Raw genomic sequence first — 57,017 nt, 5'->3', positions numbered from 1 at the left:
AGATGCCGCGGACCGTGAGGGCGCCGAGTGCTTCGCAGTGTGCGGCGGCCCGGGTGAGTTCGATCCACTGATCGGGCGCGCTGCCGGATCGATGCAAGCCCGTGTCGAGCTTCAGATGAACGTGGTGGACCGACGGGTTGGAGACCACGTGCTGCAGTTCGGCGATCGTCGAGACGCTCACGTTCACGTCGACATCGCCGAGCAGCATGAGTTCGGCGGCGTCGTACAGCCAGGTCAGGATCGGCGCGGTCAGCCCGGCGGCGCGCAGTTGCAGCGCCTCGTCGGCGCGGGCGACGCCGAGCCACGTCGCGCCGGCCTCGACGGCCGTACGAGCCACCGGTACGGCGCCGTGGCCGAAGGCGTCCCCCTTGACCACGGCGAGGATGTCCTGTCCGGCGAGCCGGTGGAAGGTGTGAACGTTGTCGCGAATCGCCGAGAGGTCGACCACCGCCTCCGACAGGCCGGCGATCGGCCGGGTGACCGTCCCACAAGCTGCCGGGCGGGGGCGGGACGGGCTCTGGACCAGGTTCATGTCGGTCATTGTTGTTTCCGGCAACCACCGACTTCATCGGTTCGCGGACGGATGTGCCCGGCCCGCGGATACGACCCTGGTATGACACCGGTCATCCAGATGAACGAGATCTCCCCGCCCGGCGAACTTTTCTCCTCCGGTGACCGGGGATACTGGCTGGGTGGAAGCCACGGAACATCTGAAGGCGTCGCTGGTGGCGGCGATCGCACTGGGCAACGCCTTCGGATCCACCTGGCGCCAGGGCCGTCCGGCGACTGAGCCGGACGCGGCCGCTGTCCACGCCGTACTGCGACTGACCACCAACCAGCAGGTCGAGGTCGATGTCGCGGCGTTCGCGCCCGGCGGCAGGCGCCTGTACGACGCTCTCGGCCACCTCCCCGAAGGCGACGTCGACGCGGCGGTTCAGGTGGTGAACGAGCTGCTCAGGGCCACGAAGGCGACCCCACAGCTGACCAGGCAGGAAGGCACGCCGTGGCACCTGCACTTCGGGGATCCGGACGAATCGACCGGATGGATCGCGGAATTTGCCACCGCCACCGCCATGCTGCTCGGCAGCGACGACGTCCATCGCCTGCGCCGGTGCGAGGCGACGCGGTGCGAGGACCTGTTCCTGGACTCGACCCGCAACCGCACGCAGCGGTTCTGCTCAACGGCCTGCCAGAACCGCACCAAGGTCGCCGCCCACCGAGCCCGCAGCGCCTGACCCCTTCGCCGTCACCATGGTTGCTTCCGGCAACCAGCCCAGCTTCCGGTAGAGGTGGACGCCTTCCACCGTTGCCATCAGCAGACCCGACTCGGCGCCGCGCTCGATCGCGCGCCGGCTCAGGGCGCCCATCACCACACTGCCCAGGCCGCGCCGCCGATGCGCCGGATCGGTCTGGATGTCGTGCATCACCACGTCATTGTCGACAATCGACATCATGCCGCGAGCCGCCACCGTGCCGTCGGCCGCGAGCATCCGCACGTACTCGAGCGGCCCGTCCGAGGTGACTTCCAGCTGGTACGACGAGGTCGCAGGCTGAGGGTGATCGCGCAGCTCGATCGACATCAGCATCTTCTGCTCCACGAACGGCGCCAGCCCGGCCTCCGCCAGCCGTCGCGCCACCCCGTCACCGTCCTGCGTGGTCACGGTCAGCCAGACATCCTCGACCGTCCCGGCCGCCAGCCGGTCCACGACCGCGGGCTCGTCCGTCAGTGCGAACAGCTCCCGCTCGCGTCCCGGCAACCGCAGTACGACGGCCAACGCGTCGTCGTACTCGATCACCGGACCCAATCCCCGGCACAGCCGCCAGCCCTCGACCCACCGCCTCAACAGCTCACTCATGGCCCCGAGTGTAACTGCTTAATCGAAAATAGCCAGTTACTGCCGTCCGAGAACGAACGTCTGGATGGCCACGACCGCGGCGCCGCGGGCCCACTCGGTGAAGTCGGCGGGCTGCAGCACCATGGGGAGTTCCGCAGCGGACGGGTGGCGGTCGGCGTGCAGGCCGGCGAGCAGTTCGTCGTGGGCGACCTCGGCGAGCCGGACGCCCTCGCCGCCGAGCACCACCAGTTCGGGCATGGTGAAGTTCGCGGCGGCCGCGATGAGCCGGCCCAGTGCGCGGCCAGCCCTGCTGACCACCGGGTACGCCGCGACGTCACCCTTGGCGGCCAGGTCGAGGCATTCCTCGTAGTCGACCGGCCGGCCGAGCGCGCGGCCGACCTGCTCGGTGATGGCGCCGACGGTCAGCAGGCTCAGTGCGCACCCGTGGTGACCGCGATCGCAGCGCGGCCCGTCCGGAAGCAAGGGGTGATGGCCGATCAGGCCGATGCTCGTGTCGGGGCTGTCGACGGTCCGGTTGTGGATGACGAGGCCGTATCCGACCCCGGCCCCGATCGTCAGCAGCACGAAGCGGTCGGAGCCGCGGCCGGCGCCGAACCAGTGCGTCGCCTCGGTCAGCGCGTTGAGATCGTTCGCGACCACGACGGGGGTGTCGGTGTCGTCGGCGAGAATCTCGCCGAGCGGTACGTCGACCCAGTTCAGGTACGGTCCCCAGCGGACCTCGGACCTGTCCGTCACCCGACCACCCACGGTCACGCCGAGGCCGGTGATCGGGTGCTCCCCGGGCACCTGTACGGCGAGGTCGTCGGCCAGTTCGAGGACGAGCCGGGCCACCGCGGACGGAGTGTGATCGGTCAGCGGGCGCTCGGTGCTCGCGATCACCTCGGCCCGCAGCGTCGTCAGGACGCCGATCGCGGTGTCACCGGTGAGTTTGATGCCGACGAAATGGTGCGCGGCCGGATCGAGGTCGAGCGGCTGTGACGGGCGGCCGACCCGGGCGTCCGTCGGTCCGGCGGTCACCTCGACGAGCAGGCCGGATTCCACCATCGGCTTGGTCAAGCGGGTCAGACTGCCCGGTGACAGCCCCACCCGGCGGGACAGTTCGGCGCGCGACAACGGTCCGTCCAGCAGGATCTCCAGTGCCACCTGCCGTGACGGACCGGTCAACGGTCGCCATTCGCCCACGCGAACAGCGTAACGAGAGTGTCGAAGGCGGGTTGGACGCCGGGACGTGACCCGGTCCGCGGTTCTGGCCGCACAAGCCCCGGCGTCAAGCTCAACCCCACAGTCCGCATGTGTCGACAAATCAAAGGCAATGCGGACCAAGTTCTGCCGAAGTACCCAATTCTTCTTGAAGTATGCACCCGTTCTCAGCGGAAGGCGCTCGCCTGTTTCCTATATTTTCAGAACGTTTCAAACGGTTGATGGCCTTTCGACCGACCGCAGTACGACGCCTACGCGACGGCCGGACCGCACCACAGTCCCGTCCGGACGCACCAGTGCCGCAAAGGCCCGCCCGCGTCGCAACCAGCTGTGCAACTCGTCCCCAGGCCGCACTGGCAGCAGTACGACGTCCCGATCGCGAAGCTCGGCGCGGTCCTCGCCGGACGGCTCCCGCCGGGTGACGAGCACGAACCGGCCGGCGGCCAGATCGTCCAACCGCACCCCGTCGCCGACTATCGCGTTCGGGCACATCCGCCCGGCAAGACCCCTGCCGCGGACGAGTTCGGAACAACTCAACCGCGGCGTCTCGCTGTTGAGAACGCGATCCTGCAGCCCAGGCACCAGCTGGAGCCGTGGTGCGATGGCCCTGCGGACGACCTCGCCGACGACACCGCCGCCGGTCATCGCGATGCCGGTCAGCCGGGCCAGCCGGACCAGGGTTCGTGCGTGCGGGCGGCGTTCGGTCTCGTAGCTGGCGAGGACGCGTTCCGGCAGGTCGCCGGCCAGGACGGCGGCGAGTTTCCAGGCCAGGTTGGCCGCGTCGCGGAGACCGGCACCCATCCCTTGGCCGATGAACGGCGGCGTGAGGTGGGCGGCGTCGCCGAGCAGGAAGAGGCGGCGATCGCGCCACCGGTCGGCCAGCTGGGCACGGAAGGTGTACTCGGCGATGCGGATCAGTCGTAGTTGCTCGGCCGGGACGTGCGAGGTCCACGGCGCGATGAGTGCCAACAGCCGCGCACTCGGCCGAAAACCGTCGGCCGTCTCGTGGCGAAAGTCGTTGACGGTTTCATTTGTTGACAGCTGGAATTCCCAGCGATAGCGATTGGTGCCGACACGCATGTACGTCGCCGCCCGATGCCGATCGCAGATCTGCTGAACACCTTCCCATCGCGACAATTCGGCCTCGGTGTCCACATCCACCACGAGCCAGCGCTGTGCGAACCCCAGATCGCGCATTGTCGCCCCGATCGCGGACCGGACCAGGCTGTTGGCCCCGTCGCAGCCCAGCACGTACTCAGCCCGAATCGTCTCCCGATCACCAGTGAGCCGGTCCACGACCTCGACCAGGACGACGTCCTCCTGACGGATCCCGACCACCTCGGCCGGCGCCCGCGGTGTCACCGACTCGAAGCGCTTCAGATTTGCGCGCAAGATCGCCTCGAGGTCCGGCTGATCGAACATGTTCGCCTCCGGAAACCCGTGCCGCCCGGGAACGGCCTCGCGCCGGAACTCCGCGAGCACCCGCCGCTCCCGATCGATCAGCCGCAACCCGAGCGCGGGTCGCGAGACGGCCGCGAACTCGTCCCGCACTCCCAACCGCGCCAGCAACCGATGGATCTCGTCATCCAGATGAACCGCCCGCGGCAACGGATACACCTCTTCCCACCGCTCCAGTACGACGCACTCCACGCCGTACTGACCGAGGATCGTTGCGGCCGTCAGCCCAGTCGGTCCGGCACCGACAATCACGACAGGAACGGTCTTCATCGGACGAGGGCCACTAGGTAACCGACCACGAGCACTGCAGACACGATTGCCGGCGCCACCTCGCGAGCCTCGGCGTGGCGTCGTACGTGGACGAAAACGGCACCGGCGAGCAGCGCGAGCAGACCCGCGCCGGCCAGCGCGCCGAGCCATGGAGTGTGGAGTCCGAGGACGACTCCGGTCGCGCCGGCGAGTTCGGCGACGCCGATTCCGCGGTAGCCGTTGGGAGTGAAGCCGGATCGCGCGGCCAGTTGGCGCATCGCGGGGAGGGCGAGGATCTTGGCGGTGCCGAGTACGGCGAAGATCGCGGTGACCATGGTCGCGAGAGCGGTCAGCATGAGCGCTCCACCTTCCAGGAGATGGCGAACTGGTCGAGCTTCGCCTTCACGACGCTCTCGTCCACGTCGTCGCCGATAGTGACAGTGGTGACTGGGATGCCGTTGTCGATCGTGGTTTCGACGCCTGCGCTGAGATCGGCGAGTGCGTCGGCGACGGCACGCTGGGTGGCGTCGGAGCGCAGCGCGAGCTTGTAGAGCTTGCCGATCGCGGTGAGCGGGAACGCATCGAGGACGAAGACAGCCTTGGGGGCCGCGGCCCGTTCGCCGACGTGACTGTTCGCGAACTCCAGCAACTCGTCGGCAGTGACGGTCGCGTCGGCCCCGAGGGTGACGTAGACGACGGGAACCTCACCGGCGTGCGCATCGGGTTGTCCGACGGCGCTGGCCGCGGTGACCTCCGGATGCGCAAGGACGGCGTGCTCCACCGTTGCCGGGTCGAGGTTGTGACCGCCGCGGATGATCAGATCCTTCGCCCGACCGGCCAGCTGGATGAATCCGTCGTCGTCGACCCGAGCGAGGTCACCGGTGTCCAGCCAGCCGTCGGTGAGCTTCCCCAACCCGTCGAGCTGATGCCCCGGACCGGTCACATACCCCGCGAAAACCGTTGGCCCACTGATGAACAGCACGCCATCGCGGACCTCAACCTCTTGATAAGGCAACCGCTGACCAACCGACCCTTCGCGCGGCTCGCCGATGAAACCACGCGCAGACGCGCAGGTCGCCTCGGTCAGCCCGTAGCCCTCGACCAGCGGTACGCCGGTCTGCGCTTCGAACCCGGCCCGCACCGCCGCAGGCAGCGGCGACGCACCGACCAAAGCAAACCGCAGGCTGCTGACATCCGCATCCACAGGACATTGAGCCAGTACGCCGTACACGGTCGGAACGGCGCTCATCGTCGTGACCCGGTAATGCTCGACGATCTTCCAGAAGTTCTCGTACAGCGGGAGATCGCGGTAGCCGAGCGGCCCGGCCCACAGCACGGTCTGGCCTTTGAACAGTGGCGCGAGCACTGTCACCACGAGTGCGTTCACGTGGAACAGCGGCAACGCGGCGAAGAAGACGGAGTCCGTGGTGAGCAATGAGTCGATGGCGATCATCCACGCGTTCGCCACCTCGTTCGTGTGCGTGTGCGCGGCCAGCTTCGGCGTTCCCGTCGTACCGCCGGTGTGGAACAACGCGGCGAGATCCGAGCCGGTCGGCGGCTCGCCGAGGAACTCGTCGCTATCGTTGCCTTGGGCAAGTTCGTCGAGATAGCCGATGCGGATGCCGTCGATCGTGGGCAACGGGTCGGCAGGCTCACCAGCGCCGGTCGGCCGCAGGACGAGGATCGTGTCGACCACACCGGCCAACGAGGTGGCGGTCTCCCAAACGGTCGCGTCGAGTTCAGGGCAGGCCGTGATCAGGACCTTGGCGCCGGACAGTCGGAGCAGTTCTGCCGCTCTCTCGGGGGACGATCCGCCGTTCAGCGGGGCGGCGATCCCGGCCAGTTGGGCGGCCAGGAGCGCGGGGATCAGAGTGGCGCAGTTGGGGGACATGATCGCGACGGCGTCCTGGCGACGTACGCCGTACTCGTACAGGAGGTTGGCGTAGCGATGGACAGTGGCCAGGAGTTCGGCGTACGTGAGGGATCGCGGTTCGCGCCAGGCGGTGGCGTCCGGGAGGACGTTGATCGCGGTGCGCTGCGGCCAGTGCGCGGCGGCACGGACGAGCAAGGTGTACGTCGAGACGGGCAGACCGCGGTCCTCGAGCGGGACCGACTCGATCTCGGCCAGGTCGGCGGGGGATTCGTAGCGTGGCCAGAGGGTCATTTCGCCCACCTCACCGTGGTTCGCTGGACGCCGAGGTCGATCGCGCCGTCGTCGGTCGCGATCCGGATCTCGACCACGTCACCGTTCTTCAGGTACTTCGGGTTGCGAGCCTGGGACTTGAAGAACAGTCGCCACTTCATTGCTGGCGGCAACAGTGCGGCGAGTTTCTCGACCGGCTTGGGTGGTGCGCTGAGCGCCGTACCCACAGGGGTGCCGGTGAGGATCAGGTCGCCGGGGCTGAGGTGCTGGAAGCCGGCCAGCGCTCGCAGGGCGGCGGCCGGCTGGTAGACCATGTCGGCCGCGGTCATGTCCTGACGGAGTTCGCCGTTCACCCAGAGACGCAGCCGGAGATCCGTGAAGCGCTTGAGTTCGTCGTGGTCCAGCAGGACCAGCGCGGGACCGGTCGGGGTGAACGTCGGGTACGACTTCGCCTCGTAGAACTGGGTCTGTGGCAGTTGTACGTCGCGAGCCGAGACATCGTTCGTGATCACCAGACCCGCGAGGTCGTCCACGGTGGGCGTCGTACCGACGGGGATCTCGCGACCGACGACCAGGCCGATCTCGGCCTCGTAGTCCAGCAGGCTGACATGCGGCGGTCGTACGACGTCGTCGTACGGACCACTGATCGACCCGGAAGCCTTGCGAAAGAAGGTCAACGGGACATGCGCCGGGTCCATACCGGCGTCCTTGATGTGGGAGACGTAGTTCGTCATCTGCGCCACGACCCGGCACGGCTGGGTGACAGGGGAGATGAGGTCGAGGGTGTTGGTCGGTACGACGACTTGGCCCGCTGCCTCGATGGCGGCGCGGTCTTCGAGCAGTTGCGCGGTGGTCTGTGCGGTCGTGTCGATGCGGGCTGCGCCGGCTGGTGTTTCGACGTACCAGGCATCAGTGGTGCGCAGGACGATGAGGCTCATGAGTTCGCTACTTTCAGTAGGCCGCGGAGACGGCCTAGGTCGAATTCGTTGTCCGCTTTCAGGGCTGTGAGGACGCCGCGGGCTTCGTGCAGGAACTCACGGCTGGGCCTGACGCCGAGGAAGTCCTTGGTTGCGGGCGGACCCCATTGGGCGAGGCCGGACGCGGACATCGGGGCCCAGCCGGGGTCGAGGGTGCAGTCGAACCTGTCGCCGTCGCTGAAGTGCTCGACCAGGAACCCGTCCGGATCGCGCCAGTAGTCGAACAACTGGCTGCCTTGGATGTGCCGGCCGATTCCCCACGAGCGGTGGTAGCCGTGGTCCAGCAGGTACTCGCCACCTGCGGCCATCGCGTCCAGGTCGGCGACCTGGTAGGCCGAGTGCACGTAGCGGTTTGTCGGGCCGAGGGCGAGTGCGAGGGTGTGGTGGTCGGCCGGGGTGGGACCGCGGTCGCAGCGGATGAAGCTCATCACCGGGCCGCGTTCGCGTTGACCGGGATAGAAGAGGAAGTCGCTGACGATCAGGCCGAGGTGGTCCAGGTACCAGTCCAGGGTCTGCCGGTACTTGGTGGACTGGATGACCGCGTGACCTAGTCGCTGGACCTTGGCCGGCTCTCTTGGTGGTCGTTGAGTCGCGTTGGTCCTGGGCAGGTCGTGCCCGGTGTTGAGGGTCAGCGGTTGCTGGCACGGCAATTCGCCGTACTCGTAGGTGTCCGCCACGACGCGGACGCGCAGGCCGCTCGGGTCGACGAGGTCGACGCCGATCCCGCCGAGGGTCTCGGGGAGCTTGACCGCTTTCGTCTCGGTCTTGTGGGCCAGACGCAGTACATCGGCACTGTCCGCTGCGAACGCTGGGCCGAGGAATCGCGAGCGGGTGCCCCGGTGGATCAGCACGCAGGGCGGCCCGGCGTTGGTGCCGCGAAGGATCAGCTGATCGGAGGTTCGCAGTACTGGCACGAAGCCGAAGGCCCGCGCGAACCGCTCCGCACCGGTGAGATCCGGCTTCTCGAACTCCAGCCAGGCCAGGTCGTGCACCTTGACGACCGGGTTCCGGGCGCGGCCGGGATGTTCGCCCGGCGCCGCGCCCTGCTCGCTGTGCAAACCCTGATGGGGGTCGTGGCTCATCGCACACCCTTCACTAGTAACTGACGATATCGTCAGTTACGACCCTTCCGTCAGTCAATAGCTTCTGACGAAATCGTCAACTTCTTGGGTGTGGTGTTCGTCTCTAGTCGGCGGTGCGGCCTCGGGTGGTGAGGCCGGGCAGGACGAGGGTGAGCCAGCGGGCGCGGGCCGCGGGTGGCTGGTCGATCGGCGCGGAGGAGATCAGCAGGTAGAAGTCGTCGGCGGTGACGTCGGGATGCAGGTCGCCGTCGTCCTGGGCCGCCTTGATCAGGGCGTCGACCTCTTCGCGGGCTCGGGTCTCGGCGGCTTCGTCGACCGTGTTGGCGCCGAGTGCCCGTGCGGCGGCCTTCACGGCGTGGTCCGTGGCGGAGGCCTCGAGGACGCGCTCGACGAACGAGACGATCTCGTCCATCGGCTTGGCGCCGGCCGCGACCCGCTCGTTCGTGGCAGCGGCGTCGTCGGCCACGTGACCCAGGTACTCCGCGATGACGGCCGTGACCAGGTCGGTCTTGTTCGGGAAGTGCCGGTAGAGCGTGCCGACCGCGACGCCGGCCGCGGCGGCGATCTCGTCCATCCCGACGTCCGGCCCGAACTGCGTGATCTGCTCGCGGGCGGCGGCCAGGATCTTCTGCCGGTTGCGAACCGCATCGGCGCGCGGACTCATGGGTGACTCCTTGAAATATTGTGAACCTTGGTTCATGATAATCGTGAACCGAAGTTCATCTTATCTCCAAGGACGGCCATGACCCCGAAGATCGCCCTCGTCACCGGCGCCTCGTCCGGAATCGGCGAGGCCACCGCCCGCAAACTGCACGCTCTCGGCTTCACCGTGTACGGCGCCGCCCGCCGGGCCGACCGGATGGAGAAACTCGCCGCCGACGGCATCCGGCCGATCGCCATGGACGTCACCGACGAGGAGTCGACCCGCGCCGGGGTCGACCGCATCCTGGCCGAGTCCGGGCGGATCGACGTACTCGTGAACAACGCCGGCTACGGCTCGTACGGCGCTCTGGAGGACGTGCCGTTGTCCGAGGCGCGGTACCAGTTCGAGGTCAACGTGTTCGGGGCGGCGCGGCTGATCCAGCTCGTGCTGCCGGGGATGCGCGCGCAACGCAGCGGCACGATCGTGAACATCAGCTCGATGGGCGGCAAGATCTACACCCCGCTCGGAGGCTGGTACCACGGCACCAAGTTCGCCCTCGAGGCACTCAGTGACTGCCTCCGGCTGGAGGTGAAACCGTTCGGCATCGACGTGGTCGTGATCGAACCCGGCGGCATCAGGACCGAATGGGGCGGCATCGCCGCCGACAACCTCCGCAAGGTCTCCGGCTCCGGCCCCTACGCCAACCAGGCCGAAGCCATGGCCAAGTCCATGGACTCGGAGCTGGCCGACCGCCGCAGCTCCCCACCCGCCGTCATCGCCGACGCCATCGCCAAAGCCGTCACCGCCCGCCGCCCCCGAACCCGCTACCTCGTCGGCTTCGCCGCCAAACCCCTGGTAACCCTCCGCCGCCTCCTCCCCGACCGAGCCTTCGACACCACCATCAAACGAGCCACCGGCGTCCGCGACTAGACAGGGTTGTTTGCTGGCGGCAACTTCTTCGGCTGTCGGCTCACCCCGGGGCGGGCTGTGGAGGAGGGCGTCCTTGGTTAGTGGGGGAGTTTTCGGGTGTCTACCAGTTGTTGGGCTACGTCGCGGAGTTTGGTGTTGGTGTCTTGGGAGTAGCGCTTGAGGATGGCGAAGGCTCGGTCGCCGTCGACGTCGAAGCGTTCCATCAGGATGCCCATCGCCTGGCCGACGAGTTTCCGGGCGTCGACGGCCTGGGCCATGGTTTCCTCGTGGCGGGCGGAGGCGACCGCGACGGAGGCGTGCCGGGCGAGGATGTGGGCGATCGCCTCGTCGTCCTCGCTGAAGGCGTCGGGGGTGGGGCTGTAGAGGCCGAGTACGCCGACCGTCGAGCGGGGCGCGTCGCCGGTGGCCAGTGGTACGTCGAGGACGCTGCGGACTCCGAGTGCGGCGACCTTCTCGGCCCACTCCGGCCAGCGGTCATCGGTGAGGGTGTCGCGGATCAGGACCGTCGTCCGCTCGCGGAGGGCGGTGACGAGCGGGCCGTTCTGGCTGCTGATCTGCAGGGAGTACACATCGGCGACCACGGGGTCGGTGGTCGCGGCGATCTCGGCCTGGGAACCACGGGAATACAGGGCAACGCCGGCGTACGTGCAGCTGAGCGCTTGCAGGGCGAACTGGACGACCGCCTCGATCGTCTCCTCCACCCCCGGGGCGTCGTGCAACTCGATCGCCAGGCGGGCGAACGCGTCCGCCGTCGGCGCGGCGAGGTCTTGCTCGGTCAAGGGGACTCCAGTCGTGCTCGAGCCATCGGGCACCCCGTGGCTGGAGTGTTCCTCAGGAGACATCATGCAGCCCGCGCCCCCCAAACTGTTAGCCGGTCCGGCCGCAAAATTTCTGGGTCTTTGAACCCAGAACGATACAGTGAACACCATGGCCGACTTCTCCGCGCTGCTGACCGGCCGGACGAGTTGGCGGCGGGAGTTCGCGGCCCCGATGCGTGCCTTCCTGCGGACCGAGGCGGGCAGTTCCGGAGTGCTCGCCGCGGCCATCGTGATCGCCCTGCTCTGGGCGAATCTCGCGCCCGGGATGTACGACGATTTCTGGCGCACCGAGCTGTCGATCGGGCTGGGTCACGACGTGCTCAGCCTGGACCTGCGGGAGTGGATCAACAGCGGTCTGATGACGCTGTTCTTCCTGGTCGTCGGGCTGGAGGCACGCCGGGAGTTCGACCTCGGCGACCTGCGCGACCGCAGCCGCTTCGTGCTGCCGCTGGCGGCCGGCGTCGGCGGGATGATCCTCCCGGTGCTCATCTACCTGGCCTTCAACGCGGGCGGCGAGGGCGCCCACGGCTGGGGTGTCGCGATGTCGACCGACACCGCGCTGGCGCTCGGGCTGCTCGCGCTGGTCGGTCGCGGCGTCCCCGATCGCGTCCGGGTGTTCCTGCTGACCGTGTTCGTCGTCGACGACCTGATCGCGCTGCTCGTCATCGCCGTCGTCTACAGCGAGAACATCGCCCTCAAACCCCTCGCGCTCGCCCTCGCCGCCTTCGCCGCGGTGGTGGTTCTGGCGGTACTACGAGTGCGCAAAGCCTGGGCGTACGTCGTGCTGGGCGTCGTCAGCTGGGCGGCCTTGTTGACCAGCGGCGTCGACCCCGTCGTTGCCGGGCTCGCGATCGGTCTGACGGCGTCGGCGTACTCACCTGGTCGGGAGGAGCTCGAGCAGGCGACCGGGCTGTTCCGGCTGTTCCGTGAGCAGCCGACGCCCGAGTTGGCCCGGTCCGCGACCGTCGGGCTGACCGCGACGATCTCGCCGAACGAGCGGCTGCAGTACCTCTACCACCCGTGGACCAGTTATCTGATCGTCCCGTTGTTCGGCCTCGCGAACGCCGGTATCCCGATCGACCTGGACTTCCTCGGCCAGGCGTACACGGCGCCGATCACGCTCGGCATCCTGGTCGGGTACGTGGTCGGCAAACCGGTCGCGGTGACGGTCGTCTCCTGGCTGCTGACCCGTTTCTCCAGTGGGCGTTACCGGCCGCAGGTCGGCTGGGCGGCGGTGATCGGCAGCGGCACGATCGCCGGCATCGGGTTCACGGTGTCCTTGCTGATAGCAACGATCGCCTTCGAGGGACCGGCGCTCGCGGAGGCCAAGCTCGGGCTGCTGTCGGCGGTCGTGGTGGCGTCGGCCCTGACCTGGCTGGTGTTCCGCGCGGCCAAGCTGCTGTCCCCGCCGAAGAAGGCGCTGGCCCTGCTCGGTGACGCGGAGCAGTTGGTGGACCTGATCGATCCGGTCGATCCGGAGCGGGATCACATCCGCGGTCCGGAGTCGGCGTCGGTGACGTTGGTGGAGTACGGCGATTTCGAGTGCCCGTACTGCGGGATGGCGGAGACCGTCGTACGGGATCTGCTGCACGACGATGACCTCAGGTACGTGTGGCGCCATCTGCCGCTGAGCGACGTACACCCGCGGGCGCAGATCGCGGCAGAGGTGTCCGAGGCGGCGGCTGCGCAGGGCGCGTTCTGGGAGATGCACGATCTGCTGCTCGCGAACCAGGAGAACCTGCAGCCCAAGGATCTGCTCAGGTACGCCGAGGAGCTCGGGCTGGATCAGGACCGGCTGCACGACGACGTGAAGCGGCATGTGGCCGCGGCGCGGGTCGCGCAGGATGTGGAGTCGGCCGATCTGAGCGGCGTGTCCGGCACGCCGACGTTCTTCATCAACGGGCAGCGCCACTACGGTGCGTACGACGTCGAGACACTGAAGACCGCGATCAAGGTGGCCCGGGCACGGGCCAGGATCAGTCGCTGACTGTATTTTGTGGTACTACGTCATTTCTGCCACTGTTGCTGGATCGGCCGATCCCCGAGGCTGGTGGCTCCGCTGATCGACAAGGAGCCTCGAATGACCGTTGACCTGCACACTTCGGCTGTTCTGCAGACGCCCGCCGCCGAGCGCGACGCGGCCGTCGCGCACTTCGCCGGCCGGCTGTCCTTCGAGGCCGACGTGTCGGATGTGGCCGCGGACATCGGTGCCGGGGTGACCGGATGGATGCTGGTGGACAGCCGCAGCCAGGAGAGCTGGGACCAGGGTCACGTGCCCGGCGCGGTCCACCTGCCGACCCGTGAGATCGCGGCCCGCGCGGCGTCCGTCGTACCTGAGGGGACGACGGTGGTGACGTACTGCTGGGGTCCGGGCTGCAACGGTGCGACGAAGGCCGCGCTGGAGTTCGCCAAGCTCGGTTATCCGGTCAAGGAAATGATCGGCGGCTTCGAGTACTGGGCCCGCGAGGGTCTGCCGGTGGAGACCGCCGACGGGATCGAACGTCGCCCGGCCGACCCGCTCACCGCACCGCGCGGTATCGCCTGTGCTTGCTGATCGTCAGAGGTTGGCGAGGTAGTCGGCGTTGCCGCGGATGGCCGCTTCGTAGCGCTTGATCTCGGGAGTCCTGAGGCGGTCGGCGATGACCAGGAGGAGCGTGGCGAGCGCCTTGTCCTTGTCGCCGGCCGCATGCAGGGTGAGCGACTTGAACACCCGCAGCGAGTCCGACTCGGGGAACTCGGCGCAGGCCGCTTTGAAGACCGCGAGGGACTCGTCGAAGCGGTCCAGGTTCCGCAGCGTGCTGCCGTACTGGAGGAGGCACTTGCGCCGGATCTCGCCGGTCAGGCCGGGCAGGGCGCGTTCGTAGTACCCGATCGCCTTCTCCTCCTGGCCGTCGGTGTCGTACGAACCGCCGACCTCGTACAGCACATAGGGATTGTCCGGGTGCTCGGCCAGCAGGTTCTCGAAGAAGTCGATCGTGGGCTGCATGTTCGACCGGTCCCGCCGGGCGAACGCCTCCTCGATCGTCGCCGCCAGTTCAGGAGTCAGATCGGTCGTCACCCCTCCATCATGCCGCGCTCGTGGTGGCCGGCTCGCCGGGGTGGATGTTCTGGTTCAGGTGGAAGACGTTCTGCGGGTCGTACGCCGTCTTGAGTGCGGTCAGCCGGGTCAGCTTGGCGGGCGGGAAGGCGCGGTTGATCGAGTCGCCGTTGAGGGTGTTGAGGTAGGCACCGTTCGCGTACGGCGCCAGGTTTGCGGCGTACTCGCGCAGCTGGGCGATCCGGGCCGCGTCCTCGGCCGGGTCCTCCCAGCGGGTCGCGGTGACGAACTCGAACAGCGTGTCCCGGTGGCTGAAGGCCGCGTCGTCATCGGGTACGTCGGCGATCGCACCGCCGTACGCCTGCAGGCTCGCGGACACACCCGGGGTGTGCAGCAGCGCGCGGATCGCGTCGTCCGGGAGCGCCTTGAAGTAGTGGCCCTTCCAGTAGCGGCGGTAGCGGTGACCCTGCACGTTGTCGTCGCGGCTCTGCAGCGTCAGGTACGGCATCTCTTCGACGTACTCGTCAACGGGACCCATTGCCCGGAAGGCATCCAGCAACTCGAAGCCGCCGTCGCCGATCCACACGTACCCGACGGTGACGCCATCGGGCGTGATGCTCGCGGTGAACGTCGCCTGCCGGGGTGCGGTGGTGTTGAGCTCGCGCCAAGTCCGCAGTACGTCGAACCCCGCCGACGACGGATAGGTGAACTCGGCAACCAGTGCCCGGGTGCCGATCTGGTGCAGCCGGAACTCGAACGACGTGACGATCCCGAAGTTGCCGCCACCGCCGCGCAGTCCCCAGAACAGCTCGGGGTTCTCGGCGGCGCTCGCGCGAACTACGTCGCCGTCCGCGGTGACCAGCTCGTACGACGCCACGTTGTCGCACGCCAGCCCGAACTGCCGGGCCAGCCAGCCCATCCCGCCGCCGAGCGTCAGCCCGCCGACCCCGGTGTGCGAGACATTGCCCGCGGTCGTCGCCAGACCGAACTGCTGCGCGGCCTTGTCCAGCTCGCCCAGCAACGCGCCGCCCTGGACCCAGGCCAACTGCCGGTCCGGATCGACCCGGACCGCGTTCATCGGGGTCAGGTCGATCATCAGACCGCCGTCCGGGACCGCGTGGCCGGCGATGCTGTGGCCGCCGCAGCGGACGCCGATCTCCAGACCGGCCTCCCGGGCGTACCGGACCGCGGCGACGACGTCGGCGGTGTCGTGGCAGCGCGCGATCGCGGCCGGGTAGCGGTCGACCATCGCGTTCCACACGCTCCGGGCCTCGTCGTAACCGGCGTCGCCGGCCTGCAGCAGCTCGTTCATGGTTCCCCTCCTTGTTGGGCTCTCCACCACCCTGACAGCGCAGCGGTACTCCGATAAGGTCCAGTTGCGTGAGCCGAAACAGGACCAGTTCCGGCGCCGCCGAGCTGCTGGTCGAGCTCCGGCGGGACGGCGGCGTACCGCTGCACCAGCAGTTGGAGAAGGCGATCCGGGACCGGATCCGGCAGGGCCTGATGCGCGCCGACACGGTGATGCCGTCGACCCGCGCGCTGGCCCAGGACCTCGGGCTGTCCCGCGGCGTCGTGGTCGAGGCGTACCAGCAACTGGTGGCCGAGGGGTACCTGGTCAGCCGGGGCGGCGGCTACACCCAGGTCGCGGACATCGCCGTGATCGAGGCGTCGACGATCGCGGCGCCGGTCAGCGGTCCGCCCCGGATCGACTTCAAGTACAGCAGACCGGACGTCTCCCAGTTCCCGCGCGCCGCCTGGCTGCGATCGATCAAGAAGGTGCTGAACGAGACTCCGCACCTCAGCTTCGCCTACCTCGACGGCCGCGGCGCTCTCGAACTACGGCACGCTTTGTCCGACTACCTGAATCGAGTCCGCGGTACGGCGGCCAGACCCGAGAACATGCTGATCTGCAACGGCTTCGCCCAGGGATCGCGGTTGCTTCTGCAGGTCCTGGCCCGACACGGCTATCAGCGTCTCGCGGTCGAGGATCCGTCCGACAACGAGTTGCGCGACGTGGCTGCGGCCGCCGGGCTCGAGGTGGTCGGCGTACCGGTGCTGGAGACGGGGATCGATGTCGACGTCCTCGAGCAGTCCGGGGCGGACGTCGTACTGGTGACTGCTGCGCATCAGTTCCCGACCGGTGCGGTGGCGTCGGCGGAGACCCGAGCCGCGCTGGTCGCGTGGGCGGTACGGCGGGATGCGCTGATCATCGAGGACGACTACGACGCGGAGTACCGGTACGACCGGGAGCCGATCGGGGCGATGCAGGGTCTGGCGCCGGATCGGGTGGCGTACGCCGGGACCGCGAGCAAGACGTTGGCGCCGGGGCTGCGGCTCGGGTGGCTGATCCTGCCGGCCCGGCTGGTCGAGTCGATGTCCGAGGCGAAGCTGATGGACGATCGCGGGTCGCCGGTGCTGGAGCAGTTGGCGTTCGCGGACTTCGTGGCACGAGGGGAGTTCGACCGGCATCTGCGGCGGATGCGGCCGCGGTACCGGCTGCTCCGGGACACGTTGGTCGACCGGCTGGCGGCGCGGCTGCCGGAGCTCGTTCCGGTCGGGGTGTCGGCCGGTCTGCACGTGATGACCTGGCTGCCGCCGGGGATGTCGGAGAGCGCGGTGAGCGCGGCCGCGCTGGAACGTGGGCTCGGGGTCTACGGGCTGGCGCCGTACTGGATGGCCGGGCACGGGCCGGCCGGGCTGGTGTTCGGGTACGGCGGCCTGACCGCGAAGGCTGTTGCCGAGGGCATCGACGTACTCGCGGACGCGGTATCCGGTCTGAATGAATAATCATCCATTCTATTGCAAGTTGATTCGGTTGGTTCTACGCTGGGTGGAGTGATCAGTGCAGCTCGCATCGACAGTCTGATGAACCAGGGCTGGCCCGCGGAGGCCAAGACCGAACTGGACGGCTGGGTCGTCCGCCGTAACGGTGGCGTCACCATGCGAGCGAACTCCGTGCTGCCCGCCAGTGCCCCGTTCGACCTCGACAGGGCCTTGGATTACGTGGAAAACCTGTACCGGGCGCACCGCATCACCCCATCGTTCCAGGTCGGTCCGGCAGCGCAACCGACCGACCTGGACGCTCGACTCGAGGCACGCGGCTACCAGGTGCGGACGCCGACACTGGTGCAGTGTGCCGAGGTGGCCGCCGTCCTCGACCGGTTACCCGACCTGCCGGTGGACCTGAATATTTCCTCGGTGCCTGACGACGACTGGATGGATTTCTGGTGGGCCGTCGACGGGCGCGGCGGACCGGCCGAGCAGGCGGCCGCCCGGCAGATCCTCAACCGCGGACGTGCCTTGTACGCCGTGGTCCCGTCCGGTACTCCGATCAAGGCGATCGGCCGGCTCGCGCTGGTCGACGACTGGGCCGGACTGTACTGCCTCGGCGTCGACGAGCGCTTCCGCCGGCAGGGACTCGCGCTCGCGATCATCCGCGGGTTGTTGCAGAAGGCAATGACCTTGGGGGCGCGCTACGTCTGGCTCCAGGTGGTCGCGGCCAACGAGCCGGCCCGGGCCCTGTACGACCGGCTCGGGTTCCGGACCGTCTCGCAGTACCACTACCGCGTCAAACCGTGAGCTTTTCCAGGTGATCCAGGACGACGAGCTCCGCGCCGGCGGTCTCGACCGAGGTGCGGAGCTTCGTGAGGTCGGTCCAGGGAACGCCTGGCTGGTCCAAGGGCAGGTCGAAGTCATCCCAGTGGGTGGCGATCACTTTCTTCACCGGCTTGATCGTGCGCAGCAGGCGGTCGGTAATTCCGGGCTCGCCGCCGGGGGCCGCGAAGACGACGTCCACCTGCAGGTCGCGCAGCGCGTTCGGATCGAAGTTCGCCGTACTCAGACTGAGGATCCGGACGCCGCCGATGGTGAGCACGTAGGCGAGGGTGCCGCCCTCGACCAGATCCTCGATCACGCGCGGCCGCGGCGGCACGCCGTCGAGCCGGTAGCCGGGGTAGGCGTAAGTGTGATGCCGTCCGCCGCAGGAGTGGAGCGACGGGAAGACCTCGATGGTGAAGCCCTCGAACGGCAGGTACTCGCCGCCGCGCACAGGTGAGAGCAGGTCGGTCGGCGTTCGCATCGCCCGGAGCATGTTGGCGTGGGACTCGGTGCAGAGCACAGTCGCCTGCGTCTTCTTCGCGACGTACGGTACGTCCGCCATGTGGTCGTAGTGCCCGTGGTGCACGAGGATCGCGTCGGCGGTGGAGATGTAGCGGTCGATCACGTCCGGCTTGATCACCAGCTTGGTCTTGGGATCCGATCCCTCGGGCGTGAACGTGCCGGTCTTGAACCGGGTGATCCAGGGATCCGTGAGTACGACGCTCCTACCCGACCGGATCTGCCACGCATGCGTCCCCAACCAGGTGAGCTCCACCTGCCCCTCCTGGTGTGCCGCCGTCTCAGTCGTCGCCATCTCAGCCGTTGCCGCCTCTCCGCGCGTGGCCACTCCGATCACTCCGGCGGCACCGGCCGCCGCCGCGCCCGTGATGATCCCTCTACGACTCACCTTCACGCTGTCTCCTCTCGCCGTACCTGGGTCTGCAGTCAAGGCGAGTGAGCTTGGGGATGTCGAATATGCTCTTGCGCATGCTCCGATTGCCTGGACATATAACCGCAGGTCAGCTGGGTCATGCTGACTGAGCGGCATCTGCAGATCTTCATCGCGCTGGCCGAGGAGCAGCACTTCGGCGATGCGGCGCGGGTGGTCGGCATCACCCAGCCGCCGCTGTCCCAGGGGCTCCGCCGGCTGGAGGCTCTGGTCGGGGCCAAGCTGTTCGAGCGTGGGCAGGGCCGGGTCGAGCTGACGTCGGCCGGTGCGGCGTTGCTGCCGTACGCGCGGCGTGCGTTGAGCTCGATCGAGGAGCTGCACCAGGCCGCGGTCGCGCGTGATCCGGAAGGGCCGGAGATCCGGCTCGGGCTCGCGCCGGAGGTTCCGCCCTCGGCCGGTGCCGCGGTGGCCGCTGCGTGTGGTGCGGCGATCCCGGGCAGCCGGGTGACCGTGGTGTCCGCGCCGACCAGTTCGCTCGTCGGTCAGGTGTCCGCGGGTCGGCTGACGTTGGCCGTCGTACTGCATCCCGCCGTACTGGACGGGCTCGAGGCTGGTCCGGTCAGCTTGTTGCCGACGTGGGCGCTGGTGCCGACGTCGGTCGTGCCGGATGACGGTGACGAGGTGAAGTTGCGGCAGTTGGGTGGGCTGCCGGTCGCCGTACGGCCGCGAGCCGAGGCACCGGCGGCTCGCGATCTGTTCCTGGACACGTTGGCGTTGCATCGGCCCGACGGCGGCACGGTCGTGGTGACCGATGAGCGGGCCGGGTTGGCGATGACGGCCGCGGGGCAGGCGATCGTGGTGACGGCCGATCCTTCGCTGACGGCGCCGGGGGTCGGCCGGCATCGGATCGTCGACAATCCTCTGCCGGTGCGGTTGCGGCTCGTGTGGTCCAGGACCCGTACGCCGTTCCTGCGGCCGGCTGATGTGATGGCGCAGCTGACGGACGCTTTGGTGGTGTCGTGAGCGCGCGGATCCGGGCGGTCTTCGAGGATGCGGGCGTGCGCGGTTGGCTGCACGCGGTCGCGCTGGACTCGCCTGAGTCGACGGTCGAGGTGGACGCGGATGGCGTCGTACCGATGGCGTCGGTGTACAAGCTTCCGTTACTTGCTGGGTTCTGCCGGCTGGTGGATCTCGGGGAGATCGATCCCAGGCAGCAGCTGACGCTGGATCCGTCCGAGCGAACGGCCGGGCCGACCGGGCTGTCGGCGTTGGCGGACCCGGTGACGATGTCGCTGCGGGACCTGGCGGTGTCGATGATGACGGTGTCGGACAACGCGTCGGCCGATGCGTTGCTGGATCTGGTCGGGATCCGACGGCTGGCGGAGCTGCTGGAGTCGTTCGGGTTGCAACGGACCTGGGTACGGCGGGGGACTGCGGCTCACCTGCGTGATCTGCAGCGGCGTACCGGGCTCGACGATCCGGATGCGGCGCTCGCCGTACTGGCTGACAACGACCGGACTGATCCGGCGGGTGTGTATGAGGCGGCGAATGCGTCGGCAAGCAGTCCGCGCGACCTGACATTGTTGCTCCGGCGGTTGTGGGCGGGGGAGCTGTTGTCGGCCGAGCAGACCGAGTTCGTGAAGGCGACGATGCATCGGCAGATCTTCCAGCACCGGATGGCGTCCGGCTTCCCGCACGACGGCGTACGCGTCGCCGGCAAGACCGGGACCTTCGGCGCGCTCCGGCATGAGGTCGGCGTGGTCACCCTGCCCGGCGGAGCGGCCTTCGCGATCGCCGTCTTCACCCTCGCCGCCCGCGGCGACTTCCGCCAACCCCGCGTCGACGCGGCGATCGGGGAAGCCGCCCGGGTCGCAGTGGATCTGCTGCGCTAGGCCCAGCGGAGAGGCGCTGTTGACGGCAGGTCGATGAGCGGCTCGAGGTTGCCGTAGAGGGCTTGGCCGTTCGACGAGCGAAGCAGGGAGTACGGCGACGGATACGTGATGTCGCTCGCCTCGGTCAGACGCTCCTGGTGCTCGGCAGGCAGAGTGACATCGGTGCAGCCAAGGGTCTCCTCGATCTGCTCGACGGTCCGGGCGCCGATGATCGGGATGAGGCCGGCGTGGCGTTGGCGCAACCAGGCGAGAGCCACCTGGGACGAGGCGACGCCGAGCTCGTCGGCGACCTCGTCGACCACGCGGGCGATGGCGAGGTTGTGATCGGTGAGTTGCTCCTCGTTCGCCGTACGCCTGAGCGATTCGCCGCCGCCAGGACGGGTGTACTTGCCGGTGAGTACGCCGGCAGCGGTCGGTGCCCAGGCGAGGAACGGGAGTCGCTCGGTGTCGGCGTACGTGATCACCTCGGGTTCGGCGGTACGGTCGAGCAGGCTGCAAGGGAACTGCAGTCCGGAGAACCCGGTCCAGCCGCGCACCGACGCGGCCGCGTTCGCCTGGGCGACGACCCACGCGGGGCCGTCCGAGAATCCGGTCGCGAGCACCGTTCCGGCGTGGACGAGGTCGTCGAGGGCGCGCAGCACCTCGTCGACCGCGCAGGTGTGGTCCCACGCGTGCACCCAAAGGATGTCGAGGTAGTCGGTGCCGAGCCGGCGCAGGCTGGCCTCGACCGATTGGCGCAGGTTCTTGCGCGAGTTCCCGGCCGCGTTGGGGTCGCCGGAGCGCATGGCGAGCGAGTACTTCGTCCCGACCACCCAGTGATCCCGGCTGGTCGCGAGGTAGCGGCCGAGGATCTCCTCGGTCTGGCCCTCGTGGTACTTGTTCGCGGTGTCGACGAAGTTGCCACCCTCTTCCGCGAACGTGTCCAGGATCCGGTGGCTCTCCTTCTCGTCGGCCCCGAAGCCCCAGACGTCGCCGAAGCTCATCGTGCCGAGGCAGATCTCGGACACCCTCATGCCGCTCGGACCGAACAGTCGATAGCGCATGGTCCTCACCTCCTGAGTTCACGCTAGGAGGCGGCCGGCGCCGGCCGCGTCGTACGAATCAGCCAACTCCAGACCGGGATTGGTCCATCCGTACCAGTCAGGCGAGGTGGTGCTCGAAGGCGAAGGCGGTGGCCGCCGAGCGGGTTGAGACGCCGGTCTTGGCGAAGATGTTCTGCACGTGCCGGCGGACCGTGTGCTCGCTGAGGACCAGGTGCGTGGCGATCTGGCGGTTCGTCCGCCCGGCCGCGACGAGCGCAAGGATCTCGACCTCCCGGGTGGTCAGTCCCGCCACCGTGCTCGGCCGGGTCGAGAGGCGCTCGAGGTCGGGCCGTGCGCCGAGGCCGGTGTAGGCGGCAACCGCGGCCTCCCGTTCGAGCCGGGCAGTCTCCTCGTCGCCCAGAGCGGCGCAGGCCACCCCGATCAGCTCCCGGACGCGTGCCACGTCGTACGGCGCCTCGAGGTCACGCCAGCGCACACACGCCTGACGCAGCAGCACCAGCGCGGCCGCTGCGTCTCCGTCGGCCAGCAGTACCGATCCGAGCGACTGCGCGGCCCGGGCTCGTAGTACGGCTGACTGGTGTTTGGTTGCGATGGCCTGGAGTTCGCGCGCCTGGGCGAGTGCGCGCGGCAGGTCGGGGATCCGCAGCAGCACCTCGACGGAGGCGGCGAGCAGGGTGGCTCGTCGGCAATCGTCGGAGGTTTCGTCCAGCGTGCGGTCCAGAGCCACCAGAGCTGCCTTGGTCTGCCCGCCCGCCAGGCGGAGCAGGGCCAAGCCCGGCTGGGGATCGCGGCCCTTCCGGCTCGCCTGCAGGTAGGCACGCTCGGCCTCGGGGAACTCGCCGCGGAGCCTGAGCAGTTCGCCTGCCTGATAGTGCGCCTCACCCTCGGCCGGATGCCCGGCCATCCGGATCTGGGCGAACCGCGCGGCCTCGATCGCGTCGTCCCAAGCACCGTCGACCTGCATGACCTGCGACCGATGCACCAGGCACTGGCCGCCGTACGGCACCAGATCCGGCTGCGTCTCGCACCACTGGCTCAGCGCCTGGGTCCACTCGCGGGCCCGGCCGAGATCGAGCACCTCCTGACAGACACTCAACCCCGCGCAGTACGCCAGCCCGATGTTCATGGGTGACACGTCCGCCGCGCTCACGGTCAGGATCGCCTCGTCGAGTACGCCGATGCCCTCGGCAACATCGCCCAACCGGACCAGTGTCTCGCCCAAACCCACCTGGGCGAACACGAGGAGATTCGCGGAGTCGAAGCGGCGACCGATCTCGACGGCCCGGGTGAAGGCGATGAATGCGCCGGCATCGTCGCCGGTGATGTAGTCCAGCAAGCCGGCGTGTGCGGCCAGCAATCCCGGACCGATTCCTTCCGTGGGCGATTCGTCGAGGATCCGTCGGGTTCTCGACATCCATCCCGTCGACCTGGCGTGCTGCCCGTGCAAAAGCAGGTCGATCGCCAGCCAGAACGCGCACGCGGCAGCCCGGTGCACATCGCCGTCGGCCCACCACGCGGTCGCGGCGGCTTCCCAGGCGCGGGCACTGTCCTCGTCCCGCCCGATCAGATGCGCCGCGACCGCGAGCCGCTCGAGGTCCTCAGGTTCTACGGCGTCGGCGAGCAGACGATGGGCCTCCGCCCAGGCGCGTTCGTCGTACGCCGCCCGCCCCGCCTCGACTGCCATCACATCGCCCCCCGCAGCCAGTGTGTGCTCGGCCGCGGTGCCGGGTAAAGCCCTCGTCAGACGACTGCGTAGGCCTCCACCTCGAGGAGGGCGTCGGGGCTGAACAAGGCGGAGACTTGGACCGCTGTGCTGGCAGGTGGGTTCGCGGTGTCGACGTACTCGTCGCGTGCTGTCCGGATGGACGGCAGGTAAGCGATGTCGGTGACGTAGAAGTTCAGCTTCACCACGTCGGCGAACGTTGCCCCGGCTGCTTTCAGACAGGCATCCAGGTTGGCGAACACCTGCCGCGCCTGCGCGGCCGGATCCCCGACCCCCACAAAGTTGCCATCAGCATCCAACGCCACCTGCCCGGCGATCGCCACCCATTGCCCCGGCCCGGTCACCACATGGCTGTACCCATTGCCCGGAGCAACACTGTCAGGCCGCGGATGCGAGAGCTTGCTCAAGAGTTCCTCCCAGAGAGTCGTCGCCCCATCTTTACCCGACCGATCAGGACAGCGGTACCGAGTAACGTCGGAACCGCGATCGCAACCGGCAAGGCGCCGCCGGTGTCGAGGGTTTCGCGGCGGGACACGGTGACGTGGACAGGTGGGCCGGCGACGAGAGGTCCGTTCTGCGGGATCAGTACGACGTACACCGCGAAGCGACCGGGGTTGACCGCCTGGAACTCCCAGTCCAGTGAGGTTTCCTCAGCCGGAACCGCGCGCGTGACGTCTTGCGACCAATCCTCCAGATCGACGTATATCCCGTCGAGGCTCACCACGTTGAGATGGGCGATCGCCGGGCCGGACACGACTGACTCGACCGTGAGCGTCTGCCCGATGACAGCGGTGAGCTCGTCCTGGCTCATGGTGATCGTCGGATCAGGCCCCGCAAGCAGCAGCGCGAGCAGGCTCAGCGTGTTCATCGCAACCCCGCAGTCAGTCGAACGAGTCGTGGACCGGCCACGACCAGGACACCGGTGACGACCAGAGCGATGACCACCGGGGAGGCCAGGTAGCTGAGGTCGTGGGTCCAGCCGCGCCGGCTCACGAGGATCTGGGAGATGTAGTGCAGCGCCGACCCGATCGGATTGACGCGGGTGATCACCTCGCCGACACCGGTCTTCGGCAGCGCCGGGAGCTGCGTCGGGGCGAACAGCACGAGAAGCAGCAGCAAACCGCACGCCAGGCTGGTCTTGTTCGAATTCGTGGCCGCGCTGATGAGCATGCCGATGCCGCCGAGACCGGTCGCGACCAAGGTGCCGACGGTCAGTGCAAGGAGGGTTGCCGGACCGGCGCCGGCCACCCCGCGTCCGAGGACCCACAGGTAGGGGAGCGTGACGACGAAGCAGGCCAGCCACATGGTCGACGCGGCCGCGAGTTTCCCGACGACGATCGCGCGGCGCGACACGGGCGTGAGCAGGAGGCCTTCGAAGGTCCCGCGTTCGCGTTCACCGCTGATCGCGTCCGCGCTGACCACGACCGTGAGCAGTACGCCGACCGCCAGCCCCACCTGGACCGTCAGGTTGACGGCCTCGCGCTGCTCGAGGAAGTTCATCGCGCGGTTGGTCGCGGCCAGGTAGGTCATCGCGCTGAGCAAAACGCTGAACCCGAACACCAGCACCGGCCCGCGCCCACCGATCCACAGGTCCCGGCATTCCTGCTCGGCGACGACCTCCCAGCGACTCCTAGTCATGACCGGCCTCCTCCGTGAGGCTGCGGAACGCATCGCTCAAACTGCCCGCACCGACGACCTCGGCCAGCGATCCGTCCGCGCGGAGCCTGCCGTGATCGAGGATGAGCACCCGGTTGCAGACCTGCTCGACCTCGGTCAGCGTGTGCGTCGACAGCACCACGGTGGCCCCTCGGCTGATCTCTGCGATGGTGGCGAGGATCTCGCGCTGGCCGGCCGGGTCGAGGCCGAGCGTCGGTTCGTCGAGGAACACGACTGCCGGATCGTTGATCAACGCCCGGGCGATCCCGAGCCGTTGCTTCATCCCCCGGCTGTACGACGAGATCCGCGCACCGGCTCGGTCGCCGAGGCCGACGTCGGTGAGCAACCGATCGGCGACCGTGCGTGCACTGCGGCGGCTCTGGCCGAACAACCGTGCTGCGTAGACGAGGTACTCGTGGGCGGTCTGCCGGGCCGGATAGCCCGCACTCTCCGGTAGGACGCCGATGCGTTGCCTGATCCGATCCGGCTGATCGGCCGGGATGCCGGTCACGGTGAAGGTTCCGCCGGTGGGTTCGAGGATCGTGGTGAGCAGGCGGATCGTGGTCGTCTTGCCGGCGCCGTTGGGGCCGAGCAGGCCGATCACGTCGCCGGCGTCCGCGGCGAAGGTGAGTCCGTCGAGGGCGTTGCGCGCGCCGTACCTCTTGCTGAGGGAGATCGCCTCGATGGTTGCCATGCGGCTGACGGTAGGACCGCGGTGCTGAATGCTCGCTGAACGGTGCATTCAGCCCGGATTCAGCCACAATGGAAGACGATCGGCCTGGAGGTGGCTGATGCGGGCACTGGTGGTGGAGGACGAGCCCCGGCTGGCCGGCGGTCTGCGCAGCGGGCTGGAGGCGGAGGGGTACGCCGTCGACGTCGCGCTGACCGGGACGGACGGGTTGTGGCTCGCCCGCGAGCACGGGTACGACGTCGTCCTGCTGGATCTGATGCTGCCGGAGATCGACGGGTTCGAGATCTGCGCGACGCTGCGGGCCGAGCGGGTCTGGACGCCGATTCTGATGCTCACGGCAAGAGATGCCGACACCGACCAGGTCCGGGCGCTCGACCTCGGCGCCGACGACTACCTGACCAAGCCGTTCGCGTACGCCGTCCTGATCGCGCGATTGAGGGCCTTGGTACGACGGGGAGCGGCTGAACGACCGGCCGTACTGGAAGCCGGTGAGCTCCGACTGGATCCGGCGGCTCGGCGTGCTTGGTGTGGTGAGAACGAGTTGGTGCTGACGACGCGCGAGCTGTCGTTGCTGGAGTTCCTGATCCGGCGGCGGGGTCAGGTGGTGTCGAAGCGGACCATCCTCGATCACGTCTGGGACTACGACTTCGAGGGCGATCCGAACATTGTCGAGGTCTACATCCGCCGCCTCCGAACGAAACTGGGCGACAAGTCCATCACCACCTTGCGAGGTGCCGGCTACCGGTTGGCCGAGGTGTGAGGGAGGCGGCGTCGTGCGCGTACGGGTAACCCTGGCGGCGGTAGTGGTGGTCGGCCTGGCGTTGGTCACCGGCGCGCTGGTGCTGGTCGCACTCCTCGGCTCCGTCCTCACCGACCAGGTCTGCGCTGACGCCCGGCAACGCGCGTCACAGCTCGCGTCGGCCGTCGCCGCTTCGGGGGCGACCGCGCAACAGCCAGCTGGTGCCGAGCTGGTGCAGTTCCTCGATCGGTCCGGGGCTGTGGTGGGTGCTCCCGGTGAACGTCGGCTCGCCTCTCCCGGCGGCGGGTGTGTCTCGGTCGAACCTGCTGGATACACGGAGGATTTCGTGTTCGCGGCGGCCTCGGTGGAGTCGGGTGGCGAAGTGGTGGTGGGGCGGCCGCTGGTCGACGTACTCGACTCGACCCGGTTCGTCAGCCGGGTGCTGGTGGTCGGCGTGCCGGTGATGATGCTGATCGTCGGCGGGGTGACCTGGATCGTCACCGGGCGGGTGCTGGCGCCGGTGACCGCGATCCGGCGTGAGGTGGACGAGATCACCGCGACCGAGTTGCATCGCCGGGTTCCCGCCGTACGCGAGGACGAGATCGGCCTGCTGGCGCGGACGATGAACCGGATGCTCGACCGGTTGCAGCGTTCGCATGAGAGCCGGCAGCGGTTCGTTTCCGACGCGTCGCACGAACTGCGCTCGCCGATCGCGGCTATCCGTCAGCACGCCGAGGTCGCGCAGGCGCATCCGGCCAGCACGTCCGTGGATGAGCTGGCAACGACTGTCCTCGCCGAGGATTTGCGGATGCAGCACCTCGTCGACGACCTCTTGCTGCTGGCTCGTTCCGACGAGGACCACAGCGAACCGCCGGGTACGCCGGTTGACCTGGACGACCTGGTGTTCGCCGAGGCCGAACGGTTGCGTATGGCAACAGAGCTCACCATCGACACCTCGGCGGTCTCGGCCGGCCAGGTACTGGGTGACGAGACCGCGCTGGCCCGGATGATCCACAACCTCGCCGACAACGCCGCCCGGCACGCCCGCAGCCGGATCGCCTTCGGTCTCGGGGAGTCGGACGGCACTGTCGTACTCACGATCTCCGACGACGGGCCCGGCATCCCGCCGGCGGACCGAGCCCGCGTCTTCGACCGCTTCGTCCGCCTCAACCCGGCGCGCTCCCGCGACACCGGCGGGAGCGGCCTCGGCCTCGCGATCGTCGCCGAAGTCGTCCACCGCCACCACGGCACCGTCCGAATCGTCGGCATCGCCACCTTCGAGGTCCGCATTCCGTCAGTTGGGTGACCTAAGAACGGGTAGTAGGCGGCTCAGAACGACGTTGACCGGACTGCTCAGGCGGGGGACGGGATGGGCGGTTGGAGGTGGAGCCGACTACTACCCGTCCGTCGGTACGAGCGACGACAACAGGAAGTCCTTGACCGCGTTCTGCATTTCGCGGTCGAAGCGGTGGGGGCCGGGGAGGAAGAGGGCTTGGTAGGTGCCGGGGCCGTAGTGGAAGTGTTCGGTGAGTTCGCGGTCGGCGGCGAGCATGCCCTGGGGTGGGAACAGGTTGTCGTCCTCGGCGTAGACGACGAGCTGGTGGTGGCGCGCCCGGCCGGCGGTGAGGGACGGGTGGTCGAGGTGACGGGCCAGACCGGGCGTGGTGAACAGCCAGGAGTGGGCGTCGAAGTACGCCGGGATGAGCGAATCGAACGTGGTCATCATGCAGCCGATCGCCGACGCCTGGATGCCTGGATCGAGGGCGGTGAGGGCCGCCGATCGGCCACCGCCGCCGGAGAAGCCGAAGACGCCGATCCGTTCCGCGTCCACGCCGTCGAGCTCGCGTAACACGCTGAGCGCGATGAGGTCGTCGTACGCGACCATCCCGGCGAACGACGTACCGAGCAGGCCGGCAGCCTTCGCGATCGTGTTCTCGTGGTGGCCGGCGGCGACGTCGTACCACTCGTCGTCGGCCGGGGAGTGATCCGCGGCCAGCCAGGCTGCCTCGTACGTCGACATCACGTCGCGCAGCCGCCATGGCAGCGGATCGAGGCCGAAGCGGCGCGAGCCCCACGCGAACGTGTCGTGGCACAGCACCGCGAAACCTGCGCGGGCCAGCTCGTTCGCGACGGCTCGATTCTCGTAGAGGTCGCGGCGAAGTCGGGCCGCGCCGGCGCTGGCTTCGGGCGTCTCGACGAGCCGCTCCGCGCCGATCGACTTCACGCCCGCGTGGCAATGCAGGCCGAGCAGACCAGGCGCGGGGTCGTTGTGAAGTGGCCGCAGCAGCCAGGCGCGCGTCGGCGGACCGAAGCCCGTGGTCCACTCGAGCACGCTCCCGTGCACATCGTCCGATTGCCAATCGTCGACAATCCGCACGGTCGGCGGCTGCGGGGGTTCGGGTACGCCGAGCAGCCCGGCGACACTCGTGGTGAGTTCGTCCCCGGTCAGCGGCGCGGCGTCCCGGATGAAGCCCGGCCAGTCCTCGTATCCACCCAACGCGCTTGGTCTCAACCCTTCACCGCACCCGCCGACAGGCCCTGCACCAGGAACTTCTGCACATACGCGAAGACAAGCACAACCGGTACGACGGCCACCACGCCGCCCGCCGCCAACGCGCCGAAGTCGACGCTGTAAAACACAACGCACCGGGCTCGCAATAGGGTTCGGAAGGCGGTTTCCCGATCGGAGGGTGACACCTGTGTATGCCAACCCGGTGCTGGACGCAGATTGGCCGGATCCGGACGCGATCCGGGTCGGCGACGACTACTGGATGATCGCGTCCAGCTTCAACCGGGCGCCCGGGCTGCCGGTGCTGCACTCGCGCGACCTGATCTCGTGGACGCTCGTGAACCACGCCCTGCGGGAGGTGCCGCCGGTCGAGCACTACCGGATCCCGCGGCACGGCAGCGGTGTCTGGGCGCCCAGCATCAGGCACCACGACGGGCGGTTCTGGATCGTCTATCCCGATCCGGATCACGGAATCTTCGTGCTCAGTGCCGCCGATCCCGCCGGCGCCTGGTCGGAGCCGCGGTTGCTGCTGGCCGGCCGCGGTCTGATCGACCCGTGCCCGTTGTGGGACGACGACGGGCGCTGCTATCTGGTCCACGGCTGGGCGAAGAGCCGGGCCGGGATCAAGAACCGGCTGACCGTCCGCGAGGTGTCACCGGCACTCGATCGAGTCATCGGGCCGGCGAGGACGGTCATCGACGGGGACGAGTTGCCCGGGTACACGACGCTCGAGGGGCCGAAGTTCTACAAGCGGGACGGGTACTACTGGATCTTCGCGCCGGCCGGTGGAGTGTCGACCGGGTGGCAGTCCGCGTTCCGGGCCCGGTCGCCGTACGGGCCGTACGAGGGTCGCGTCGTACTGGCGCAGGGGTCGACGCCGGTGAACGGGCCGCACCAGGGGGCGTGGGTCGATACACAGCAGGGTGAGGACTGGTTCCTGCACTTCCAAGATCGCGGTCCGGCGGGTCGCGTCGTACACCTGCAGCCGATGACGTGGCAGGACGGCTGGCCGGTCATCGGAAACGGCGGAGAGCCGGTACTGCGGCATCCGCTACCGACCGGTGAGCAGCGCGAACCCGGGCGGAGTGACGCCTTCGAAGGGCCTGAGTTGGCGCCGATCTGGCACTGGCAGGCGAACCCGCGCCCCGACTGGTACGACGCCCCGAAGGACGGCTCACTGCGGTTGGCCGTGCTCCCGGACGACGACGGCGACCTGCGGAATCTCCCGCAGGTGCTCGGTCAACAGCTGCCTGGGCATTCACGGCGGTTCGAGACCTCGGTCCAGCTCGACGGCGGCGGACCGGGCACGCGCGCGGGTCTCGTCGTACTCGGTCAGAGCTACGCGTGGATCGGGCTCCACCTCACGCCGACCGGTGTCGACCTCGTGCTGCGGGAGCGCGGCACACCCGATGAGGACGTCTTGCACCACGCCCCGCTGGAGACGCCGTACGTCGAATTGGCCGCTGACGTCGATGAGAATGCGGTTGTGCGGTTCTCGTATCGGGTGGGCGGTGAGTGGGTGGAGATCGCGACGACCTTCCAGGCTGTGGAGGGGCGGTGGATCGGGGCCGAGGTGGGCCTCTTCGCTGCCGCGCCCCAAGGCACGATGGACGGTGGCGGGGCCGTGTTCGGCCCGGTCCGGGTTACCGAGCGAGAGACGGATTGATGGGCAGGACACCGAAGGACTCGATCACGATCGCCGATGTCGCCCGCGCGGCGGAGGTGTCGCGGGCGACCGTGTCACGGGTGATGAACGGTCGCGTCACGGTCGCGCCGGACATCGCCGAACGCGTCCGGGCCGCCGCCGACCGGCTGAACTACCGGCCCAGCGACCTCGCCCGCAACCTGTCCCTCGGCCGGACGAACATGGTCGCGCTGGTGGTCCCGGACCTCGGCAACCCGCTGTTCCAGCAGATCATGCGCGGTATCACCAACGCCTCGGCCGCGGCCGGTTACCGCGTCCTGGTCGCCGAGACCGACGAGGACCCGCTGGCCGAGGCGGATATCGCGGTGGAGGCCCGGCGCCGGTGTGACGCGCTGATCATGGTGTCGCCGCGGCTGGCCGAGGACCGCCTGCTCGAGCTGCTGCCGAAGGTGAAGCCGGTCATCCTGGTCAACCGCCAGGGACCGTCCGACGTCGCCAACGTCGGCATCGACTTCGGCCGGGCGGTGCGGATCGTGGTGGACCATCTGGTCGGCCTCGGGCATCGACGGCTCGCGTATCTGGCCGGTCCGGTCGGGAGTGCCTCGAACGCGGATCGCCTGCGCTCGCTGGAGATCGCCGAGCGCGAGATTCCCGGACTGGAGATCGTTCGGCTGGAGTGCGGTTCGTCGATCGAGGACGGGTACGCCGCAGTCGAGCGGGTGCTGGAAGCGCATGTCACGGCCGTTGTCGCGTTCAACGATCTGGTCGCGTTCGGGCTGCTGGCCCGGCTCAACGAGGTCGGCGTCGCCGTGCCGGCCGATCTGTCGGTGGCCGGGATGGACGACATCGGGTTGTCGCGGTTCGCCGTACCGTCGCTGACGACCGTGCGCGTTCCTCAACAGGGGTTGGGGGAATTGGCCTGGCGGGTGTTGTACGCCGAGATCGCCGGATCGGAGGGCGAGGTCGACGGCGTACCGGATCTGCGGCTGGCGTTGCGGGCGAGCACCGGACCTGTTCCGCGGGCGACCCGGTTGCAAGGGGATGCGCCGCGGGGGCGGTTGGGGCCGGTTCGCTGGCAGCAGCAGGGGGACATCTTCGTGCTGGGGTCCTCGTCGGGGCTGCTCGCGCATTACGAGTTCGGGCGCCGGATGCCGCAGGTGCATTCGCCGCGGCCTTATCTGCATCCCGTACGCACGCTGGGCGGGAACCCGCTGACCGAGGTGAGCCCGGTCGACCACCGGCATCACTACGGTGTCTCGCTGGCTGTTGCCGGAGTCAACGGAACGTCGCACTGGGGTGGTCGCACGTTCCTCCCCGGCCGCGGTCCGACATTGCTGACGAACCACGGCCAGCAGCGCAGCCGCGGTGTCACCGTCGACGACGGCCCGGGCAACTCGCTGACCGACGACATCACCTGGTACGACGAACAAGGCCAGCCGCAACTGGTGGAACGGCGACGGCTCAGCGGCTCACTGGCCGAAGGCGGTTGGCGCCTCGACTGGAACAGCGTCCTCACCGCCCGCTACGGTCCCATCCGCATCGACAGCCCGGCCACCGCAGGGCGTCCCGGCGCCGGGTACGGCGGCATCTTCTGGCGACTGCCCTCCGCCGAAACCACTGTGGTGCTGAGCGAAGCCGGTGAAGGCACCGACGCCGCCTACGGCTCCCTCAGCCGCTGGCTGGCCTTCGTTCAGCAACGCGGCGACGCCGTCACCACGTTGCTCCTCGTGCAATCCGACGCAGTGTGCCCGTGGCTCCTCCGCTCCACCGACTACGTCGGCGCCGGGCCGGCCCTGGCCTGGCAAAGCGCCCTGGCCCTGCAACCCGACCAGGATTTGTCACTCTCCCTGACCGCACTGCTACTGGACCGTTCCATCGACTTGCCCGAAGGTGCGGAGTTGGCCGCTCGCCTGGCTGCCCCGTTGTAAACCCGGTCGGCGTCGTCCTACGGTGAGCTGAATCGCTCTGGGGGAGCACGAGCGAAGGGGGAACTTCACCATGTCACGACGTTTGCTGCTGCTGGTCGCCGTACTGATCGGCTTGCTCACACCTGGTGTAGCCCAGGCGGCGAAGCCGCTCGAGCACACGCGGTACTCCGGCACCGACTCGTTCACCGACACCCTGTGTGGCCTCGCCATCACCGGCACGGTCGAATTCAGCGGGGTGGTGACGCTCCGCACCGTGAAGGACTCGGACGGTCAGGCATTCCTTGCCCACGACAACTACCAGTTCGTCGAGACCATCACCTATCCGGCCACCGGCAATCAGCTCATCATCACCGGCAACGGCGTCTTCCTCGAGCAGCACGCCACCCACATCTCTGGCGACATCTGGCGCTTCGAGGCCCAGGACGCCGGCACGTTCACCCTCACCGACCCCGACGGTAACCGCCTTCTCCGCGACCGAGGCGTGGTGAAGCTAGTGGGTGTCTTCGACACCCTCGGCGACAGCCAGCCAGGCGGGATCCTGCTTTCCGAAGAGGTCCGGTTCCATGGCCCACACGCCGACGACTCCACCTTCTGTGCAGCCGTTCTCGGGCAGCTGACCTAGAAGTTGGGCAAACCGGTCACTGGTGACGAGGCCAGGGCTGAGTGGTAGCGGCGGGGGACTCGGCCGGCCAGTCGGGCGGTGCGGCCGGCCGTGACCGCGTCGCGCATGGCGGCTGCCATCAGGGCGGGCTTTTCGGCTCGGGTGACCGGGGTGGCGAGCATGACGGCGGCGCAGCCGAGCTCCATGGCCAGCGCCGCGTCACTCGCCGTACCGATGCCTGCGTCGACGATCACCGGGACGTTCGCGGCCTCGGTGATGAGGGCGAGGTTGTGCGGATTGCGGATGCCGAGGGCGGAGCCGATCGGAGCCGCCAGCGGCATCACCGCCGCGCACCCGGCCTGCTCGAGCCGGCGCGCCAGGATTGGATCGTCGTTGGTGTACGGCAGCACAGTGAACCCGTCCGCCACCAGCGCGTCTACGGCATCCAGCAACTCGACCGGATCCGGCATCAGCAGGTGATCATCGGCCACGACCTCGACCTTGATCAGGTCCGTTTCCAGTGCTTCCCGGGCAAGCTTCGCGGTCAGCACAGCCTCGGCCGCCGTGTGGCAGCCGGCCGTGTTGGGCAGTACGTCGATGCCGTGCTGCTTGAGTACGTCGAGGATCGAGCCCTCGTGACCGGTGCCGAGCCGGCGCATCGCGACCGTGGTGAGTTGGGTGCCAGAGGCAATCAACGCCTCCGTCATCACCTCGAGGTTCGCGGCACCGCCGGTGCCCATGATCAGCCGGGAGGTGTAGGTCCGGCCGCCGAGCTCCAGTGGATCGTCCATCTCAGCCACCCTGGACCGCGCTGACGATCTCGACCCGATCGCCGTCCGCGAGCATGGTGCCGGCCCACTCGTCCCGGGTCAGCACCGACTGGTTGACCGCCACCGCGATCCCGGTCTGCCGGTCGGAGTACTGACGGACCAGGTCGGCCACGGATCGGTTCGGCGGAATGCTCGTCGCCTTGCCGTTGACCCATACGTCGTACGCCATCGCGTCCTCCCTACGCCGGAATTACCCGATTCAGGTTCAGCGGTCGGCGACGCCCTCGTCAGTCGCCCTCTCAGCCCACTTCAGCGTGAGCTCCCGCGGCTCTGTCGAGGTTAGCTCATGCACCGCGGCGACCGAAATTTTCCGTCCACGGCAAGCGCTTGCCCCAGCGTAGCCGGGGTGTGACGCTCTGGCCTATGTTCGAGACAGGCAGGCGCCGGCTGGCCGCGCTGGTGACGCTCCCGGCCGCCGTGTTCGCACTCCTCAGTGTCGTCCCGGCTGCGGCCGCGGACACGACCTATCCCGCGCCGACCCTGAACCGAGTGACGTCGAGTGCCGGATTCGTGCACCCCGGTCTCGCCGTGAGTGCCGACTCGCTGGAGCGTGCTCGGTCTCAGGTCCAGGCCGGCGTCGAGCCTTGGTCGTCGTACTACGCCGCGATGGTTGCGACGAAGTACGCCTCGACGACGTTCAGCTCGAGGAATCAGGGCCCGGTCCTGGATCGGCCGGCGAACAGTGCGTTCAACTCGCAGGGTGTGCAGTCGCTGTTCATCGACGACGCGTTCCGCGCCTACACGCAGGCGATTCTCTACATCATCACCGGTGATCCGGCGTACCGCGCGAACAGCCTGAAACTGATCCGGATCTGGAGCCACATGGATCCGAACGCGTACGCCTACTACCCGGACGCGCACATCCACAGCGGTCCGCCGTTGATGCGGATGCTCGCGGCGGCGGAGATCATCCGCTACTCGAGCGTCAACCCGGGCAGCGACAGCTACGACCTGAACTGGAACGACGCCGACACGGCCGACCTCACGGCCAACCTGATCGTGCCGATGACGCAGACCTTCCTGTACCGCAACCGGAACTTCATGAACCAGCACAGCTACTCGCTCATCGGCGCGATGGCCGGCTACGTCTTCACCGACAACCTGCCGCGCTACCGCGAGGCGGTCGAGTGGTTCGCGGTCAACTCCACGAACCCCGACGACCACACCAACGGCGCGCTCGTCAAGGTGATGCCGGTCATCGCGAAGGACGACCCGGCCAACCCGTACGGGCGTTCGTTCGTCCAGATCCAGGAGATGGGTCGCGACCAGGCGCACGCGTGGGACGACGTGTCGATGCTCACCCAGCTCGCTCGTGTGATCGACGTCCAGGGCACCCGGCTGGATCCGGTGCTGGGCACGGTCTCCACCAGGCGGAACGCGGTGTCGCCGTGGGTCTTCGGTGGTTATCGCCTGTTGCGTGGGTCGGAGCAGTTCTTCGCGTTCATGCTGGGCAAGGACATCCCGTGGATCGACACCACCGGGCGGGGTGGCGTGCTGTCGCAGGCGTACCGGGGCCGGATCTTCGATGCCACCAACGAGCTGTACCACGTGTACAAGGACAAGCTCGGCGCGGCGGTGATGTCGGCGATCGCGCCGAGTATCACGGAGGTCGCGACGAGGCAGGACTCGGCCGCACAGTTCTACTGGGGTACGGCGTCGTACAACTATTGGAACAGCAACCCCGACTACAACCCGGACTCCTGGCTGTCGTTCCCGGCGAGTGTGGCTGGGACGGTTCTTCCGGTGCAACGGGATGCGTTGATCCAGGCGGAGACGCGGACGCTCCCGATGACGAGCGGGACCTCGGTGCGTCCTGGTTTCGTCCGGATGATTGCGAGCAAGTCTGGTACGACGATCGCCGTACGGACGTTGCTGTACGACAACCGGAACGGCTACAGCCCGGTGGGTGTGCTGGTGCGGACGAATGGAACGGCGACCTTGCAGATCCGCAAGGAGTTGTCGAAGGCGCCGTACTACTCGCTGACAGTGCCGGACACAGGTGGCGCTTGGCGGTACATCACGTACGACATGGACACCAGTAAGCTCCGCGGCAGCGCGGGTGGCGAGTCGCTCGCGTACTACACGATCGTCGGTTCGCCGAAGGTTGCCGTGGACATCGATGCGATCAACTTGCAGGCCAAGACCCAGCTCACGCCTCCGGTGTTCTCGCGGGGCACGGACACGCGGCTGGTCGCGGTCGCGGGTGAGCCGCTGTCGGTGAACCTTTCCGCAACGGACGCTGGGTCGTTGTCCTACGAAGCTGGTACGGCGCTGCCGAGTGGAGCCGGCCTCGATCCGCAGACGGGTGTCCTGACGTGGACGCCGACGGCAGGCCAGACGGGCGACCATGGCACCTTTGTCGTGGCCGATGACGGTACAACGGTGTCGGTGCTACGGGTCGCGGTCACGGTTGCAGCCAACCGCGCGGACGCCATCAGTGCAGCTCTTACCGGGTACGACCCTGAGACTGTGTACGTGAAGTCCTCCGCAGCTGCGGTTGCTGCGGCGCGGGCTGCTGCTGAGGCGGATCTTTCGGCCGACTCAGCGACGTTCGCCGGCCGGCTGGCCGCCGTACAGGCAGCTGTCGCCGGGCTGGAGAAGCTCACGCCGGCGATGCCGGACGACGGATCGTTCGACTACTGGGGCCGGGCCACGTCGGCGTCCCTGTCGCAGGTTGCCATGGGCAACATGCTGGACGGTGACTTCAACACCTTCTCGGGCGATCTGCGAGCGGCGGCCATCATCGACTACGGCGCCGGCTTCCGGGTGAAGGCGGACGCGTTCGGGCTGCAGGCGCGGTACAACTTCGCGAACCGCTCCGAGGGCGCGAATGTGTACGGCTCCAACGACGGGACGACCTGGACGCTGCTGACGTCGCGGGAGACCACGAACACGAGTGACCGGGCGTTCGAGCTGGAGAAGATCCCGGTGCGGGACGAGGTCAAGTCCTTGAGTTTCCGGTTCCTGAAGATCCAGGTCGACCACCCCGGCGTGCCGACGGATCCGGCGTACCCGGGGCTGTCCAGCTTCAGTGAGTTCCGGATCTACGGCCAGCGGATGGAGATGAGTACGGCGCTGAACTCGGTGGCGATTGCTTCGAGCAACAGCGATCCGAAGCTGGCTCAGAACGGCGACACCGTCACGCTGACGATGGCCGCAGCGGAGCCGCTGAGTTCTGTTGCCGCGCGCATCGAAGGTGTGGGCGCGCAGGTGACCAGCTCCGACAGTCAGCACTGGAGGGCGAGCGTCGTACTGCCTGCTGACGTGGCCTACGGGCGGGCGCTGCGGTTTGCGGTCGACTACACGACGGTTTCGGGCGAGACCGGCGCGACGATTGTCGGTACGACGGATGGGTCGTCCTTGCAGCTGTGGAACACGCGCGTGCAGAAGGTGGAGGTCCAGCGTGGCTGGGTGGTTGCCTCCAGCCTCATCTTCCCGGGTGTCGGCACCGCCGAGGACAACGGTTGGCGGATGTTCGACGGTGACATCAACACCTATACCGACACCACCAGCGGCAACGGCTGGGTCAAGGTCACCCCGCCGGCCGGAACCACGCTGGACTTCGACGCCATCCGGGTTCGCCCGCGCGGCAACTTCCCCACCCGGGCCAACGGCACCCTTCTGCAAGCCTCCACCGACGGGGTGACATGGACAACGCTGGCCACGATCACCGGCATCACCGACGGCAACCAGTGGTACGTCTTCCCCCTCGCGTCAACCACCTCCCAGCCGATGATCCGGGTGTACGACGGCCACGGTGGCTTCACCAACGTCGCTGAGGTGCAACTGCTCAGGACCTCGTAGCGCTGGATGGCCGCTCGTCCCCGGGCGGGCGGCCAAATCAATGGTTTGACCGAACCGGTTCAGTCGCGTCGGCAACCGGGCAACCGTTGCCGTAGGCACCTGCTCGCGGATGGTTTTTGGCGGCGAACTCTTGCGCTTGCCGGTGCGACGGAGTCCACTGCTTCCTAGCCGTTCGGCCCGGGGAGGGGACCCTACATGAGTTCGTCGACGCCTGTGCACCGTCCACTGGCGAGGTTGGCCGCCGCGACCGCCGCAGTACTCGGGCTGGTCGCCGCGAGCACGACCGCGCTGCCATCAACCGCCGCCCAGCCACGCGGCACCGACCGCGGCAGTGCGGCCGCGGCCCATCCGCATCCGAAGTCGGACAAGGACCTCGGCGAGCCCGACCGGGAGCGACTTGCCGCGGCCCAGAGGGCAGGCAAGAAGACGGTGACGCTGCTCGTCGCGGCCGAGCCCAACAAGATGTCGGCCGCTGCCGACCAGCTGCGCGCCCTCGGGGGCGTAGTGCTGAAGACCGACGGTGCTGTCGACTACCTCAAGGTCGAGATCCCGACCGGGAAGGCCGAACAGGCAGCCAGACTGAGCGCGGTCGAGGCGGTGGACATCGACGGGCTGATCCCGATCGACGACCCGCAACCGGAAGGCACCCAGCAGCCGGCCCCGCAGACACCTCCGGGCCCGAACACGCCGCGGGTCAATCCCTACCTGCCCACGGGTGACACGCAGGCCGCCCAGTTCGGGCTGGCGAACCCGCAGTGGGACGGCCGCGGGACCAAGATCGCGGTCCTGGACTCCGGGATCGACCTCGACGCACCGGCGCTGCAGACCACTACAACGGGTCAGCACAAGATCGTCGACTGGTACAACGCGAACTCCCCGGCCTCGGGTGACGCGACCTGGATCAGCACGTCCGGCCGATTCAACGGGACCTTCACCGCCAGCAGCCGTAGCTGGATCGCGCCGGCGACCGGCGGGCCGTACGCGTTCGGCCTGCTCCGCGAGGCCGCCGGCGAGCTCGCCCAGGGTGAGCTCGGCGGAGACATCGACCGGGACGGCGTCGGCAACGAGTCGATCGGCGTCCTGCAGGACCGGACCACCAAGCAGGTGTACGTCGACATCGACCAGGACGGCGACTTCACCGACCAGACCCCGATGATCGACTTCAAGGTCAACCGGGACTTCGCCTTCCTCGGTACCGACAACCCGGCCACCGCCGTCATCGAGCGGGTGCCGTTCGTCGTGGTGACCGACCGATCGGTGTACGACCCCAACTCGGACGCCGGCTCGGTGGTCAACCTGGGCATCGCCGGAGCGCAGCACGGCACGCACGTCGCCGGCATCACCGCCGCCAACGGGCTGTTCGGCGGAGCGATGAGCGGTGCGGCTCCCGGGGCGCAGCTGATGGCGGTCAAGGTCTGCCTGACCACCACGTCGTGCACCAGCAGCGGCCTGATCGACGGCGTCCTGTACGCCGCCAACAACGGTGCCGACGTGGTGAACATCTCGATCGGCGGTCTGCCGGCGCTGAACGACGGCAACAACGCGCGGGCGCTGCTCTACAACCGCACGATCGACGAGTTCAACATGCAGATCTTCATCTCGGCGGGTAACAGCGGCGCCGGGGCGAACTCCGTCGGTGACCCGTCGGTGGCGACCAACTCGATCAGCGTCGGTTCGTACATCACCAGGGAGACCTGGCTGTCGAACTACGGCTCCGACCCGCTGAACGACAAGTGGCTGCACCCGTTCTCGTCGCGCGGTCCGCGGGAGGACGGCGGATTCAAGCCGGACATCGTCGCGCCGGGTGCGGCGATCTCCACCACGCCGCGGTGGCAGGCCGGTGGCCCGGTGCCCGGTACCTACACCCTGCCGCCCGGCTACTCGATGCTGAACGGCACCTCGATGGCGGCTCCGCAGGCCGCTGGTGCCGCCGCGTTGCTGGTCAGCGCGTACAAGGCGACCTTCGGCAGCCGGCCGACCGCGCTCGCGTTGCGCAGTGCGATCCGGTCCAGTGCGACGTACCAGCCCCAGCTCGGTGCCTACGAGCAGGGTGCCGGTCTGTTCGCGGTGACCGCGGCCTGGGATCAGCTCCGCGCCGGGCAGCAGCCGCACGCGATCACGGCGACCGTGCCGGTCAGCACGGTGCTCAGTGGCCAGCTGGCGACGCCGAACGTCGGCGTCGGCATCCACGACCGCGAGGGCGTCACGCTCGGCGTGAAGTACAACCGGACGTACACCCTGACCCGGACGAGCGGGCCGGCCAAACCGGTGGCCTTCCAGGTCCGGTGGATCGGCAACGACGGCACGTTCAATTCGCGGACCAAGGTCAGCCTGCCGCTGAACGAGCCGGTCGACTTCGCCGTACAGATCAACCCGGCGAGCCCGGGCGCGCACTCCTCGGTGCTGCAGCTCGACGACTCGAGTACGCCGGGCGTCGACCTGATCACCATGAACGCGGTGTTCGTGCCGCACGCCTTCACGGCAGCCAACGCCTACACGTTCCAAGCCAGCGGCACGGTCGGCCGGAACACCACCCGCAGCTACTTCGTGCGAGTGCCGGTCGGTGCCAGCGCGCTCAAGGTCGACATGACCGGCGGTGGCGCCGGGGCAGGCGACGGCCAGATCCGCTTCCTGCGGTACACCCCGCAGGGATTGCCGCTCGACAGCAACTCGAGTCTGAGCTGCTACGACCCGGACGCGGGCGCCGGTTGCGCCAACGGCACGCCACACAGCCGCACGGTGGTCAACCCGCTGCCGGGCGTCTGGGAGCTCGTGGTGGAGGCACGCCGTACCTCCGACGTCCTGCAGGCGCCGTTCGGCCTGACCGCGACCGTGCTGGGCACGTCGATCACGCCGAACCCGGATGTGGTGCCGTCAGCGACGATCGGTACGCCGATGGTCCGCAGCTACACGGTCGCCAACCAGCTGGCCGGGTTCACCGGGCGTCTCGTCGGTGGTGGCGCGCTGGCCAGTACGCAGACCCAGCGTCCGACGATCGCGCACCTGGCACAGCAGTCGTTCGACGTCGTACTGCCGGCCGGTGTCACGTCGTACACGGTGAGGACCGGGAACGCGTCCGATCTGCGGGCTGATATCGATCTGCTCGTCTTCCGCTGCTCGACGCCGACGACGTGCGTACTGGTGGGATCCAGTGGCGGCGCGACGGCTGTGGAGCAGGTGACGCTCGTCAACCCGGCGGCGTCGCTCTACCGGATCGAGGTCGATGGGTTCTCGGTGCCGAGCGGTAGTACGGCGTACGACCTCGTCGACTCCTACGTGTCGCCGGCACTCGGCTCACTGACGAGCAACGACGCGAACGCCGTACACCCGTCCGGCTCGTCGTGGACGCCGACCGCGACACTGACCGTCGCTGCCCAACCGGGCGCCGGCCGCACGATCACCGGCACCCTGACCGTCCAGACCGACGGCGGCGCCACAGTGGGCTCCGGCTCGCTGGTCGTCCAGTCCGTCAGCTAGCTAGCGACACAGTGAGGGCCTCCAGGCTTCAGGAGGCCCTCACTGGCTGCGGCCGGTGAGGAGGGCAGCGAGCTCTGTCGGTCGGTAGAGGACCTGCTTTCCCGTGCGCTCGGGCTCGACTAGGCCGGTACGACGGAGCAGTTGGAGGTGCTGGCTTACTGCGGACGGGGTGACCTTCAGCTCGGTGGCGAGGTCGGTGGTGGTCCGGGGATGGGTGAGCAACTCCAGGATGCGGGCGCGCGCCGTTCCGATGAGCTGGGCGAGATCCCGCTGCGACGGCGGCTCGACGACAGACCAGAGGTGACCCTGCCCGCGGGGCGGATAGCCGAGGAGAGGCTCGGCGCCGATGTCGAACGGGATGACTGCGTGCGGCCCGAAGAGGGTCGGCTGCAGGACCAGGCCGCGGCCGTCGACCCGTTCGGTCCGGCTGGGATCGCTGACCTTGTCAACGCGGAGCAGTCCGTCCTGGTAGCTGATCGCGGGCCCGAGTTCGTTGAGCATCACGCCGGTGCCCTGCTCGGTGAGCACGTGGCCGCGGAAACTGATGTCGGCGGACAGAACCGTGCGCATCCGCGACCAGTACGGCGCCATCGCCGTCTGCCAGTACTCGTGCAGGGCCTCGACCACCTTCGCCACACCGTCGGATCCGGCCAGCACGTCGGGAAGTTCCCCGTTCACCGCGATGAGCTGCCGCTCGAACGTGGTCCGATCCACCGCGGCGATGAGCTCGAGCTCGTCCTGGAACTGGGTCAGCGGGGAAGTGGGCCGCGGGGTGAGGAAGTCCGGGCTGCCCATCCGGTCGTTGACGAGCCAGCGCAGCACGCTCCAGTCCAGCGCCTCGAGCAACGGCTGAACCGCGCGAACCCACGGCAACTGAAGAGGAAACCGACCGGGGTCCTGCAGCGCCCGCAACGACAACACGGTCTCCGCCGCCGGCGAAACCGCGAACCGCACCTCCTCCAGATCCCGCGAGGTCAGCTCGTAGGTGAGCACAGCCGCCCCTTCGTCGCTTCAGTCCCGGCCGGCTCCCCGGCGTCCATTCCCGCAAGTATCCCGCCACCAGCCTGCGCGGTTGTCACACCTCGATCGGCTCGCCTGTCTTAGCTGTCGACCGGTGCTTGGGAGAGGTGGCGAATGACCGCTGCGGCGATGGTTGCCGAGTTCGACGACGTGGCCGGGTGGACTGCTGACGCCGTACGCCAACTCGGCGACCGGTACGCCATACCGGCCGCGTGCCGTGGCAGTTCCAGCCCGACGGCGCTGGCCTGGCTGGCGGAAGCCTGTGAGCTGTCCGCCGGCATGCGCCTGCTCGACGTCGGTGCGGGCGTCGGGGGACCCGCGGCCTGGGCGGCCGAACGGTTCGGGGTCAGCCCGATCCTGCTCGAGCCGATGCCGGCCGCCTGCCGTGCCGCCGCCGACTTGTTCGGGCTGCCCGTCGTCCTGGCCGACGGCCGGCGGATTCCGCTGCGTACGGCGTCGGTCGACGTCGCCTGGTGTCTGGGGGTGCTCTGCACGGTCGAGGACAAGGCCGCCCTGCTCAGCGAGCTCCACCGGGTACTCGTGCCCGGCGGATCACTCGGCCTGCTCGTCGTTGTTGCTCAGGGCAATCAGCTGCACAGGCCGCCGGACGGCAACCACTTCCCGGGCCAGGAGGAGCTCGACGCCTTGCTCGGCGACGCGGGCTTCGACGTGGTGGAACAGATCGATCGCCCCGCCGAGGTGCCGCGATCGTGGTCCCGGCGCGCCGCGGAGGTCGCCGCAATGGTCGAGGCCCGTCACCGCGCCCACCGGGCATACGCCCTCGCCGCCCGCCAAGGCCGGCGCCTCGCCGGCCTCTTCGACGACGGACACCTTTCGATGCAACTGATTCACGCGACCAGACAGGAGAGCAGAGTATGACGTGGACCTTGGAAAGCCTCCGTGAGCACCTGCAGTGGGCGGTCGAACTCGAGCACGCGACGCTTCCGCCGTACCTCTGCGCGCTCTACTCGCTGGACCCGCGGCGGAACCCGGAGGCCGTCCAGGTCGTCGGCAGTGTCTTCTCCGAAGAGATGCTGCACCTCGCGCTGGCTGCGAACATCCTGAACGCGGTCGGCGGGCGGCCGCGGCTGGACGCCCCGGAGATGCTTCCGCCTCATCCGCGTCGGCTGCCGCACGGGTCCTTGGAACTGTCGTTGGTTCCCTTCGGCCCGGAAGCCTTGGAGATGTTCCTTGAGATCGAGCGACCGGCACCTCCGGGTGGGCCCGCCGAGGACGACAACTACGAGACGATCGGGCAGTTCTACGACGCGCTCGAACAGGGACTGCGGTCCTTGTGCGCCTCGTTGGGCGAGGAGGTGGTGTTCTCCGGCGATCCGGCCCGGCAGGTGAGCAACGCGCACTTCCGGCACAGCGGCGGTCGGCTGATCGTGGTCGACAGCTTGGCGTCTGCGCTCGCGGCCCTGGAGGAGATCGTCGAGCAGGGCGAGGGTACGGCGCGTGGCGAAGTCTGGGACGGCGACGCGGACATGTTCCACCCGGACCGCGACGAGGTCGCCCACTACTACCGGTTCCAGGAACTCAAGCTGGGCAGGCGATACCAGCGTGGCGACACCCCGGAATCCGGCCCGACCGGCGAGCCGATCAGCTTCGACGCGGACGGCGTACACCCGATGCGGCCGAACCAGCGCCCGACCGACCATCCTTCGGGGCACCCGATCCGGGTCGCGCAGGAGGAGTTCAACCACACGTACTGCGCTGTGCTGCATCTGCTCGAGCAGGCTTTCAACGGGAGCCCGCGAATGCTGTCCGTTGCCATCGGCACCATGTACGCGCTCAAGGCGCAGGCTTCGGCGTTGATGCAGCTGCCCTTGGACGACGGACATACGGCGGGACCTACCTTCGACTATGTCGCGCCGTCGTCGCGTCAATGGGCAGTCGGTGCCGCGCAGCGGGTCGCCGTACTGCCGAACGGTCCGTACGTCGTCTACGGCCGGGTGCCATTGCGGCGCAAGCAGAAGATCGTGTCCGAGAACAACGACTCGCTCACTTGGGAGACCTCTGCGGACATCGAGACCGAGGAGACCTACGCACTCTGCCGGTGCGGCCAGTCCGGCTCGAAGCCGTTCTGCGACGGCACGCATGCGGTGGTCGGGTTCGACGGAAAGGAGGCTTCGGCGATGCCGCCGTACCGGGAGCTGCAGCACGTGCACGACGGGATCGGCATCTCGGCGCAGCGCGTCGGGGAGTTGTGCGTCCACGCGGCCTTCTGCATCGGGCGGACCCGCCCGATCGCCGAGATGCTCGCCGACACCGGTGACAGCGACGTACGCTCCGATGTCATGGGACGGATCGATCACTGCCCCTCGGGGTCGTACAGCTACGCGCTCCACCGCGGTGGAGAGTCGATCGAGCCGGATCTGCCGCGGGCGATCTCGGTCCTCGGGGAGGAGGACGGTCAGGCCAGTGCGCTGTGGATCACCGGCGGTCTGCCGGTGTACCGGACCGACGGGCAGGCGCTGGAGTCTCGCAATCGGGTGACGCTGTGCAGGTGCGGGCACTCGTCGAACAAGCCGCTGTGTGACGGCACGCATCGCGAGATCAAGTTCCACGAATGACCTCAGCGGACTTGGAGCGGGCCGCGGCGGTCTTCGCGGAGGTTCGGCCGCGGCTGTTCGGTATCGCGTACCGAATGCTCGGGAGTGCTTCCGAGGCCGAGGATCTGGTCCAGGACGTGTGGTTGCGATGGCAGGCGGCCGACCGGTCCACGGTCGCGAATCCGGCGGCGTACCTGGCGACGGCGATCACCCGGCTGGCCATCAACGTGGCCCAGTCGGCCCGGGTACGGCGGGAGACGTATATCGGACCGTGGTTGCCCGAACCGGTCGACACCAGCGCGGATCCACTTCTCGGTGCCGAACGCGACGAGGCGCTGGAGTTCGCCGTACTGCTCATCTTGGAACGGCTCTCACCGACTGAGCGGGCGGCGTACATCCTGCGCGAGGCGTTCGACTACCCGTACGGCCAGATCGCCGAGATCATCGGATCCACCGAGACGGCGACGCGCCAACTGGTCAGCCGGGCCCGCAAACGCATCCTCGCCGAACGCCGCAATCCCGTCACCGGTAAGAAACAACGGCAACTCTTGAGCGCGTTCGTCACCGCGGCGCGCTCCGGCGACCTGGAGGCGCTCGAGCAATTGCTCGCCGACGACGCCATCAGCTACTCCGACGGCGGCGGCGCCGCCCGCGCCACCCGCGTCCCAGTGGTCGGCATTGAACGAGTAGCCAAGTACCACAAGGCCATCGCCCCACACTGGTGGAAGGACGTCGACGTCGAACTGGGCACAGCGAACGGCCAAGCGGTAGCGGTCCTGCGCCGAGATGGCGTCGCCTTCGCCATCCTCACCGTGACCGCCACCACAACCGGAATCAACCAGGTCATGTGGCAACTGAACCCGGCCAAGATCAGGACTTTTACTGGCTGAGCCGGGACGCTGCCTCGGCGAGTTCGGTCACGGATGCGGCGGCGGCAAAGCTCAGCCGCAGGTGGGCGCCGGGAGGTTCGGCGGGAAAGAAGCGGTCACCGGCGTTGACGAGTACGCCGCGCGCACGGCACGCGTCGGCCACGGCAACTGCCTGGCGATCCGCCGGCAACCGCACCCAGAGATGGAGTCCGCCATCCGGGACCTTGGTCACCGTGAAGTCGGGGACGTGTCGCTCCAGGGCGCCGACGAGGGTGGCGCAGCGGTCCCTCAGATTCGTCGCCAGCGACTTGACGTGGCGGTCCCAGGCAGGGGTGCTGAGCAGTTCGACCGCCGCCTCTTGTAGCGGCCTGGCGATGAAGAAGTCATCGACGTACCGCATGCCGAGCAGGCGACGCATCACAGGACCCCGGGCGACGACGGCGCCGATGCGCAGGCTGGGTGAGGCGGGTTTGGTCAGCGACGTCAGATAGACGATCGTCCCGTCGTGGTCCTCGGCGACGAGGGGCGCCGGTGCTGCGCGCCCGTGGCTGAGGTGCCTGGCGAAGTCGTCCTCGATGACGAAGGCGTTGGCCGATCGGGCGACCTCGATCAACTGGCGGCGCCGGTCGGGAGCGAGTACGACGCCTGTCGGGTTGTGGAACGTGGGCTGGCAGTAGAGAAGGCGGGCGCCGGTCATGGCGAACACGTCGGCCAGCAGGTCGATCCGGATGCCGTCGTCGTCCATCGGCACCGGGATCGGTCTCAGCCCGGCGGCTCTGGCCGCGGCGAGAGCGCCCGGATAGGTGGGCGATTCCACCAGCACCGGGCTGCCCGGCGCCACGATCGCGCGGAACAACATCGACAACGCGCCCTGACCGCCGCCGGTGATCAGCACGTCCTGCGGGATGGTTGCGCCTCCCGTCGTACGTGCGAATGCGGCACGCAGCGGTTCCAGGCCGGCGGTCGGAGCGCGGTGCCAGGCGTCCGGGCGGCGGGCTGCGCGGGCCAGCGCGGCTCCGAGCGCCTTGGTGGGCTGCAGTGTCTCGTGGAGGTAGCCGCCGGACAACGCGATCCCGTCGCCGGTGGGGAGTTGAACCGCCTCGACGGCGTTGGCCGGGTCGTACTCCCGGCCGGCCAGTGAGACCTCCTGCCAGGACATGTCGCTCACGACATCCGGGCGAATCACGCGCGGCGCGACGAACGTGCCAACGCCGGCGCGGGTGATCACGGCACCTTCGGTGGTCAACGTGGCGATCGCACGGGACACGGTGCCGGGCCCGACCCGGTAGCGCTCGATGAGCTCGCGACTGCTCGGCACCTTGGCGCCCGCGGGCAGGTCGGCCACCAGGGCCCGCAGCCGGGTCACCAGCGTCTCAGTAGTGCTACCATCGGACATGAAGGCTGATGGTAGCACTACTGAGATCACCCCGGAATCACTTCTGCGGTTGCGCGCCGACACCCCCGGCTGCGAGAACGTCGTACATTTCAACAACGCCGGCTGCGGCCTGCTCGCGACACCGGTCCTCGCAGCGGTCGTCGACCACCTCCAACTGGAGGCGACGATCGGCGGCTACGAGGCATCGGCCGCCCGCGCCGACGAGGTGCGCGCGTTCTACCGCGAGGTCGCCGGCCTCATCAACTGCACGCCGGACAACATCGCGTTCTCCGGCAGCGCGACGCATGCCTACGCCACCGCGTTGTCCTCGATCCCCTTCGAGCGCGGCGATGTCATCCTCACCACCCGGAACGACTTCATCTCCAACCAGATCGCGTTCCTGTCCCTGCGCAAGCGTTTCGGCGTGGAGATCGTGCATGCTCCGGACCTGCCCGAGGGTGGCGTGGATGTCGCCGCGATGGCCGAGTTGATGCGCACCCGTCGGCCCCGGCTGGTGACCGCCACCCACATCCCCACCAATGCCGGTCTGGTCCAGCCCATCGCCGAGATCGGCGCCCACTGCCGCGAGCTGGACCTGCTCTACCTCGTCGACGCCTGCCAATCAGTCGGGCAGTACCCGATCGACGTCGAGGAGATCGGATGCGACCTGCTGACCGCCACCTGCCGCAAGTTCCTGCGCGGCCCGCGCGCCTCGGGCTTCCTGTACGTCTCCGACCGTGTCCTGGCGGCCGGGTACGAGCCGCTCTTCATCGACATGCACGGATCCCGCTGGGTCGCCCCCGACCGCTACGAACCAGCCGCCACCGCGGCCCGCTTCGAGGAATGGGAGTTCCCGTACGCCACGGTGCTCGGCTGCGCCGCCGCCGTACGTTATGCGCGCACTGTCGGGTTGGATGCGATTTCCCGCCGTACCCCATTGTTGGCAGCGCGATTGCGCGAGAAGCTCGCGGACATTCCCGGCATCCGCGTCCTCGACCGCGGCACCACCCTCGGTGCCCTGGTCACCTTCGAAATCCAAGGCTGGCAGCCACATCCCTTCAAGGCCGCCATGGACGCAAGGCGCATCAATTCAGCCCTCAGCTTCCACCACTTCGCCCAATACGACTTCACCGACAAATCCGTCGACTGGTGCCTCCGCCTATCCCCCCACTACTACAACACCACCGAGGAAATCGACCTGGTCGCCAACGCCGTCGCCGACCTAGCCTCCTGAACCTGTCAGAAGGCGGGTGGGCCGCCGTGGAGGGCTCGGTGGGTGGCGTCGGTGTCGGCGAAGAAGTTCGGGACTCGGTTCTCGGTGTCGTAGTAGCGGTGGAAGACCGGGGTCTGCGAGCCGGACATCGGTGGGACGATCCAGGTCCAGTCGGCAGGGCAACGGCGACCTGCGCGCTCCTCCCTCTCCAAGTGGATGAGGAACCTGCGGGACTCGGTGTGGTGGTCGGTGATGGTCACGCCGTTCAGACGAAACGAGTGCAGTACCGCACGGTTGATCTCGACCAAGGCCCGGTCTCGCCAGAGGGTCGTCTCGTCCGAGGTGTCCAGCCCCATCCGTTCCGCGACCTCCGGGACCAGAGCGTAGCGGTCGCTGTCGCCCAGGTTGCGGGCCCCGATCTCGGTGCCCATGTACCAACCGTTGAACGGTGCGGCCGGGTAGGAGACACCGCCGATGACCAGCCGGTTGTTGCTGATGACCGGTACGGCGTGCCATCGCATGCCCAAGTCCGCGAACCAGGCCAGCTCGGGGTGCTCGAGCGGGACCTCGTGGACCGCATGTCCGGGGAGCTGGAACATCCGCGGTCCATCCTCGACGGTCTCCACAACGAGCGGCAGTACGTCGAAGGCTCCCGGGGACTCGGGTGGCCGCCATCCGCGTTGGATCAGTTCGCTGGTGAAGGTGCGGTAGCGGGGATCCCCGAGGACACGCCCGTGCGGCTGCTCGTATCCGGCGTACCGGATGAGTTGTTCGTTCCAGATCCTGGGCGCGGGCCGGAACGGGGTCTCGGGAGCGAACACGCTGATCATCGGCCGGATCTTCCCGCCGTTGTGAGCTGCGCGCAGATGGTCGAAGCAGTGCCCGGCGACGCCGTCGGCGTCGGAGACGGTCCGCAGGTCGCGCACATGCAGGCTGCGCCAGTACAGCCGGCCGATGCACCGTGCGTTGTTGCGCCAGGCGACGCGGGCGCCGAAGGCCAGTTCCTCCGGGGTGTGCCAGTAGGTCCCGGTCAGGTCGATCTCGCGCATCACCGCAGCGACCCGCGGGCCGATCGGCCCGGCCTGAGGGTTCTCGGCCTGGAAGAGCTCGAGGAACTCTTCGGCCGCAGCCCGAACCTTCTCGATGTCGACCCTCGCGAGACTTCGCTCCGGGATGGGCCGGCTCACCGGATGGCCGGGCCTCGCCCGAACCCTCCCGGGTCCTGGCGACGCCCGCCGGCCGGTCCATCGGGCCCTGCCCCACGGCCTGTCGCCGACCTGGAGCAACTGCTCTCCGGCGTGGACCACAACGAGGTGGCGAACGCCCAGGAAGAGGATTGCCAGGCTCAGTACGGTCAACACGACGACTGGGTGGCTGGTCGAGGCGCTCCAGCCAAGCAGAAGTGCTCGCACCGGTCAGTCCGAGCCGGGAGACTCCGGACCGCTTCCGTTCCGGAAGCGGATCTGCCGGTCGCTCAAATCGTCGAACAAGGGGTCGTTGTGGTGGGACCCCGGCTCGCCGGACAGAGACGTGCTCCCGAGCCGGTCGACCTCGGTGGCGAACGACTCCATGATCGACTGCATCCGCACCTGGGCCGACTGTGCGTAGGAACGAACCTGCTGCCCGGCCGTGTCCATGGCCTCCGCGACAATCTGGCGCTCATGTGCGCGCGCCTGGCCGATGCGCTCGCGGGCGTCCCGGCTGACGTCCTGGACCATCTCCTCGGCCACGAGCTGTGCTTGGCTGAACAGTTGGACGACCTGTTCGTTCACGCGCTCGCCGACCTGCTCGTACTCGTCCAGCTCCGCCTGCACGCGCTGCAGCTCCGCCCGCGTGCGCTGCAGCTCCATCTGGAGACGTTCGATCTCGGCCCGGCCCGCGTTGCGCTCTCGCTCCGCGACGTGCACCTGGTCAGCCAGCAGGTCGAGGAATCCGTAGACCTTGGCCGTGTCGAGGCCCAGCATCCGGCGCGGGAACGCCTGGTCCCGGATCGACTCGGGTGTCTGGTAGCGCGGAGAGTCGTGGCGGTAGCTGTTGTTCGTCACTTGTTGTCTCCTGACCTGGTAGCGCCGGCTCGGCGGTGTGCTTGTCCGCGGCTGCGTAGTAGAAGTGCTCGTACTTGATGTCCTCGGGCTGCAGGCCGGCGGTGGCCAGTTGCTGCAGCGTGTGCGCGACCATCTGCGGGCCGCCGCACACCATCGCCGTACGCCCGTAGAGCGTCTGCCGGGCCGCGACTGTGCCGACCTTCCCGCGCGTCCCGGGGTAGGAGGGGTCGTCCGACACGACCTCCGTGTAGTCGAACCATGGCCGTCGCTGGGCCATTTCTCGCAGCCGGGGACGGTCGTAGAGGTGCCAGGGCATCCGGACGCCGTGGAGTAGATGGACCAGTGGCCCGGTGCCCGACCGCTGCCACTCGAGCTCGATCTGCTCGAGAACCGCGAGGAGCGGGGCGAGACCGGTACCGCCGGCGACCATCAGCAGATCCCTCGTGTCGCCGTCCCGCCGGGTCAGCCGCTCGCCGATCGGCGCCCCCAGCTTCACGGTGTCGCCGACCTTCAGGGACCGCACGACTTTCGGGCTCACCTGACCGCCGTCGATCTGCTGCACGTGCAGGTCGATCGAGCCGTCCCGGCGCGGGGCGTTGGCCGGGCTGAAGTACCGCCACAGCCGGGGGCGTTGCGGGATCTCCACGGACACCGACTGGCCGGGGAGGAACTGGAACGGTCGCCTCGGCTGCACCGTCAGCAGTGTGAGGTCCATGGTCCGCCGCTCGGCCGACACCACATCGGCGTCCCACCAGTCAGGGCTGGACTCCGAGGACGTCTCCGCCGCCTCGACCATGATCCGCGCGACCACCTGATAGGCCGCCGTCCAGTCCGCGGCCAGGTCCTCGTCCCACTCGGGCCCGAGGAAGTGTTTCAGGGTCGCGCACAACGACGCTCCGACCGCGTTGTAGTGCTCCGCGGCGACGGCGTACTTGCGGTGATCGCGGCCGAGGTGCTGCAGGAAGGCCGCGTCGTTCTCGATCTGGTCCGCGTGGCTGACAATCCGGCCGAGTGCGCTGACGAACTTGTCCCGCTGGTTCGACATGGACAGCGGGAACATCGACCGCACCTCGGGATGGGACACGAAGAGATGCGAGTAGAAGTACAGCGGCACCTTCTCGCCGTGCTCCGTCACCCGGTCCCAGCTGCGCTGTAAGGCGTATGCATCCATCGGGCTTGCCTATCCGTCTCGTTGAGGCAGCTCCTCGAACGAAACAGACGGCCCATCAGGGGGCATCAGGCGCTGACGGTTGCCGGCCGCTAGGGCCGACGGGTACTGCGTTGACAAGGGTTTCCCCTCCCAGTCCAGACCCCGAGTCTTTTCCAGTCCTCCGTCTGCCTCCCGACCTACCCCCACCCCAACCCCTTGAAACCGCCAACCGGACCCAATCGTCTCGAAATTCCCCACGACCCCACTCCGCCCGCCCAAACCGAGAGCCCAAGCCAACCTGTCAAGGCCGACCCGGGCTCATACACAGAGGTTGTAGGCCCGTGGGATTCATCGGTGTGCGGCGTCGGTGTGGTGAGTCACGGAATTCGGCCTGTCACTGTGAAGGTCCCGTGCGTGGATCGAAGATCTCTCCTTCCAGCACGTGGTCCGGGTCGGTGAAATTCCACTTCCCGGCGCGTTGGCCACCCACGATGATCACGGTGCCGTCTGGAAGTGAGCGGCTCCCGAGCCGACTGAGTCGTCTGGGAGCCGCTTCGGATTTGGGGTTGAGTCAGTGGCCGCCGTCGTTGGCGGATGGGCGGACGATGGCCTTCTCTATGCGGTCCTCGGCATAGCAGTGGGCTTCGCCGGAGCGGCCGTCTGAGGTGCTGACGGTGATGGTGGCGAGATATGGAACCACGGCAGCGCGTTCGGTGATGCCGTCGAAGGTGTCCGAGTCTTGGCTGCGACCGCCGATGCGATGCAGTTCCACGTTGATCGTGAGCTCGCCGATCTGCTGCTCGGTGACGAGATCGACGAGTGGCGCCGTACTGCCGGCTGTCCGGCCGGGCAGGGACAGGAAGCCCTCTGCCTCTTGCGGGTTGACACCATCATCGATCACGACGTCGTACCGCACGTTCGGTCGATCCTGACTCAGCGCCACCTGGCCGTTCGGAAGCCCTTCCAGGTCGCAGATCGCCGACTCGAAGCCGGAGTCCGCGAAGATCGCCGCGGCCGGGTTGGTGGTCATTACGTCGTACGTGATGACGTCGGAGGTGCAGTCATCGTTGCCGGCCAGAACTGTGTAGCCGGGCACGGTCGCGGATCCGACGGCCACGCGGTAGTTGGCCGTGGTCACCGTTCCGGTGGTCCAGCTGTTCCCGCTTCGCTCCTGGAGGTTCTCCGTTACGGGCTCTCCAAGCGGGGTGCGAGTTGCTTCGACCGACGCGAGGCCGAGTGGTTCGTGCGTGGTGAAGTCGTAGAGCAAGAGTTCCGCCGCGAACGAGCCGTTGCCGGCGAAGACCGCCGTACCGTTCCAGCCCTCCGAAACCATGGTGTACTCCGGAGTCTCGACGAACATGTACGACCCCGAGGCGTCGTCCAAGGTGTTCGACGATGCTCCGAAGAAGACGTAGTCCCCCTGTGCTGTCTCGAACACACACGAGAGCGAGGTGATCGTGTTGAGGATTCGAGTCGGCGATTCCGCACTCGCTGTCGGTGCGGCGACCAGCCCTGCAGCCAGCAGTCCGAACCCACACAGCAATGCCCGTACTTTCATGGTGCTCCCGTCCCCTAGACCTAGACGGAGGAAGGAGCGACCCCGAATGCCCGGGCCGTCAGACCCGGGACCCCCCACTCGACCCCCCGAGATGGCAGCTCCGTTGCCCCTCGGGGCAGAAGCCGTGGCGAAATCATACGATCGCCGGCGCCATCGAGAAAGCGGGTTTCAAGGTGCCGACTCAGTCGGATCCATGCGGGATTCTCGGTGCGGCCCGACTTTGGCCGGACCGGGTTGGGCTCGATCAGTCCGAGGTAGAGCGGACCATCGGGCGTCTGGTCGATCACGATGAACACGCCGGTGCCGACGACCTTCGCGGCCGGGTGGTCGTAGCTGAACTTGATCAGCAGGCCGGGTCCTTCGGGTACGGTGAACGGAACGACACCTTCGATGAAGCCGGTCGCGTTGAGCGGCTTGGCGAAGTTGTCAGCGTTGCTCCCACCGGAGACCCCGGGCGGACCGAGCGGTTCTCGTCCCGAGCACCATTGGGCGACGATCTCGTGCACCGTGGCCGACGCCGGTGCAGTGGTGATGGTTGCCGCGGCGACCGTGAAGCAGGTGCACAGGCGATCGCCGCGCCGTACCCCGTCTGCCGCTGCCGTGCCTGCACTGGTGGCCTCGGCCAGGCCTTTCTGCTTGTGCGGCTGACCTAGCCTGCCTTGGTGTTGGCGCCGGCTACGATGCCGGCCGCAACGTCGCGAAGTTTGGCGTTGCCGGTCTGTGAGGTGCGAACCAGCAAACCGAACGCGCGGTTGGAGTCGAGCCGGTATCGCTCCATGCGATGCCGATCGCCTGGCCGATCAGGCTGCGCGAATCTCCGGGTGTCCGCGGGACAGCGCGAGCGAGAGCGCCGCGAGTAAGGCGGCGCCTGCAGCGAGGCCGACACCTGCGAGCAAAGAGATCTCAACGACCGCTCCGGCAGCCGCGCTGCCGATTGCGAAGCCGAGCCAATTGGCAGTGGTCAATGCGGCAAAGGCATGCGATTGACCGTGAACCGGTGTGTGCTCGGCGATGAGCAGCGCCTCCATCGCGTCGGCCGGCCCGGTGGCAGCACCGGCGAGGACCAGGAGAAGGACCGATAGGACAACCCCTGGCTCTGCGGCCAGTGTCAGGATGAAGACGCCGTACATCCCCAGACATACCGCAAGCTGCGCTGGCAGTGATCCGGGGAGGGAGATCCCGCCGTACACAAGGCTCGCTACCACTCCGCCGCTGGCCAGAGCGGCGACGAAGAGGCCGGCGTTCACACCGAGGTCGCCGGCGCGTACGACGACGCTTACCTGGAGAGCGCCGATCGCAACGGCGCCGAGGACGACGACCGCGAGGATGCGTGCCTGAATGCCTCTCAGCAGAGTGGAGCTCCGTCGATCGACCGATCCGGCAGCACTCTCGAAGTTCTCATCGATGGATCGCAGTGCTGAGGCCCCGCGGAGCCACCAGACGCCGATCAGTGACACGGCGGCAGTCACTGAAACAGCGACCACCGGAGGCGCCACCGCAACGATGCCTCCGACGACCAGCGGTCCGATGACGAAGACCGTCTCGGCGAAGAGCCCGGAGATCGCGAAGAGTGCCCGCCGGTTGTCAGAGTCCCCGGTCAGGGCGAAGACCTTTTTCGCGATCGAGGAGGAAGGAGGGCTGAGCGAGCCGGCGGTAGCTGCGGCGCCGACAAGAACCAGTGCCGGAGCTTGGGTCAGGACAGCGGTGATGTAGCCGGCGAACGCAGCCGTCTGGCTCAGGCTGGTGACCGCCAAGGTCCAAACCGGGCCGCGACGATCGACGACACGCCCCCAGATCGGCGCAGCCACCGCCACAGCTGTCGAGTAGGCGCCGACGACGAGTCCTGCAACGGCATAACTACCGGTGCTGTGCGCGGCGCTCAGGAGAAGCGACAGGTTCACCATTCCCGCCAGCAGGTAGCACACGAGGACGGCAGCTACGACCCGAGCGATCCCTGGGGCGTTGAGGGCGGCCCGATACCCGGACATCACCGTCACGGCGTCTCGACAGGCCGGTCGGACGTTCGGATGAACGTCGCTGCGACGACGGCGGCCACAGCGGTCAGGGCGGCAGCCACCAGGAATGCGACACTCCAACCGGCCGTCGTCGCGGCGGGCGATGGGCTCTCGGGCACCCCTGCCGTCCACGCGGCACTGACCGTTGTGAGTACGGCGAGACCGATAGCTCCGCCGATCTGCTGGCCGGCGTTGAAGAGCGCCGAGGCGATTCCCGCGTCGGCTTGACTGACTCCCGACACCGCGGCCGAAGTCAGCGGGACGAAGGTCAAACCGAGGCCGAATCCTGCGATGACCAGGGCTGGAAGCAGCGTGCCTGCGTAGCTGGAGTCCGGGGCGATCCGACTCAGCAGAACGATGCCAATAGCAACGATGGAGGCACCTGCGGAGGAAAGCAGGCCCGGTCTGATCCGGCCGGCGAGGCGGCCGGACAGGCGTGCCGCGATGGCGATCGCGATTGTCATCGGTACGAAGGCCAGGCCGACGCGGACGGGATCATGGGCCTGGATGCTCGACAGGAAGAGGCTCGTGAAGAAGAACAGCGAGTAGATCGCGACACCCAGAACCAGGCCCACGAGATCCGCGGCGACGACCGTCCGGTTTCGCATGACCTCCAGTGGGACCAGTCCGCCTTCACGGCTGCGCTGCAGTACGACGAACGACCCAAGGAGGAGGCCGGCCAGCAACAGCGGGATCAGAGTGCCGCCGTCGTGCCACCCGCGATCGGCGACTCGAGTCAGGCCGTAGACCAGGAGTGCCGTGCCGACGGTCACCATCGCAGCGCCGAGCAGGTCGATGCGCCCTCGGTTCATCCCGCGTGTCCGAGGCAGCACGGCGCCCCCGATCACCACCAGCGCAGCCGCCGGAATGTTGATCCACAACACCCAACGCCACGAGAAGGCTTGCGTCAGCACTCCGCCGAGGATCGACCCCAGCGCCGTACCACCGGCCGTGGCAGCAGCCCAGACGCCAAGCGCGGTCACCCGTCGGCGGCCCGGCGGAAAGACGGCCAGTACCAATGCCAGCGCGGCCGGCGCCATCGATGCCGCGCCCGCACCTTGCACGGCTCGAGCCACCACCAGTACGGCGGGTGTGGTGGCCGAACCACCTACCAGCGACGCCGCACCGAATGTCGCAGCACCCGCTAGGAAAACGCGTCTATGGCCGAAGCGATCGGCCAACCGGCCGCCCGGGATCAACAACCCACCGAAGGCCAGCGTGTACGCAGTGACCACCCATTGCAGGTCAGCAACAGCGAAGCCAAGCCCGTCCCGAATAGGGCCGAGCGCGACGTTGACGATCGTCGCATCCACCACGATCAGCAATTGACTACCGGCGAGAACTGCGAGCGCCAGCACTGCTCGTCGGCGAGCCGTCCGGGCCTTCTCAACGGTCGACGACGATCGCTGTGCCACTCTCGGACCTTTCACTCAACGAGCGTAGAGTGAATCAGGAACTGGGTCAACGGGCGTAGAGTGAACGTCGTGAACGAGGGTGATCAGAAGCTGTCCAGGGCTGACCGGCGACGCCGTACGGAGGAGGCGATCCTGGCGGCGGCCCGCCGTCAGTTCGCGGAAACCGGCTACGAACGCACCAGCATCAGAGCAATCGCCACCGAGGCCGGGATCGATCCGGCGCTGGTCATGCAACTGTTCGGCAACAAGGAAGGCCTGTTCACCGCCGCCGCGACGTCAACGGTCGACCTTCGGGCGTTGATCAACGCGACCGCGGACAACCTCGCGGACGCCGCCGCTGCCCACATGCTTGCCGGATTCGAAGATCCGGACACCCGCGCAGGTG

Annotated in this window: 53 protein-coding genes (2 of these 53 running past the window's edge); 20 read left to right on the top strand and 33 right to left on the bottom strand. The window is 68.2% G+C overall.

Annotated features, from left to right (window positions below; translation table 11 throughout):
- Positions 1-532 carry the beginning of an alanine racemase gene (alr, locus tag V9K99_RS00520; RefSeq protein WP_337008131.1) on the bottom strand. 626 nt of this gene lie to the left of the window's left edge, so only the first 532 of its 1,158 coding nucleotides appear in the window; it begins with the start codon at positions 530-532; its stop codon lies off the left edge, out of view.
- 160 nt (positions 533-692) lie between these two features.
- On the opposite strand from alr, the gene V9K99_RS00515 reads away from it, so the two are divergent.
- Positions 693-1,235, top strand: coding sequence for a CGNR zinc finger domain-containing protein (locus V9K99_RS00515; RefSeq protein WP_337008133.1), 543 nt, complete (start codon positions 693-695; stop codon positions 1,233-1,235).
- On the opposite strand, the gene V9K99_RS00510 is transcribed toward V9K99_RS00515, so the two are convergent.
- From V9K99_RS00510 to V9K99_RS00475, 8 genes are all read right to left on the bottom strand, one after another.
- Complete coding sequence (locus V9K99_RS00510) at positions 1,179-1,856, bottom strand: GNAT family N-acetyltransferase (protein WP_337008135.1); 678 nt, start codon at positions 1,854-1,856, stop codon at positions 1,179-1,181. The genes V9K99_RS00515 and V9K99_RS00510 overlap by 57 nt on opposite strands.
- Before the next feature lie 36 nt (positions 1,857-1,892).
- Positions 1,893-3,038 carry an ROK family transcriptional regulator gene (locus V9K99_RS00505; protein ID WP_337008137.1) on the bottom strand — a complete coding sequence of 382 codons (1,146 nt, stop codon included), beginning with the start codon at positions 3,036-3,038 and terminating at the stop codon, positions 1,893-1,895.
- 228 nt (positions 3,039-3,266) lie between these two features.
- Entirely contained in the window at positions 3,267-4,784 is a 1,518-nt protein-coding gene (mhpA, locus tag V9K99_RS00500; RefSeq protein ID WP_337008139.1) for a bifunctional 3-(3-hydroxy-phenyl)propionate/3-hydroxycinnamic acid hydroxylase MhpA, read from the bottom strand.
- Positions 4,781-5,119 carry a DoxX family protein gene (locus V9K99_RS00495; protein WP_337008141.1) on the bottom strand — a complete coding sequence of 113 codons (339 nt, stop codon included), beginning with the start codon at positions 5,117-5,119 and terminating at the stop codon, positions 4,781-4,783. Before V9K99_RS00495 ends, mhpA begins: the two co-directional genes overlap by 4 nt.
- On the bottom strand, positions 5,113-6,927 hold the full coding sequence (locus V9K99_RS00490; protein ID WP_337008143.1) for an acyl-CoA synthetase: 1,815 nt from the start codon (positions 6,925-6,927) through the stop codon (positions 5,113-5,115). Before V9K99_RS00490 ends, V9K99_RS00495 begins: the two co-directional genes overlap by 7 nt.
- Positions 6,924-7,844 carry a fumarylacetoacetate hydrolase family protein gene (locus V9K99_RS00485; protein ID WP_337008145.1) on the bottom strand — a complete coding sequence of 307 codons (921 nt, stop codon included), beginning with the start codon at positions 7,842-7,844 and terminating at the stop codon, positions 6,924-6,926. The genes V9K99_RS00490 and V9K99_RS00485 overlap by 4 nt, the downstream gene beginning before the upstream one ends.
- Positions 7,841-8,965: a VOC family protein gene (locus V9K99_RS00480; protein WP_337008147.1), complete on the bottom strand. Its 1,125-nt coding sequence runs from the start codon at positions 8,963-8,965 to the stop codon at positions 7,841-7,843. Before V9K99_RS00480 ends, V9K99_RS00485 begins: the two co-directional genes overlap by 4 nt.
- 103 nt (positions 8,966-9,068) lie before the next feature.
- Complete coding sequence (locus tag V9K99_RS00475; protein ID WP_337008149.1) at positions 9,069-9,629, bottom strand: TetR/AcrR family transcriptional regulator; 561 nt, start codon at positions 9,627-9,629, stop codon at positions 9,069-9,071.
- A gap of 78 nt (positions 9,630-9,707) precedes the next feature.
- On the opposite strand from V9K99_RS00475, the gene V9K99_RS00470 reads away from it, so the two are divergent.
- Positions 9,708-10,538, top strand: coding sequence for an oxidoreductase (locus tag V9K99_RS00470; protein ID WP_337008151.1), 831 nt, complete (start codon positions 9,708-9,710; stop codon positions 10,536-10,538).
- Positions 10,539-10,615: 77 nt separating this feature from the next.
- Here V9K99_RS00470 and V9K99_RS00465 read toward each other — a convergent pair whose 3' ends face one another.
- A complete protein-coding gene (locus tag V9K99_RS00465) occupies positions 10,616-11,317 on the bottom strand; it encodes a GAF and ANTAR domain-containing protein (RefSeq protein WP_337008153.1) in 702 nt (233 codons plus the stop codon).
- 148 nt (positions 11,318-11,465) lie between these two features.
- Between V9K99_RS00465 and nhaA the strand changes: the two genes are divergently transcribed.
- On the top strand, positions 11,466-13,343 hold the full coding sequence (gene nhaA / locus V9K99_RS00460; RefSeq protein WP_337008155.1) for a Na+/H+ antiporter NhaA: 1,878 nt from the start codon (positions 11,466-11,468) through the stop codon (positions 13,341-13,343).
- Positions 13,344-13,436: 93 nt separating this feature from the next.
- On the top strand, positions 13,437-13,910 hold the full coding sequence (locus tag V9K99_RS00455) for a rhodanese-like domain-containing protein (protein WP_337008157.1): 474 nt from the start codon (positions 13,437-13,439) through the stop codon (positions 13,908-13,910).
- A 3-nt stretch (positions 13,911-13,913) separates the two neighbouring features.
- Here V9K99_RS00455 and V9K99_RS00450 read toward each other — a convergent pair whose 3' ends face one another.
- Both V9K99_RS00450 and V9K99_RS00445 read right to left on the bottom strand, forming a co-directional pair.
- A complete protein-coding gene (locus V9K99_RS00450; protein ID WP_337008159.1) occupies positions 13,914-14,414 on the bottom strand; it encodes a tetratricopeptide repeat protein in 501 nt (166 codons plus the stop codon).
- Positions 14,415-14,421: 7 nt separating this feature from the next.
- The gene (locus tag V9K99_RS00445) at positions 14,422-15,705 is read right to left on the bottom strand and encodes an FAD-binding oxidoreductase (RefSeq protein ID WP_337008161.1); all 1,284 of its coding nucleotides are present in this window, start codon (positions 15,703-15,705) and stop codon (positions 14,422-14,424) included.
- A gap of 68 nt (positions 15,706-15,773) precedes the next feature.
- On the opposite strand from V9K99_RS00445, the gene pdxR reads away from it, so the two are divergent.
- Both pdxR and V9K99_RS00435 read left to right on the top strand, forming a co-directional pair.
- Positions 15,774-17,180, top strand: coding sequence for a MocR-like pyridoxine biosynthesis transcription factor PdxR (gene pdxR / locus V9K99_RS00440; protein WP_337008163.1), 1,407 nt, complete (start codon positions 15,774-15,776; stop codon positions 17,178-17,180).
- Positions 17,181-17,228: 48 nt separating this feature from the next.
- Positions 17,229-17,972 carry a GNAT family N-acetyltransferase gene (locus tag V9K99_RS00435; protein ID WP_337008165.1) on the top strand — a complete coding sequence of 248 codons (744 nt, stop codon included), beginning with the start codon at positions 17,229-17,231 and terminating at the stop codon, positions 17,970-17,972.
- On the opposite strand, the gene V9K99_RS00430 is transcribed toward V9K99_RS00435, so the two are convergent.
- Complete coding sequence (locus tag V9K99_RS00430) at positions 17,962-18,897, bottom strand: MBL fold metallo-hydrolase (protein ID WP_337008167.1); 936 nt, start codon at positions 18,895-18,897, stop codon at positions 17,962-17,964. The genes V9K99_RS00435 and V9K99_RS00430 overlap by 11 nt on opposite strands.
- Before the next feature lie 123 nt (positions 18,898-19,020).
- On the opposite strand from V9K99_RS00430, the gene V9K99_RS00425 reads away from it, so the two are divergent.
- Positions 19,021-19,902 (top strand): LysR family transcriptional regulator, encoded by an 882-nt coding sequence (locus V9K99_RS00425; RefSeq protein ID WP_337008169.1) that lies wholly within the window; start codon positions 19,021-19,023, stop codon positions 19,900-19,902.
- Complete coding sequence (locus V9K99_RS00420; protein ID WP_337008171.1) at positions 19,899-20,771, top strand: serine hydrolase; 873 nt, start codon at positions 19,899-19,901, stop codon at positions 20,769-20,771. The genes V9K99_RS00425 and V9K99_RS00420 overlap by 4 nt, the downstream gene beginning before the upstream one ends.
- Here the strand turns inward: V9K99_RS00420 and V9K99_RS00415 are convergent.
- The 6 genes from V9K99_RS00415 to V9K99_RS00390 all read right to left on the bottom strand — a co-directional run bounded on the left by V9K99_RS00415 (position 20,768) and on the right by V9K99_RS00390 (position 25,887).
- Positions 20,768-21,814 (bottom strand): aldo/keto reductase, encoded by a 1,047-nt coding sequence (locus tag V9K99_RS00415; RefSeq protein ID WP_337008173.1) that lies wholly within the window; start codon positions 21,812-21,814, stop codon positions 20,768-20,770. The two genes, V9K99_RS00420 and V9K99_RS00415, sit on opposite strands and share 4 nt — an antisense overlap.
- Positions 21,815-21,911: 97 nt before the next feature.
- Entirely contained in the window at positions 21,912-23,498 is a 1,587-nt protein-coding gene (locus V9K99_RS00410; protein WP_337008175.1) for a LuxR C-terminal-related transcriptional regulator, read from the bottom strand.
- Positions 23,499-23,554: 56 nt separating this feature from the next.
- A complete protein-coding gene (locus V9K99_RS00405; RefSeq protein WP_337008177.1) occupies positions 23,555-23,944 on the bottom strand; it encodes a RidA family protein in 390 nt (129 codons plus the stop codon).
- Positions 23,941-24,405: a hypothetical protein gene (locus V9K99_RS00400; RefSeq protein ID WP_337008179.1), complete on the bottom strand. Its 465-nt coding sequence runs from the start codon at positions 24,403-24,405 to the stop codon at positions 23,941-23,943. Before V9K99_RS00400 ends, V9K99_RS00405 begins: the two co-directional genes overlap by 4 nt.
- Positions 24,402-25,175: an ABC transporter permease gene (locus V9K99_RS00395; protein WP_337008181.1), complete on the bottom strand. Its 774-nt coding sequence runs from the start codon at positions 25,173-25,175 to the stop codon at positions 24,402-24,404. Before V9K99_RS00395 ends, V9K99_RS00400 begins: the two co-directional genes overlap by 4 nt.
- Positions 25,168-25,887 carry an ABC transporter ATP-binding protein gene (locus V9K99_RS00390; RefSeq protein ID WP_337008183.1) on the bottom strand — a complete coding sequence of 240 codons (720 nt, stop codon included), beginning with the start codon at positions 25,885-25,887 and terminating at the stop codon, positions 25,168-25,170. The genes V9K99_RS00395 and V9K99_RS00390 overlap by 8 nt, the downstream gene beginning before the upstream one ends.
- Positions 25,888-25,984: 97 nt before the next feature.
- Between V9K99_RS00390 and V9K99_RS00385 the strand changes: the two genes are divergently transcribed.
- Positions 25,985-26,644 carry a response regulator transcription factor gene (locus tag V9K99_RS00385; protein ID WP_337008185.1) on the top strand — a complete coding sequence of 220 codons (660 nt, stop codon included), beginning with the start codon at positions 25,985-25,987 and terminating at the stop codon, positions 26,642-26,644.
- Positions 26,645-26,657: 13 nt separating this feature from the next.
- Positions 26,658-27,929, top strand: coding sequence for a sensor histidine kinase (locus V9K99_RS00380; RefSeq protein WP_337008187.1), 1,272 nt, complete (start codon positions 26,658-26,660; stop codon positions 27,927-27,929).
- A gap of 90 nt (positions 27,930-28,019) precedes the next feature.
- Here the strand turns inward: V9K99_RS00380 and V9K99_RS00375 are convergent, their stop codons facing one another.
- On the bottom strand, positions 28,020-29,120 hold the full coding sequence (locus V9K99_RS00375) for a hypothetical protein (protein ID WP_337008189.1): 1,101 nt from the start codon (positions 29,118-29,120) through the stop codon (positions 28,020-28,022).
- Positions 29,121-29,131: 11 nt separating this feature from the next.
- Positions 29,132-29,263 (bottom strand): hypothetical protein, encoded by a 132-nt coding sequence (locus tag V9K99_RS00370; protein WP_337008191.1) that lies wholly within the window; start codon positions 29,261-29,263, stop codon positions 29,132-29,134.
- Between the two features lie 59 nt (positions 29,264-29,322).
- Here V9K99_RS00370 and V9K99_RS00365 point away from each other — a divergent pair, with 59 nt between their 5' ends.
- From V9K99_RS00365 to V9K99_RS00355, 3 genes are all read left to right on the top strand, one after another.
- Complete coding sequence (locus tag V9K99_RS00365; RefSeq protein ID WP_337008193.1) at positions 29,323-30,798, top strand: glycoside hydrolase family 43 protein; 1,476 nt, start codon at positions 29,323-29,325, stop codon at positions 30,796-30,798.
- A complete protein-coding gene (locus V9K99_RS00360) occupies positions 30,798-32,705 on the top strand; it encodes a DUF6807 family protein (RefSeq protein ID WP_337008195.1) in 1,908 nt (635 codons plus the stop codon). The genes V9K99_RS00365 and V9K99_RS00360 overlap by 1 nt, the downstream gene beginning before the upstream one ends.
- 70 nt (positions 32,706-32,775) lie before the next feature.
- Positions 32,776-33,327, top strand: a complete 552-nt coding sequence (locus V9K99_RS00355) for a hypothetical protein (RefSeq protein ID WP_337008197.1) — start codon at positions 32,776-32,778, stop codon at positions 33,325-33,327.
- Here V9K99_RS00355 and V9K99_RS00350 read toward each other — a convergent pair.
- Both V9K99_RS00350 and thiS read right to left on the bottom strand, forming a co-directional pair.
- Positions 33,324-34,097: a thiazole synthase gene (locus V9K99_RS00350; RefSeq protein WP_337008199.1), complete on the bottom strand. Its 774-nt coding sequence runs from the start codon at positions 34,095-34,097 to the stop codon at positions 33,324-33,326. The genes V9K99_RS00355 and V9K99_RS00350 overlap by 4 nt on opposite strands.
- Before the next feature lies 1 nt (position 34,098).
- Positions 34,099-34,305 carry a sulfur carrier protein ThiS gene (gene thiS, locus V9K99_RS00345; protein WP_337008201.1) on the bottom strand — a complete coding sequence of 69 codons (207 nt, stop codon included), beginning with the start codon at positions 34,303-34,305 and terminating at the stop codon, positions 34,099-34,101.
- Between the two features lie 194 nt (positions 34,306-34,499).
- On the opposite strand from thiS, the gene V9K99_RS00340 reads away from it, so the two are divergent.
- Together V9K99_RS00340 and V9K99_RS00335 are read left to right on the top strand one after the other, a co-directional pair.
- On the top strand, positions 34,500-37,940 hold the full coding sequence (locus tag V9K99_RS00340) for a discoidin domain-containing protein (protein WP_337008203.1): 3,441 nt from the start codon (positions 34,500-34,502) through the stop codon (positions 37,938-37,940).
- 195 nt (positions 37,941-38,135) lie between these two features.
- Positions 38,136-41,417 carry a S8 family serine peptidase gene (locus V9K99_RS00335; RefSeq protein ID WP_337008205.1) on the top strand — a complete coding sequence of 1,094 codons (3,282 nt, stop codon included), beginning with the start codon at positions 38,136-38,138 and terminating at the stop codon, positions 41,415-41,417.
- Between the two features lie 39 nt (positions 41,418-41,456).
- Here the strand turns inward: V9K99_RS00335 and V9K99_RS00330 are convergent, their stop codons facing one another.
- Positions 41,457-42,410 (bottom strand): ArsR/SmtB family transcription factor, encoded by a 954-nt coding sequence (locus V9K99_RS00330; protein ID WP_337008207.1) that lies wholly within the window; start codon positions 42,408-42,410, stop codon positions 41,457-41,459.
- A gap of 141 nt (positions 42,411-42,551) precedes the next feature.
- Between V9K99_RS00330 and V9K99_RS00325 the strand changes: the two genes are divergently transcribed.
- Genes V9K99_RS00325 through V9K99_RS00315 form a run of 3 tightly spaced genes read left to right on the top strand, consistent with a single transcriptional unit; the run spans position 42,552 to position 45,882 of the window.
- A complete protein-coding gene (locus V9K99_RS00325) occupies positions 42,552-43,316 on the top strand; it encodes a class I SAM-dependent methyltransferase (protein WP_337008210.1) in 765 nt (254 codons plus the stop codon).
- The gene (locus V9K99_RS00320; protein ID WP_337008212.1) at positions 43,313-45,013 is read left to right on the top strand and encodes a ferritin-like domain-containing protein; all 1,701 of its coding nucleotides are present in this window, start codon (positions 43,313-43,315) and stop codon (positions 45,011-45,013) included. The genes V9K99_RS00325 and V9K99_RS00320 overlap by 4 nt, the downstream gene beginning before the upstream one ends.
- Positions 45,010-45,882 carry an RNA polymerase sigma-70 factor gene (locus tag V9K99_RS00315; protein ID WP_337008214.1) on the top strand — a complete coding sequence of 291 codons (873 nt, stop codon included), beginning with the start codon at positions 45,010-45,012 and terminating at the stop codon, positions 45,880-45,882. The genes V9K99_RS00320 and V9K99_RS00315 overlap by 4 nt, the downstream gene beginning before the upstream one ends.
- Here the strand turns inward: V9K99_RS00315 and V9K99_RS00310 are convergent.
- Positions 45,872-47,257 carry an aminotransferase-like domain-containing protein gene (locus V9K99_RS00310; protein WP_337008216.1) on the bottom strand — a complete coding sequence of 462 codons (1,386 nt, stop codon included), beginning with the start codon at positions 47,255-47,257 and terminating at the stop codon, positions 45,872-45,874. The two genes, V9K99_RS00315 and V9K99_RS00310, sit on opposite strands and share 11 nt — an antisense overlap.
- On the opposite strand from V9K99_RS00310, the gene V9K99_RS00305 reads away from it, so the two are divergent.
- Positions 47,256-48,470: an aminotransferase class V-fold PLP-dependent enzyme gene (locus V9K99_RS00305; protein WP_337008218.1), complete on the top strand. Its 1,215-nt coding sequence runs from the start codon at positions 47,256-47,258 to the stop codon at positions 48,468-48,470. The two genes, V9K99_RS00310 and V9K99_RS00305, sit on opposite strands and share 2 nt — an antisense overlap.
- A gap of 5 nt (positions 48,471-48,475) precedes the next feature.
- On the opposite strand, the gene V9K99_RS00300 is transcribed toward V9K99_RS00305, so the two are convergent.
- The 8 genes from V9K99_RS00300 to V9K99_RS00265 all read right to left on the bottom strand — a co-directional run bounded on the left by V9K99_RS00300 (position 48,476) and on the right by V9K99_RS00265 (position 56,632).
- Complete coding sequence (locus tag V9K99_RS00300; RefSeq protein WP_337008220.1) at positions 48,476-49,636, bottom strand: nitric oxide synthase oxygenase; 1,161 nt, start codon at positions 49,634-49,636, stop codon at positions 48,476-48,478.
- A gap of 228 nt (positions 49,637-49,864) precedes the next feature.
- Complete coding sequence (locus tag V9K99_RS00295) at positions 49,865-50,413, bottom strand: DivIVA domain-containing protein (RefSeq protein ID WP_337008222.1); 549 nt, start codon at positions 50,411-50,413, stop codon at positions 49,865-49,867.
- Entirely contained in the window at positions 50,361-51,665 is a 1,305-nt protein-coding gene (locus tag V9K99_RS00290) for a globin domain-containing protein (protein ID WP_337008224.1), read from the bottom strand. The genes V9K99_RS00295 and V9K99_RS00290 overlap by 53 nt, the downstream gene beginning before the upstream one ends.
- A 550-nt stretch (positions 51,666-52,215) precedes the next feature.
- Positions 52,216-53,202 (bottom strand): hypothetical protein, encoded by a 987-nt coding sequence (locus V9K99_RS00285; RefSeq protein WP_337008226.1) that lies wholly within the window; start codon positions 53,200-53,202, stop codon positions 52,216-52,218.
- A 20-nt stretch (positions 53,203-53,222) separates the two neighbouring features.
- The gene (locus V9K99_RS00280; protein WP_337008228.1) at positions 53,223-53,708 is read right to left on the bottom strand and encodes a hypothetical protein; all 486 of its coding nucleotides are present in this window, start codon (positions 53,706-53,708) and stop codon (positions 53,223-53,225) included.
- Positions 53,709-53,851: 143 nt separating this feature from the next.
- Positions 53,852-53,980, bottom strand: a complete 129-nt coding sequence (locus V9K99_RS00275; protein ID WP_337008229.1) for an ANTAR domain-containing protein — start codon at positions 53,978-53,980, stop codon at positions 53,852-53,854.
- A gap of 22 nt (positions 53,981-54,002) precedes the next feature.
- Complete coding sequence (locus V9K99_RS00270; RefSeq protein ID WP_337008230.1) at positions 54,003-55,190, bottom strand: MFS transporter; 1,188 nt, start codon at positions 55,188-55,190, stop codon at positions 54,003-54,005.
- Positions 55,191-55,195: 5 nt separating this feature from the next.
- A complete protein-coding gene (locus V9K99_RS00265; RefSeq protein ID WP_337008232.1) occupies positions 55,196-56,632 on the bottom strand; it encodes an MFS transporter in 1,437 nt (478 codons plus the stop codon).
- 69 nt (positions 56,633-56,701) lie between these two features.
- On the opposite strand from V9K99_RS00265, the gene V9K99_RS00260 reads away from it, so the two are divergent.
- On the top strand, positions 56,702-57,017 hold the 5' portion of the coding sequence (locus V9K99_RS00260; protein ID WP_337008234.1) for a TetR/AcrR family transcriptional regulator. It continues 293 nt past the right edge of the window; only the first 316 of its 609 coding nucleotides appear in the window; it begins with the start codon at positions 56,702-56,704; its stop codon lies off the right edge, out of view.

The sequence above is a fragment of the Kribbella sp. CCNWLW201 genome (assembly GCF_037203805.1).
Lineage (GTDB): Bacteria > Actinomycetota > Actinomycetes > Propionibacteriales > Kribbellaceae > Kribbella.
The sequence above is the reverse complement of the archived record's forward strand: the minus strand, read 5'-3'. Positions and strand labels throughout refer to the sequence as shown.

Bases quoted from the DNA above. Each gene is read 5' to 3' on its own strand.
- V9K99_RS00320 (WP_337008212.1), top strand. From the start codon at position 43,313: ATGACGTGGACCTTGGAAAGCCTCCGTGAGCACCTGCAGTGGGCGGTC.
- V9K99_RS00510 (WP_337008135.1), bottom strand. From the start codon at position 1,856: ATGAGTGAGCTGTTGAGGCGGTGGGTCGAGGGCTGGCGGCTGTGCCGG.
- V9K99_RS00285 (WP_337008226.1), bottom strand. From the start codon at position 53,202: ATGAAAGTACGGGCATTGCTGTGTGGGTTCGGACTGCTGGCTGCAGGG.
- V9K99_RS00335 (WP_337008205.1), top strand. From the start codon at position 38,136: ATGAGTTCGTCGACGCCTGTGCACCGTCCACTGGCGAGGTTGGCCGCC.
- mhpA (WP_337008139.1), bottom strand. From the start codon at position 4,784: ATGAAGACCGTTCCTGTCGTGATTGTCGGTGCCGGACCGACTGGGCTG.
- V9K99_RS00350 (WP_337008199.1), bottom strand. From the start codon at position 34,097: ATGGACGATCCACTGGAGCTCGGCGGCCGGACCTACACCTCCCGGCTG.
- V9K99_RS00295 (WP_337008222.1), bottom strand. From the start codon at position 50,413: ATGCTGGGCCTCGACACGGCCAAGGTCTACGGATTCCTCGACCTGCTG.
- V9K99_RS00275 (WP_337008229.1), bottom strand. From the start codon at position 53,980: ATGGAGCGATACCGGCTCGACTCCAACCGCGCGTTCGGTTTGCTGGTT.
- V9K99_RS00360 (WP_337008195.1), top strand. From the start codon at position 30,798: ATGGGCAGGACACCGAAGGACTCGATCACGATCGCCGATGTCGCCCGC.
- V9K99_RS00325 (WP_337008210.1), top strand. From the start codon at position 42,552: ATGACCGCTGCGGCGATGGTTGCCGAGTTCGACGACGTGGCCGGGTGG.
- V9K99_RS00385 (WP_337008185.1), top strand. From the start codon at position 25,985: ATGCGGGCACTGGTGGTGGAGGACGAGCCCCGGCTGGCCGGCGGTCTG.
- V9K99_RS00425 (WP_337008169.1), top strand. From the start codon at position 19,021: ATGCTGACTGAGCGGCATCTGCAGATCTTCATCGCGCTGGCCGAGGAG.
- V9K99_RS00305 (WP_337008218.1), top strand. From the start codon at position 47,256: ATGAAGGCTGATGGTAGCACTACTGAGATCACCCCGGAATCACTTCTG.
- V9K99_RS00395 (WP_337008181.1), bottom strand. From the start codon at position 25,175: ATGACTAGGAGTCGCTGGGAGGTCGTCGCCGAGCAGGAATGCCGGGAC.
- V9K99_RS00290 (WP_337008224.1), bottom strand. From the start codon at position 51,665: ATGGATGCATACGCCTTACAGCGCAGCTGGGACCGGGTGACGGAGCAC.
- V9K99_RS00455 (WP_337008157.1), top strand. From the start codon at position 13,437: ATGACCGTTGACCTGCACACTTCGGCTGTTCTGCAGACGCCCGCCGCC.
- V9K99_RS00390 (WP_337008183.1), bottom strand. From the start codon at position 25,887: ATGGCAACCATCGAGGCGATCTCCCTCAGCAAGAGGTACGGCGCGCGC.
- V9K99_RS00470 (WP_337008151.1), top strand. From the start codon at position 9,708: ATGACCCCGAAGATCGCCCTCGTCACCGGCGCCTCGTCCGGAATCGGC.
- V9K99_RS00310 (WP_337008216.1), bottom strand. From the start codon at position 47,257: ATGTCCGATGGTAGCACTACTGAGACGCTGGTGACCCGGCTGCGGGCC.
- V9K99_RS00340 (WP_337008203.1), top strand. From the start codon at position 34,500: ATGTTCGAGACAGGCAGGCGCCGGCTGGCCGCGCTGGTGACGCTCCCG.
- V9K99_RS00495 (WP_337008141.1), bottom strand. From the start codon at position 5,119: ATGCTGACCGCTCTCGCGACCATGGTCACCGCGATCTTCGCCGTACTC.
- V9K99_RS00355 (WP_337008197.1), top strand. From the start codon at position 32,776: ATGTCACGACGTTTGCTGCTGCTGGTCGCCGTACTGATCGGCTTGCTC.
- V9K99_RS00410 (WP_337008175.1), bottom strand. From the start codon at position 23,498: ATGGCAGTCGAGGCGGGGCGGGCGGCGTACGACGAACGCGCCTGGGCG.
- V9K99_RS00490 (WP_337008143.1), bottom strand. From the start codon at position 6,927: ATGACCCTCTGGCCACGCTACGAATCCCCCGCCGACCTGGCCGAGATC.
- V9K99_RS00400 (WP_337008179.1), bottom strand. From the start codon at position 24,405: ATGAACACGCTGAGCCTGCTCGCGCTGCTGCTTGCGGGGCCTGATCCG.
- nhaA (WP_337008155.1), top strand. From the start codon at position 11,466: ATGGCCGACTTCTCCGCGCTGCTGACCGGCCGGACGAGTTGGCGGCGG.
- V9K99_RS00445 (WP_337008161.1), bottom strand. From the start codon at position 15,705: ATGAACGAGCTGCTGCAGGCCGGCGACGCCGGTTACGACGAGGCCCGG.
- V9K99_RS00315 (WP_337008214.1), top strand. From the start codon at position 45,010: ATGACCTCAGCGGACTTGGAGCGGGCCGCGGCGGTCTTCGCGGAGGTT.
- V9K99_RS00485 (WP_337008145.1), bottom strand. From the start codon at position 7,844: ATGAGCCTCATCGTCCTGCGCACCACTGATGCCTGGTACGTCGAAACA.
- V9K99_RS00270 (WP_337008230.1), bottom strand. From the start codon at position 55,190: ATGTCCGGGTATCGGGCCGCCCTCAACGCCCCAGGGATCGCTCGGGTC.
- thiS (WP_337008201.1), bottom strand. From the start codon at position 34,305: ATGGCGTACGACGTATGGGTCAACGGCAAGGCGACGAGCATTCCGCCG.
- V9K99_RS00475 (WP_337008149.1), bottom strand. From the start codon at position 9,629: ATGAGTCCGCGCGCCGATGCGGTTCGCAACCGGCAGAAGATCCTGGCC.
- V9K99_RS00480 (WP_337008147.1), bottom strand. From the start codon at position 8,965: ATGAGCCACGACCCCCATCAGGGTTTGCACAGCGAGCAGGGCGCGGCG.
- V9K99_RS00415 (WP_337008173.1), bottom strand. From the start codon at position 21,814: ATGCGCTATCGACTGTTCGGTCCGAGCGGCATGAGGGTGTCCGAGATC.